Annotated in this window: 57 protein-coding genes (1 of these 57 running past the window's edge); 27 read left to right on the top strand and 30 right to left on the bottom strand. The window is 51.4% G+C overall.

Annotated features, from left to right (window positions below; translation table 11 throughout):
- Nucleotides 1-1,758: the 3' portion of an ATP-dependent DNA helicase RecG gene (gene recG / locus J2I47_RS14090; RefSeq protein ID WP_207365224.1), read on the top strand. Its footprint begins 351 nt before the window's first position; only the last 1,758 of its 2,109 coding nucleotides appear in the window; its start codon lies off the left edge, out of view; its stop codon occupies nt 1,756-1,758.
- A 227-nt stretch (nt 1,759-1,985) separates the two neighbouring features.
- On the opposite strand, the gene J2I47_RS14085 is transcribed toward recG, so the two are convergent.
- Together J2I47_RS14085 and J2I47_RS14080 are read right to left on the bottom strand one after the other, a co-directional pair.
- The gene (locus J2I47_RS14085; protein ID WP_207365223.1) at nt 1,986-2,441 is read right to left on the bottom strand and encodes a hypothetical protein; all 456 of its coding nucleotides are present in this window, start codon (nt 2,439-2,441) and stop codon (nt 1,986-1,988) included.
- A complete protein-coding gene (locus J2I47_RS14080) occupies nt 2,407-5,940 on the bottom strand; it encodes a tetratricopeptide repeat protein (protein ID WP_207365222.1) in 3,534 nt (1,177 codons plus the stop codon). The genes J2I47_RS14085 and J2I47_RS14080 overlap by 35 nt, the downstream gene beginning before the upstream one ends.
- 231 nt (nt 5,941-6,171) lie before the next feature.
- Between J2I47_RS14080 and eno the strand changes: the two genes are divergently transcribed.
- The 6 genes from eno to J2I47_RS14050 all read left to right on the top strand — a co-directional run bounded on the left by eno (nt 6,172) and on the right by J2I47_RS14050 (nt 11,275).
- The gene (gene eno, locus J2I47_RS14075) at nt 6,172-7,449 is read left to right on the top strand and encodes a phosphopyruvate hydratase (RefSeq protein ID WP_207365221.1); all 1,278 of its coding nucleotides are present in this window, start codon (nt 6,172-6,174) and stop codon (nt 7,447-7,449) included.
- A 117-nt stretch (nt 7,450-7,566) separates the two neighbouring features.
- Complete coding sequence (locus tag J2I47_RS14070) at nt 7,567-7,872, top strand: septum formation initiator family protein (RefSeq protein ID WP_207365220.1); 306 nt, start codon at nt 7,567-7,569, stop codon at nt 7,870-7,872.
- Between the two features lie 157 nt (nt 7,873-8,029).
- Nucleotides 8,030-8,518 carry a low molecular weight protein-tyrosine-phosphatase gene (locus tag J2I47_RS14065; RefSeq protein WP_207365219.1) on the top strand — a complete coding sequence of 163 codons (489 nt, stop codon included), beginning with the start codon at nt 8,030-8,032 and terminating at the stop codon, nt 8,516-8,518.
- 86 nt (nt 8,519-8,604) lie between these two features.
- Nucleotides 8,605-10,179, top strand: coding sequence for a 2,3-bisphosphoglycerate-independent phosphoglycerate mutase (gene gpmI, locus J2I47_RS14060; protein ID WP_207365218.1), 1,575 nt, complete (start codon nt 8,605-8,607; stop codon nt 10,177-10,179).
- A gap of 155 nt (nt 10,180-10,334) precedes the next feature.
- Nucleotides 10,335-10,670 carry a XisI protein gene (locus J2I47_RS14055; RefSeq protein ID WP_207365217.1) on the top strand — a complete coding sequence of 112 codons (336 nt, stop codon included), beginning with the start codon at nt 10,335-10,337 and terminating at the stop codon, nt 10,668-10,670.
- 38 nt (nt 10,671-10,708) lie between these two features.
- The gene (locus J2I47_RS14050) at nt 10,709-11,275 is read left to right on the top strand and encodes a hypothetical protein (protein ID WP_207365216.1); all 567 of its coding nucleotides are present in this window, start codon (nt 10,709-10,711) and stop codon (nt 11,273-11,275) included.
- A 1-nt stretch (nt 11,276) separates the two neighbouring features.
- On the opposite strand, the gene J2I47_RS14045 is transcribed toward J2I47_RS14050, so the two are convergent.
- Genes J2I47_RS14045 through J2I47_RS14035 form a run of 3 tightly spaced genes read right to left on the bottom strand, consistent with a single transcriptional unit; the run spans nt 11,277 to nt 13,140 of the window.
- Complete coding sequence (locus J2I47_RS14045) at nt 11,277-11,771, bottom strand: GNAT family N-acetyltransferase (protein WP_207365215.1); 495 nt, start codon at nt 11,769-11,771, stop codon at nt 11,277-11,279.
- A complete protein-coding gene (locus J2I47_RS14040) occupies nt 11,768-12,214 on the bottom strand; it encodes a RidA family protein (RefSeq protein WP_207365214.1) in 447 nt (148 codons plus the stop codon). Before J2I47_RS14040 ends, J2I47_RS14045 begins: the two co-directional genes overlap by 4 nt.
- 14 nt (nt 12,215-12,228) lie before the next feature.
- The gene (locus J2I47_RS14035; protein ID WP_207365213.1) at nt 12,229-13,140 is read right to left on the bottom strand and encodes an alpha/beta fold hydrolase; all 912 of its coding nucleotides are present in this window, start codon (nt 13,138-13,140) and stop codon (nt 12,229-12,231) included.
- A 51-nt stretch (nt 13,141-13,191) separates the two neighbouring features.
- Between J2I47_RS14035 and J2I47_RS14030 the strand changes: the two genes are divergently transcribed.
- Nucleotides 13,192-13,644 (top strand): hypothetical protein, encoded by a 453-nt coding sequence (locus J2I47_RS14030; protein ID WP_207365212.1) that lies wholly within the window; start codon nt 13,192-13,194, stop codon nt 13,642-13,644.
- A gap of 9 nt (nt 13,645-13,653) precedes the next feature.
- Here J2I47_RS14030 and J2I47_RS14025 read toward each other — a convergent pair whose 3' ends face one another.
- Nucleotides 13,654-15,990: a TonB-dependent receptor gene (locus J2I47_RS14025; protein ID WP_207365211.1), complete on the bottom strand. Its 2,337-nt coding sequence runs from the start codon at nt 15,988-15,990 to the stop codon at nt 13,654-13,656.
- Nucleotides 15,991-16,395: 405 nt separating this feature from the next.
- Between J2I47_RS14025 and J2I47_RS14020 the strand changes: the two genes are divergently transcribed.
- The 4 genes from J2I47_RS14020 to J2I47_RS14005 all read left to right on the top strand — a co-directional run bounded on the left by J2I47_RS14020 (nt 16,396) and on the right by J2I47_RS14005 (nt 20,182).
- Nucleotides 16,396-16,911, top strand: coding sequence for an RNA polymerase sigma factor (locus tag J2I47_RS14020; protein WP_207365210.1), 516 nt, complete (start codon nt 16,396-16,398; stop codon nt 16,909-16,911).
- A 237-nt stretch (nt 16,912-17,148) separates the two neighbouring features.
- Nucleotides 17,149-18,624 (top strand): bifunctional phytoene desaturase/3,4-desaturase, encoded by a 1,476-nt coding sequence (gene crtID, locus J2I47_RS14015; protein WP_207365209.1) that lies wholly within the window; start codon nt 17,149-17,151, stop codon nt 18,622-18,624.
- Nucleotides 18,625-18,690: 66 nt separating this feature from the next.
- Nucleotides 18,691-19,527 carry a phytoene/squalene synthase family protein gene (locus tag J2I47_RS14010; RefSeq protein ID WP_207365208.1) on the top strand — a complete coding sequence of 279 codons (837 nt, stop codon included), beginning with the start codon at nt 18,691-18,693 and terminating at the stop codon, nt 19,525-19,527.
- A 76-nt stretch (nt 19,528-19,603) separates the two neighbouring features.
- Entirely contained in the window at nt 19,604-20,182 is a 579-nt protein-coding gene (locus J2I47_RS14005) for a hypothetical protein (protein WP_207365207.1), read from the top strand.
- On the opposite strand, the gene mnmH is transcribed toward J2I47_RS14005, so the two are convergent.
- The 3 genes from mnmH to J2I47_RS13990 form a co-directional block, all read right to left on the bottom strand.
- Nucleotides 20,183-21,232, bottom strand: coding sequence for a tRNA 2-selenouridine(34) synthase MnmH (gene mnmH / locus J2I47_RS14000; protein WP_207365206.1), 1,050 nt, complete (start codon nt 21,230-21,232; stop codon nt 20,183-20,185).
- A gap of 78 nt (nt 21,233-21,310) precedes the next feature.
- Nucleotides 21,311-22,033: a pyridoxine 5'-phosphate synthase gene (locus tag J2I47_RS13995; protein WP_207365205.1), complete on the bottom strand. Its 723-nt coding sequence runs from the start codon at nt 22,031-22,033 to the stop codon at nt 21,311-21,313.
- 88 nt (nt 22,034-22,121) lie between these two features.
- Nucleotides 22,122-23,069, bottom strand: coding sequence for a sugar phosphate isomerase/epimerase family protein (locus J2I47_RS13990; RefSeq protein WP_207365204.1), 948 nt, complete (start codon nt 23,067-23,069; stop codon nt 22,122-22,124).
- Nucleotides 23,070-23,126: 57 nt separating this feature from the next.
- Between J2I47_RS13990 and J2I47_RS13985 the strand changes: the two genes are divergently transcribed.
- The 8 genes from J2I47_RS13985 to J2I47_RS13950 all read left to right on the top strand — a co-directional run bounded on the left by J2I47_RS13985 (nt 23,127) and on the right by J2I47_RS13950 (nt 29,133).
- Nucleotides 23,127-23,573, top strand: a complete 447-nt coding sequence (locus J2I47_RS13985) for a hypothetical protein (protein WP_207365203.1) — start codon at nt 23,127-23,129, stop codon at nt 23,571-23,573.
- Nucleotides 23,570-24,634: a saccharopine dehydrogenase family protein gene (locus tag J2I47_RS13980; protein ID WP_207365202.1), complete on the top strand. Its 1,065-nt coding sequence runs from the start codon at nt 23,570-23,572 to the stop codon at nt 24,632-24,634. Before J2I47_RS13985 ends, J2I47_RS13980 begins: the two co-directional genes overlap by 4 nt.
- Nucleotides 24,635-24,656: 22 nt before the next feature.
- Nucleotides 24,657-25,328 (top strand): deoxyribonuclease V, encoded by a 672-nt coding sequence (gene nfi, locus J2I47_RS13975; protein WP_207365201.1) that lies wholly within the window; start codon nt 24,657-24,659, stop codon nt 25,326-25,328.
- A 57-nt stretch (nt 25,329-25,385) separates the two neighbouring features.
- Nucleotides 25,386-25,835: a GatB/YqeY domain-containing protein gene (locus J2I47_RS13970; protein ID WP_207365200.1), complete on the top strand. Its 450-nt coding sequence runs from the start codon at nt 25,386-25,388 to the stop codon at nt 25,833-25,835.
- Between the two features lie 81 nt (nt 25,836-25,916).
- Nucleotides 25,917-26,453 (top strand): CvpA family protein, encoded by a 537-nt coding sequence (locus J2I47_RS13965; RefSeq protein WP_207365199.1) that lies wholly within the window; start codon nt 25,917-25,919, stop codon nt 26,451-26,453.
- On the top strand, nt 26,450-27,052 hold the full coding sequence (locus J2I47_RS13960; RefSeq protein WP_207365198.1) for a Uma2 family endonuclease: 603 nt from the start codon (nt 26,450-26,452) through the stop codon (nt 27,050-27,052). Before J2I47_RS13965 ends, J2I47_RS13960 begins: the two co-directional genes overlap by 4 nt.
- 3 nt (nt 27,053-27,055) lie before the next feature.
- Nucleotides 27,056-28,114, top strand: coding sequence for a dual-specificity RNA methyltransferase RlmN (gene rlmN, locus J2I47_RS13955; protein ID WP_207365197.1), 1,059 nt, complete (start codon nt 27,056-27,058; stop codon nt 28,112-28,114).
- 110 nt (nt 28,115-28,224) lie between these two features.
- Entirely contained in the window at nt 28,225-29,133 is a 909-nt protein-coding gene (locus tag J2I47_RS13950) for a manganese catalase family protein (protein ID WP_207365196.1), read from the top strand.
- A gap of 99 nt (nt 29,134-29,232) precedes the next feature.
- On the opposite strand, the gene J2I47_RS13945 is transcribed toward J2I47_RS13950, so the two are convergent.
- From J2I47_RS13945 to J2I47_RS13935, 3 genes are all read right to left on the bottom strand, one after another.
- The gene (locus tag J2I47_RS13945; RefSeq protein ID WP_207365195.1) at nt 29,233-29,478 is read right to left on the bottom strand and encodes a hypothetical protein; all 246 of its coding nucleotides are present in this window, start codon (nt 29,476-29,478) and stop codon (nt 29,233-29,235) included.
- A 129-nt stretch (nt 29,479-29,607) separates the two neighbouring features.
- Nucleotides 29,608-30,117: a GNAT family N-acetyltransferase gene (locus J2I47_RS13940; RefSeq protein WP_207365194.1), complete on the bottom strand. Its 510-nt coding sequence runs from the start codon at nt 30,115-30,117 to the stop codon at nt 29,608-29,610.
- Between the two features lie 133 nt (nt 30,118-30,250).
- Nucleotides 30,251-31,042 carry a hypothetical protein gene (locus J2I47_RS13935; protein WP_207365193.1) on the bottom strand — a complete coding sequence of 264 codons (792 nt, stop codon included), beginning with the start codon at nt 31,040-31,042 and terminating at the stop codon, nt 30,251-30,253.
- 134 nt (nt 31,043-31,176) lie between these two features.
- Here J2I47_RS13935 and J2I47_RS13930 point away from each other — a divergent pair, with 134 nt between their 5' ends.
- Nucleotides 31,177-31,938 carry an SDR family NAD(P)-dependent oxidoreductase gene (locus tag J2I47_RS13930; RefSeq protein ID WP_207365192.1) on the top strand — a complete coding sequence of 254 codons (762 nt, stop codon included), beginning with the start codon at nt 31,177-31,179 and terminating at the stop codon, nt 31,936-31,938.
- Nucleotides 31,939-32,057: 119 nt separating this feature from the next.
- Here the strand turns inward: J2I47_RS13930 and J2I47_RS13925 are convergent, their stop codons facing one another.
- The 3 genes from J2I47_RS13925 to J2I47_RS13915 all read right to left on the bottom strand — a co-directional run bounded on the left by J2I47_RS13925 (nt 32,058) and on the right by J2I47_RS13915 (nt 34,782).
- Nucleotides 32,058-33,632, bottom strand: coding sequence for a DEAD/DEAH box helicase (locus J2I47_RS13925; protein WP_207365191.1), 1,575 nt, complete (start codon nt 33,630-33,632; stop codon nt 32,058-32,060).
- A 128-nt stretch (nt 33,633-33,760) separates the two neighbouring features.
- Nucleotides 33,761-34,651, bottom strand: coding sequence for an alpha/beta hydrolase family protein (locus J2I47_RS13920; RefSeq protein WP_207365190.1), 891 nt, complete (start codon nt 34,649-34,651; stop codon nt 33,761-33,763).
- Entirely contained in the window at nt 34,642-34,782 is a 141-nt protein-coding gene (locus tag J2I47_RS13915) for a hypothetical protein (RefSeq protein ID WP_207365189.1), read from the bottom strand. Before J2I47_RS13915 ends, J2I47_RS13920 begins: the two co-directional genes overlap by 10 nt.
- A 201-nt stretch (nt 34,783-34,983) precedes the next feature.
- Between J2I47_RS13915 and J2I47_RS13910 the strand changes: the two genes are divergently transcribed.
- The 3 genes from J2I47_RS13910 to J2I47_RS13900 all read left to right on the top strand — a co-directional run bounded on the left by J2I47_RS13910 (nt 34,984) and on the right by J2I47_RS13900 (nt 38,216).
- Entirely contained in the window at nt 34,984-35,502 is a 519-nt protein-coding gene (locus tag J2I47_RS13910; RefSeq protein ID WP_207365188.1) for an antitoxin Xre-like helix-turn-helix domain-containing protein, read from the top strand.
- A gap of 26 nt (nt 35,503-35,528) precedes the next feature.
- Nucleotides 35,529-36,011 carry an RES family NAD+ phosphorylase gene (locus J2I47_RS13905; protein WP_207365187.1) on the top strand — a complete coding sequence of 161 codons (483 nt, stop codon included), beginning with the start codon at nt 35,529-35,531 and terminating at the stop codon, nt 36,009-36,011.
- A 111-nt stretch (nt 36,012-36,122) separates the two neighbouring features.
- Nucleotides 36,123-38,216: a tetratricopeptide repeat-containing sensor histidine kinase gene (locus J2I47_RS13900; protein ID WP_207365186.1), complete on the top strand. Its 2,094-nt coding sequence runs from the start codon at nt 36,123-36,125 to the stop codon at nt 38,214-38,216.
- Between the two features lie 3 nt (nt 38,217-38,219).
- Here the strand turns inward: J2I47_RS13900 and J2I47_RS13895 are convergent, their stop codons facing one another.
- From J2I47_RS13895 to J2I47_RS13840, 12 genes are all read right to left on the bottom strand, one after another.
- Nucleotides 38,220-38,837 carry a response regulator gene (locus J2I47_RS13895; protein WP_207365185.1) on the bottom strand — a complete coding sequence of 206 codons (618 nt, stop codon included), beginning with the start codon at nt 38,835-38,837 and terminating at the stop codon, nt 38,220-38,222.
- A 223-nt stretch (nt 38,838-39,060) separates the two neighbouring features.
- Complete coding sequence (locus J2I47_RS13890; protein WP_207365184.1) at nt 39,061-39,303, bottom strand: type II toxin-antitoxin system HicA family toxin; 243 nt, start codon at nt 39,301-39,303, stop codon at nt 39,061-39,063.
- Nucleotides 39,304-39,306: 3 nt separating this feature from the next.
- Nucleotides 39,307-39,516 (bottom strand): type II toxin-antitoxin system HicB family antitoxin, encoded by a 210-nt coding sequence (locus tag J2I47_RS13885; protein ID WP_207365183.1) that lies wholly within the window; start codon nt 39,514-39,516, stop codon nt 39,307-39,309.
- Between the two features lie 48 nt (nt 39,517-39,564).
- Entirely contained in the window at nt 39,565-41,607 is a 2,043-nt protein-coding gene (locus J2I47_RS13880; protein WP_207365182.1) for a radical SAM protein, read from the bottom strand.
- A complete protein-coding gene (locus J2I47_RS13875) occupies nt 41,604-42,605 on the bottom strand; it encodes a hypothetical protein (RefSeq protein ID WP_207365181.1) in 1,002 nt (333 codons plus the stop codon). The genes J2I47_RS13880 and J2I47_RS13875 overlap by 4 nt, the downstream gene beginning before the upstream one ends.
- 15 nt (nt 42,606-42,620) lie before the next feature.
- Nucleotides 42,621-44,285: an ATP-binding protein gene (locus tag J2I47_RS13870; RefSeq protein ID WP_207365180.1), complete on the bottom strand. Its 1,665-nt coding sequence runs from the start codon at nt 44,283-44,285 to the stop codon at nt 42,621-42,623.
- Entirely contained in the window at nt 44,282-45,826 is a 1,545-nt protein-coding gene (locus tag J2I47_RS13865) for an ATP-binding protein (protein WP_207365179.1), read from the bottom strand. Before J2I47_RS13865 ends, J2I47_RS13870 begins: the two co-directional genes overlap by 4 nt.
- On the bottom strand, nt 45,819-47,492 hold the full coding sequence (locus tag J2I47_RS13860) for an ATP-binding protein (RefSeq protein ID WP_207365178.1): 1,674 nt from the start codon (nt 47,490-47,492) through the stop codon (nt 45,819-45,821). The genes J2I47_RS13865 and J2I47_RS13860 overlap by 8 nt, the downstream gene beginning before the upstream one ends.
- A 10-nt stretch (nt 47,493-47,502) precedes the next feature.
- Entirely contained in the window at nt 47,503-48,678 is a 1,176-nt protein-coding gene (locus tag J2I47_RS13855; protein ID WP_207365177.1) for a hypothetical protein, read from the bottom strand.
- A gap of 184 nt (nt 48,679-48,862) precedes the next feature.
- Nucleotides 48,863-49,168 carry a DUF5615 family PIN-like protein gene (locus J2I47_RS13850; RefSeq protein ID WP_207365176.1) on the bottom strand — a complete coding sequence of 102 codons (306 nt, stop codon included), beginning with the start codon at nt 49,166-49,168 and terminating at the stop codon, nt 48,863-48,865.
- Nucleotides 49,168-49,500 carry a DUF433 domain-containing protein gene (locus J2I47_RS13845; protein WP_207365175.1) on the bottom strand — a complete coding sequence of 111 codons (333 nt, stop codon included), beginning with the start codon at nt 49,498-49,500 and terminating at the stop codon, nt 49,168-49,170. The genes J2I47_RS13850 and J2I47_RS13845 overlap by 1 nt, the downstream gene beginning before the upstream one ends.
- Nucleotides 49,501-49,521: 21 nt before the next feature.
- The gene (locus J2I47_RS13840) at nt 49,522-53,064 is read right to left on the bottom strand and encodes a DEAD/DEAH box helicase (protein WP_207365174.1); all 3,543 of its coding nucleotides are present in this window, start codon (nt 53,062-53,064) and stop codon (nt 49,522-49,524) included.
- Between the two features lie 214 nt (nt 53,065-53,278).
- Between J2I47_RS13840 and J2I47_RS13835 the strand changes: the two genes are divergently transcribed.
- From J2I47_RS13835 to J2I47_RS13825, 3 genes are all read left to right on the top strand, one after another.
- Nucleotides 53,279-53,452: an element excision factor XisH family protein gene (locus J2I47_RS13835; protein WP_207365173.1), complete on the top strand. Its 174-nt coding sequence runs from the start codon at nt 53,279-53,281 to the stop codon at nt 53,450-53,452.
- Complete coding sequence (locus tag J2I47_RS27010) at nt 53,443-53,616, top strand: element excision factor XisH family protein (protein ID WP_207365256.1); 174 nt, start codon at nt 53,443-53,445, stop codon at nt 53,614-53,616. Before J2I47_RS13835 ends, J2I47_RS27010 begins: the two co-directional genes overlap by 10 nt.
- Before the next feature lie 92 nt (nt 53,617-53,708).
- Nucleotides 53,709-53,948, top strand: a complete 240-nt coding sequence (locus J2I47_RS13825) for a XisI protein (protein WP_310587671.1) — start codon at nt 53,709-53,711, stop codon at nt 53,946-53,948.
- 33 nt (nt 53,949-53,981) lie between these two features.
- On the opposite strand, the gene J2I47_RS13820 is transcribed toward J2I47_RS13825, so the two are convergent.
- From J2I47_RS13820 to J2I47_RS13810, 3 genes are all read right to left on the bottom strand, one after another.
- The gene (locus tag J2I47_RS13820) at nt 53,982-54,893 is read right to left on the bottom strand and encodes a D-2-hydroxyacid dehydrogenase (RefSeq protein ID WP_207365172.1); all 912 of its coding nucleotides are present in this window, start codon (nt 54,891-54,893) and stop codon (nt 53,982-53,984) included.
- Between the two features lie 111 nt (nt 54,894-55,004).
- Complete coding sequence (locus tag J2I47_RS13815) at nt 55,005-55,394, bottom strand: RidA family protein (protein ID WP_207365171.1); 390 nt, start codon at nt 55,392-55,394, stop codon at nt 55,005-55,007.
- Entirely contained in the window at nt 55,391-56,386 is a 996-nt protein-coding gene (locus tag J2I47_RS13810) for a hypothetical protein (RefSeq protein WP_207365170.1), read from the bottom strand. Before J2I47_RS13810 ends, J2I47_RS13815 begins: the two co-directional genes overlap by 4 nt.
- Between the last annotated feature and the right edge of the window lie 93 nt (nt 56,387-56,479).

Here is a 56,479-nt window from a genome sequence, read left to right as displayed (position 1 = left end):
GTGGCGTTTGGCAAACCCCAGGAGTTTCAGGGTAAGTTCAGCATTGTCCACCCCGAACTCGACGCCATCCGCCCCGACGCCGAACCGGAAGCCACGCTGTCGCCGGTGTATAACCTGACCGAAAAGCTCCGCCGCCGGTTTGTCGACAACAAGGTGATGGCCAAGGCCATGCGGTCGTTGCTGGAACAGGCGTGGCCGCACATCAGTGAAACGCTACCCGCCAGTTTGATCGAGAAATTTCGGTTGGTGGGCAAGCGTGAGGCGGTCTGGAACATTCATTTGCCCCAAAGCCCCGCGTGGCTACGACAGGCCGAACGGCGACTGAAATTTGAGGAACTGTTCTACAACCAGCTTCGGCTTATTGCTAACAAGCTGATTCAGAAGGAGGAACATCCGGGGCAGGTGTTTGCCAAAACGGCGTTGCTCGCGCATTTCTACAAAAATCTGCTGCCTTTTCCGCTTACGGGTGCTCAGCAGCGTGTGTTGCGCGAGATTCATAAAGACTGCCTCACGGGGCGGCAAATGAACCGGCTCTTGCAGGGCGACGTAGGTAGCGGCAAGACCATCGTGGCGTTTATCACCATGTTGCTGGCCATCGACAACGGGGCACAGGCCTGCCTGATGGCCCCCACCGAAATCCTCGCCGACCAGCATTATAATGGCCTGAAACCCTTCGCCGACGCCATGGGCCTGAACCTTGGTATTCTGACGGGCAGCACCAAAACCAAACGCAGGCGGGTACTACACGAGGAATTGCAGACAGGCAAAATGCACATCCTGGTGGGCACCCACGCCCTGCTCGAAGACGTGGTGCAGTTCCGCAACCTTGGCCTCTGCATCATCGACGAGCAGCACCGGTTCGGGGTGGCGCAACGGGCCAAAATGTGGGCTAAAAATCCGGTGGTGCCACCGCATATTCTGGTGATGACCGCCACGCCCATTCCGCGTACGCTGGCCATGACCCTTTATGGTAACCTCGACATTTCGATCATCGACGAGATGCCCGCCGGACGGAAGCCCATCAAGACCGTGCATAAGTACGACAAGCACCGCGCCGAGGTCTTCGGCTTCATGCGGCAGCAGATCGAACTGGGGCGGCAGGTGTATGTAGTCTATCCGCTCATTGAAGAGTCGGAAACGCTGGATTACAAAGACTTAACGGATGGATTCGAAGGCATGCAACGGGCATTTCCGCAGCCACAGTACCAGGTGGGCATCCTTCACGGTAAGATGGACCCCTATAGTAAGGACTACGAAATGACCCGTTTTGCGAAGGGTGAAGTAAACATTTTGGTGGCTACCACGGTGATTGAAGTAGGCGTAAACGTACCCAACGCCAGCGTGATGGTGATTGAAAGCGCCGAACGCTTTGGCCTGTCGCAACTGCATCAGCTACGCGGCCGGGTAGGCCGGGGCAGTGACCAGTCATACTGTGTGCTGATGACAGGCTACAAACTCAGTGCCGACACCAAGTTGCGCCTGGAAACGATGGTGCGCACCAACAACGGCTTTGAAATCGCCGACGTAGACCTACAACTCCGCGGCCCCGGCGACCTGGCCGGCACCCAGCAGTCGGGCCTGATGGACCTGCGCCTCGCCGACCTCGCCAAAGACGGCCCCGTACTCACGGCCGCCCGCGAATCGGCTCAGATCATTCTGGAAACCGACCCCCAACTGATCCTCCCCGAACACGCCCCCATTCGTAACCACATCGACGCCATCGGCCGCACCCAGTCCGACTGGAGCCGTATTAGTTGAGAGGAGGTTCAACGTCTAATTGTATGGGTTGAGGAGATTGTTAGTGGCGTAGCTTCGCGCTCTAGGCCCTTCGACAGGCTCAGGGTGACAGGGACATGGATTTAGGTTCTTGAGATGATTCAAGGTCGTTGTCACCCTGAGCTTGCCGAAGGGCAGAGCGCGCGAAGCTACGCCAGTTTACAACCTCAAATGTCCAGGGTTGCTCCGCCTTCAGTACTAGCGCAACCTCATCCGTCGCCTAGTCGGAAATCACCTCTGGCTTTGATGACTGTGCCTCCCTTGACAATATTCTTCTGATCGTAGTTAGGTGAACCAGGGTCTGTTTTATCACCGATGTGTACCGACCCTGTAATGTCAATATCGGCCCCGTCGATAATGTTTTTGGCGGTGGGGCTGTGCTGTGCGTAGGCGGCTAGCTGAACTTTCAACTCTTCCACAAACTGCGGATTTTTTATCAGTTCACTCAGCTTGGCGGCTAGCACAGCCTCTTTCACTGCTACTGGTTGCGTTTCTGACTCCACAATGGTTTTGGTAACAGGGTCATCAGGCTTCAAAAACCACGACCGTACCCATAGCATTCCTGCCGTAACGAAATCTTGGGGGAATTTCTTCACCTCCTCATTTTCCAGAATAAGGTCAGTGACGTACTTAGTGGCTAGTGGAATTAGTGTTTCGGGCGGCATTTTCTTCGTTTTCAATTAAAGTCCAAATTTCATCGAATCTACTTTGGCCAATTTCTTCAAATATTTCTCCAATGTAAATGGCAGCATCTTCTATATTTGACGCTAATAATACAGCTTGTCTTTTATATCGTATCGCTTCCATATAATTAGAAAAATGTTTATGGTAGATGAATCCAATATTGGTTAATGTCTTTAAAAACGATGGAAGGTCATATATTTTTTGGTTACTTGTTAATTTCTGTAATTGCATACTTTCAAGATAGTGAGACAAAGCCAGATCATAGTTTTTTTGCAAGTAAAATAAGTTGCCCAAAGCCCTTAAAGCGTGCACTTTTCCAGGTACGTTATGGATGCTAACTGCTATTTCATAACTATCTTCATAATAAGAGCGGGCCACATCAAACTGCTTTAATCGTTCATTTATTACGCCTAACATCCCCAGAATACTAACTATTCCATTCTTCTCATCTAGTGCGAGGCGAATATTTAGTCCCTTGTTACAATAGTATATTGCCTTACCATATTTATTCTGTTTAAGGTATAACATTGCCATATTACCATACGCTACACTTTTTCCTGAAATATCTCTCACCTTCTTTTTTAAAATTAAACTTTCTTTTACACATGATATTGCAGCATCATATCTCTCTTGTCTAAAATATATAAGGCTAATATTATTTAGACTGCTTCCTAATCCACGCAAATCGTTGATCTTTCTTCTAATTTTTAAGGCTTTCTTAAAATAAAATAATGCCTCAGATGGTCTTTGTGTTTCATTATAAACTCCACCAATATTATTATAATTCTCGGCTTCTCCTCTAATATCCTTGATTGAGATACATATCGAGAGGCTTTTCATAAAAAATTCTAAGGCTTCATCATATCTACCTGTAGACAAGCTTATTGATCCCATCAGGCCAATAGAATTAGCATTTGTGTGTGGTGATATATTTCTTCGTAAAAGATCTTCGCACAGATCTTTTGCCTTACTATTAAATCCTATCTTCCTAAAATTATCTGATATAATCAATGTGGAGTTGGCATAGTCATCCCAAGCTTCGGCTTGCTCATAATAATCTTTGGCAAGCAGTTGATCATCCCATATAGGCTGGGCGTGATAATACTGCCCGGCCCGGTAGGCGAGGGGCTTGGTATCTTCGGGCGTGAGGTGGCCCTGCTGCCGCAGCCAGGCCCGCGTGAGGGTGTGTATCTCAACCGCATCATCGTGGCCAAAACAAAGTGCTTTCTGCTGCAATACACGCAGAATGGGCGTGAGGGTTGCTTCGGGCTGTTCCAGCACGTGGACAAGGGCGGCCACGGGGACGCGGCCCGTCAGCACCGAGGCATGGGCAAAGACCGCCCGTTCGGTATCGGTCAGGCTGTTGTAGAGGGTGCCAAGCAGCAGGTTTTCCATCAGGCGGCTTTCAACTTCAGCTAGTTGGTCAAGGTCAAACGCTACGCTGTTGGTTAGAATACCTTCCAGAAACTCGAAGGCGCGAGGCAGGCCGTCGAAGCGGGCGTAGAGCAAGTTTTGTTGCGCGTTGGGTAGGCGGCTCAACCGCTCCGATGCCTGAATGTAGCGGTACTGCTCGGCAAAGGTCATCTGGCCCAGCGGCAGGTGCGTCAGGTCGTCGTGCAGGTCGGCTATCGCATAGCGGGTCGTAAACAGAATTTGGCTCGGCTTGGGTAGGTGGCAGAGCAGGTGTCGCAGAAAGTCGCACAGGTCGGCGGAATAAAAACGACCCTGCTCGTCGTGTACGTCCTCGGCATTGTCGAAGAGCAACAGCATCGGGCACGCACGGAGGCAGGTGTCAATCACGGCCTGTAGCTTCTCCAGGGTGGGTACGTCGGGGTTCTTCAGAACAGCCTCCATTTCCTCCATCACGTCGGCATCGGGGTTGGCACGTTTTTTCCAGACAGCTACCAGTCGGTTCAGGATACTCATTTCCTCAATAGCGTGGTTGCCCTTCCGAAACAGCAGCACGGGCGGGTTGCCGTGGTGGGTACGGTAATGGTTGGCGAAGGCTTCGGCGGTGGTGGTTTTGCCCAGCCCGCCCATGCCGTGCAGGCACATGGCTTTGTGTTGGTTGAAGCCCTGCCGCAACTGGATCAGGATGCGTTTGCGGCCAATGAAATCCTCCCCAATCAGCCGGGTATGTTGACTGCGCCTGAACGTCAGCGGGGGGTAAAACGCCTCGTGTGTCTTACTGTCATAGGACTGTTGCCGGTTAATGAGCGAGCCAATACCCTGATTCTGAAACAGCACGGGTGTAAACCACTCTGCCGCAATGGCTGCCTGCGGGTTGACCTGCCGTTGCCTCGCTGTACCCTGCCAGAGATACTGCCGAGCATCGTACACCGCTTTGGTGAGCGAATCGCCCGCCGCTAGGCTGCTGTAGAACTGCCGGGCAAACTGGCGGGCAGCGTCGTCAGAAACAGAAAAGCGCATCGCCAATACGGCGGGCAGGCCCACCTCGGCCAATTGTCGGGCCACATTACCCTTGGCTTCGCCCGCCGCCGTTTCGCAAGCATTGATTACCAATAGTTTAACTGATTTAAGCGGGCTAAACACGGCCCCAAGTTGGCTACCCGTCACGGTCAGTTGGTTGCCGTCTTCGTCTTCCAGCAGCAGGACACCCTCCTGTTCATCGGCTTGGTATGCGCCATGTCCGCTGATATGCACGATGTCGTGGCTGCGTTTGGTGATGGCGTCGGTGATATCGGTCAGGCTGGCGCAGTCGAGAATCTCGATCACCAGCGGCGGCTGGTTGATCGGGTTCTGTGCTACCTCAATGAGTTGCCGTAGTTCATTTTCAAGCTGCAACTGCTTGGCGTGTTCGGGCATATTCTCTGGTAGGGCCAATACAAACAGCACTTTCAGCGGGGCGTTGCGGTTGGTTTGGCCCTGCGGGGCGAAGGCATCGAGGGTGGCGAGGTGGCTCCGAATCAGCCCGAAGGTATTGGGCGGCAGCGCGTCGGCCCCAGTACTCAGGCAGGCCAGCACCATCTCCCAGGGCAGTTGCAGCAGGGCGTCATCGTCGGTCGAGATCACTAGCAGCAGTTCGGCCAGTTTGCCCTGTTGCAGCAGGGTCATAAACTGCCCGATAGCCGCGCCGACATTGCCCCCGAAGAAAGTCTGATGCAATAGGTTGGTCAGCGCGGCTTCGGCCTGTATGGGTGCGGCAGATGGGGCTGTGCCAATCCGTATCTGACCGCCCATAGTCCGTCGCATGGCCTGAAACGCCTCGACCTCTTCAAACAGCGCGGGCGGAATCGTGACGGCAACGGCCTGTTCGTAGTGGTCTACGATGCCGCTTTGGGCATTTTTAGCCGACAGTCGGGCCATGTAGTGGCCTGCGTCGGTCGCCTCGAATCGCAGAAACAGCACGCTGTGGCTATCCTGAAATCGTTGCTGAATAGTGTAGTAGATGGTATCACCGATGTAGACGTTCCCGTCGGCCCGGATGATGCCGTTGTTGATGTTATGCTGGTGTGTCATGGTGCAGTAAAATAGCGAAAAGCCGACGATAAACGAATTAGGTAGAGGGCTAAAAAGGCAACGACCCATCAGCGCGAATCTGGCGCAGAGACAGGTTGTCGGGCAACACTGCCTACTGCTACTGCCCACTGCTACTTCCTTTTTCCGTTTATTTGTGCTGTGAAAAAGGGCATTAGCACCTGTTTCGGTTGTTGTCTTGACTTTAATCCAAATTTTTGTTCGTAAAGCACAATGAGTACTATTCAAAGCATCCATGCCCGCCAGATTCTTGACTCGCGCGGCAATCCGACCGTTGAGGTCGACGTTCGTACCGAAACCGGTGCCCTGGGCCGCGCCGCTGTGCCGTCAGGCGCCTCGACTGGTACGCACGAAGCCGTTGAACTCCGCGACGATGATGCCAAAGTGTACGTTGGCAAGGGCGTGTTGAAGGCTGTTGAAAATGTGAACGAGCTGATCTATCCCGAACTGGTGGGCATTGATGTGACCGATCAGGGCATGATCGACAAGATTATGCTCGAACTCGACGGTACGCCCAACAAAGGTCGCCTGGGTGCCAACGCCATTTTGGGTGTGTCGCTGGCCGTAGCTAAAGCCGCCGCCATCGATTGCGGGATGCCGCTGTACCGCTACATCGGTGGGGTGAACGCCAATACCCTGCCCGTGCCGATGATGAACATCCTGAACGGGGGGTCACATGCCGACAATTCAATTGATTTTCAAGAGTTTATGGTCATGCCAGCCAACGCACCCAGCTTCTCTGAAGCGTTGCGGATGGGTACCGAGATCTTCCACAAACTGAAGGGTGTGCTGAAAAGCAAAGGCATGAGCACCAACGTGGGCGACGAGGGTGGTTTTGCGCCCAACATCAAGTCGAATGAAGAGGCGATTCAGATCGTGATTGAGGCCATCGAAAAGGCTGGCTACCGCCCCGGCGAAGACGTTTGGATTGCGATGGATGCCGCTGCGTCGGAGTTCTACAACCCCGAAACGAAAGAATACCATTTCAAAAAATCGACCGGCGACAAGCTGACCTCGCCCCAAATGGCACAGTACTGGGCCGACTGGGTGTCGAAATACCCCATTATGTCGATTGAAGACGGCATGTCGGAAGACGATTGGGACGGCTGGAAGCAACAGACCGAACTGGTGGGCAAGAAGATTCAACTCGTTGGTGATGACCTGTTTGTGACCAACGTAACGCGCCTGCAGGAAGGTATAGACAAGGGTATTGCCAACGCTATTCTGGTGAAAGTAAACCAGATCGGTTCGCTCACGGAGACCATCGACACGGTGAACCTGGCGAAGCGCAACAGCTACAAAAACATCATGTCGCACCGCTCAGGCGAAACTGAAGATGCTACCATCGCTGACCTTGCCGTAGCCCTCAACACCGGCCAAATCAAGACCGGTTCCGCCTCCCGGTCCGACCGCATGGCCAAATACAATCAACTCCTGCGCATCGAAGAAGAACTAGGCGAAATGGCCTATTTTCCGGGACTTAAATTCTAATGAGTGAATGAGCGATTGAGTGAATGAGCGAATATTGCTTACGCCAGAGCAAACCCATGCCGCACCGGCGGACCGGTCAGCCTATTCACTCAATCACTCATTCACTCATTCACTCCCATGAACCTCCTCAACCACCGCCGCAAGTTTTACATCTTCACGGGCCTTGGCTTCGTGTTGTGGATGCTGTTTTTCGATGCCAACGATCTGCGCTCACAAGCGCGCAACTGGTGGAAACTGCGCGAACTGGAGCAGGAGAAAGCTTTTTATCAGGAACAGATCGAGCTAACCAAAGCGGAACAAAAAGAGGTGCTGGGCAGCCAACGCCTCCGCATTAAATACGCCCGCGAAAAGTACCTGATGAAAAAACGCAACGAAGATGTTTTCGTACTGGTAGACGAAAATGATGAACCGTTAGAAAAATAGAAGGGGTTCAATGTTCAACGTCTAAGGTTCAAGGTTGCTTCGCCCGTATCTGATGGAGCGTTGCTCCGTTCGTTCCAGCGTAAAAACGGAGCAACGCTCTGTCAGACATGGGCGAAGCAACCTTGAACCTTAGACGTTGAACCCCCTTGCCCCTTTTATGATCTCCCTGCTTTTCGTATGTCTCGGAAATATTTGCCGGTCGCCGGTGGCGGAGGGGGTGTTTCGGCAACTGGTGATCGAAGCGGGGTTGGCTGACAAAATTCAATGCGATTCGGCAGGAACGGCCTCATACCATATCGGGCAATTACCCGACCTGCGCACCCGGCAGAATGCGCTCACGCACGGCCTTACGCTCACGCACCGCGCCCGCCGCATGACCGGCGAAGACCTGGCTCAGTTTAATTACATCATCGCCATGGACGAAAGCAATTTCGAGGCAGTAATGAAACTCAGCCAACGCTCGGTTGGCCTGACGCACGATGACTCCATCTTCCTTCTCCGCGAATTCGACCCCGCCATCAGCGACGAACCCAACGTGCCCGACCCTTATTACGAAGGTCCCGACGTTTTTGAAGAAGTGTACCAAATCGTTCACCGCTGCTGCGGGGAGCTGCTCAAGTATATTATTTCTAATGAGCGTATCTAATGGGCGAATGAGCAATTGAGTGACTATGCGTTCCAGTCCAGACAGTCACTCAATCGCTCATTCGCTCAATCACTCATTCTACTCCTATGCAAAAAAAAGTTATCCTCGTCATTATGGACGGGTGGGGCATAACCACCCAAAATGACCGCTCGGCGCTGGCGGCGGCAAAAACTCCGTTCGTTACCGACGCCTGGAATCGCTATACACACAGTACGCTGGCTGCGTCGGGTCTGCCCGTGGGTTTGCCCGATGGACAGATGGGCAATTCGGAAGTGGGCCACATGAACCTCGGCGCGGGGCGAATTGTATACCAGGATCTGGTGAAAATCAACCTCGCCGTTGAGCAGCATACCCTGCAACACGAGCCTGTTCTGGCTGATGCCCTGGCCCGCGCCAAAGCCGGCAACAAGAAAGTCCACCTCATCGGGCTGGTGTCCGACGGGGGTGTTCACGCGCACATCGACCACCTCAAAGGCCTGCTCAGCATTGCCCACGAGCAGGGGCTTCGCCATGTGTTCGTCCATGCGTTCACCGACGGGCGCGACACCGACCCCAAAAGTGGCCTGGCTTATCTGACCGACCTCTCGGAACACATGGCGAAGACCACCGGTCAACTCGCTACCGTGGTGGGTCGGTTCTATGCCATGGACCGCGACAACCGCTGGGAACGCGTAAAAGTGGCTTACGACGCCATGGTCAACGCCGTGGGTGACCGCGCGCAGGGCGACGGCGTGTTTCAGGCCATCCGCCATGGGTACGAAGCGGGTACTACTGACGAGTTTATCTCACCAATCGTGATGGAAACTTCTGACCATCAACCTATTGCCAAAATTGAAAATGGCGACGTGGTGATCTGCTTCAACTTCCGCACCGACCGGGGCCGCGAGATTACAATGTCCCTAACGCAGAAGGACTTCCCGGAACAGCAGATGCATAAGCTCGACCTGGACTACATCACCATGACCAACTACGACTCCGATTTTGTGGGTGTGAAGGTCATTTATGAAAAAGATAACCTCGAGAAGACCCTCGGCGAAGTGGTTGCTGAAGCGGGACGGAAGCAGATACGCATTGCCGAAACCGAAAAATATCCCCACGTTACGTTCTTTTTTTCGGGTGGACGTGAGGCCCCATTCGCGGGCGAAACCCGGTTATTGGTGCCCTCGCCAAAGGAAATGACGCTGGTGAACGAGCAGGGCGAAACTGTTACCGTGCCCGTAAAGACCTACGACCAGAAACCGGAGATGTCGGCAGAAGGCATTCGCGATGCCATTGTGGCCGAACTGAAGAAAGAAGAAGTCGACTTTGTGTGCCTCAACTTCGCCAATACTGACATGGTAGGCCACACAGGCGTGTTTGCCGCCGTGGTGAAAGCCGCCGAAACCGTCGACGCCACCACCCGCGATGTGGTGACGACCGGCCTGGAACATGGCTACACCTCCATTATTATTGCCGACCATGGCAACGCCGATTACATGGTCAATGACGACGGAAGCCCCAACACGGCCCATACCACCAGTCTGGTGCCCTGCATTCTGGTCGATGACGACTATCAACCCGCATTGAAAAACGGTAAACTCGGCGACATTGCCCCCACCATTCTGGCCCTGTTGGGCATTCCCCAACCCCCCGAAATGACCGGCGAAAGCCTGTTGGTGTAAGCTGCGCACACTAGGCCCTTCGACAAGCTCAGGGTGACAGGGAAATTGAATCAATTCAAGAACTTGAATCCATTTTCTTGTCACCCTGAGCTTGTCGAAGGGCCTAGTGTGCGCAGCTTTTCAAGTTATAATAAACAACAACGCTTAATTATACGATGGATAAGCTAACGCACTACCGCCAACTCATTCGGTCTTTGATGACTGAGTATGCCGGATTCAAGCCAAAATGCGGCCAAATAGACAGTGAGCTGATCATCGATAAAGCAGAAAACCATTTTCAGGTGGTTAGGGTAGGATGGTTAAATAAGCATCGTATTCACGGTGCCAGTTTACACCTCGACATCATCGGCGATAAGATTTGGATCCAACACGACAGTACCGACAGTCCCATCGCTGATGAACTGGTTGAGGCGGGTGTTTTCAAAGAAGACATTGTGCTGGCCTTCCAGCCGGAGGATATACGACCCTACACAGGCTTTGCTGTGCGTTAACGCTGAACGACTACCGCCCCGTTACTGTTTTTCGGTTTATGAAATACGTTTTTGGATTGCTGGCCCTGCTCAGTTTTTCGGCCTGCGAAAAGGCAAGCCAACAAAATACCCCCCCCGTTTATTACGATGTGCTGGGCTATGTGAAGGGCCAAATTGATGTGCTCTCGAAAACCAAACCGATGGTGAGCAAGCGGGCAGAGATTAATGAGAAAAACCAGCAGTTCACTACCCGTACCATCAACTGGAAACGTGAACTGGAACTGTTTACCCAGGCCGATATTAATAAGCCTGCCCTGCGCCAGAGCTACACCATTGCCCGCCCTGATTCACTCACCTACCGCTACACGCTGAAGCCCTCGGAAAAGAATCTGACCGTGCGTTCTCTGACCGTGCAACTCGATTCAGCCACCCGCAAGCCCCGGCAGATTGAAGCCGTACTAGTCACCAAAAACTTCCTCTACGAGTCAGAGCGGCATATTCTGCTGGAAAGTGGTCCCACTAAAGCAACGCAGTGGGGTGTTCGGCACTACCGGCTGCGGGGTTTTCAGCACCTGTCTGTTTCCGACGCCCATCCGTTCGATGTAGAGGGTACAGTAGCTCAATAGATCACAGAAACAAGACCATCGACTCTTCGTCGAGGTACTGCCCTTGCCATTTAATTCCCCGCTTTTCGAGCGAAAAGGACTGAAAGCCAAACCGTTCGTAGAGGCGCTTGGCTGGGTTAGTATGCACCACCGTCAGGTTGATTTGCTCAATGTCGCCCAGGTGGCGTACCCGGTCTATCAGGTCCTGAATTAGCTGTGCGGCAATACCCTGTCCCCGACAATCAGGCGAGACGTACATGCGAAACAGCAATCCCTTGTGCCGGATCTTGACCCGGTCAGAGCCTTCGCGCTGAAACGAGACAATACCAGCCAGGCGTTTGCCTACATAAGCTCCCAACGTGAAGCTGTCGGGTTCGTCACGGGTAGGGAATGGGGCGTTCTCTTCGTCGGACGGGGCAATGCGAAACGTGTCGGCATCAGCCAGGAGGCCGGGCAGGAGCAGCGCGCGGTAGGCGGGCAGATCGGCGGCAGAAAGTAGGCGAAGCGTGGCAGTCATTTTTTCGGCAGGGCGGCGGTCATAGTCATCTCCACGGCGGCTCCGTAGACCAGTTTGGCCACGCCCACGGTAGTCCGCGCCGGGAAATTACCAGCTTTGAAAAACGTCCGGTAAACAGCATTCATCTTCGCGAAGTCATCCATGTTGCTCAGGTAGACCGTCACGCTGACTACATCGTCGAGGCTGGCACCGCCGGCTTTCAAAATCGCTTCAACATTGTAAATTGTCTGCTTGGTTTCGGCCTCAATACCGCCCGCTACCAGTTTGCCCGTCTGGGGGTTGGTGCCCACCTGTCCCGATGCAAACAACAGCCCGTTGCTGACTACGCCGGGGCTAAACGGAAACGGGTTAATAGAATCTTTCCGAATCTGGATAATCTGCCGCGTTTGCCCGAAAGAGACGGCGGTGGTGAGAAGAAAGAGAAGGACGAGAAGTGGTTTCATTGTCGTGCGTGAGGTTAGTTAGCCAAAAATTCGCGGAGTACAGTGTTGTACGCAACTGGGTCGTTCAGGTAAGGGAAATGCCCCTTCTGGTGAAATGTATACACCCGTGCCATAGGGTATTGCGCTTTAAGCTTTGTGCGTAATTCGGGCAAAATCAGCGGGTCATTGTCCGACTCTAAGATCAACAACGGAACACTTAGTTGCTGGTTATCTATTGGTTTGAACTTGTCGATCACGCAGTAGTACCGTGCCAGAAATTGCGCTTTCGACATGCGGCCATACCCGTTTTCGAGCAGTTGTGCCGCCGCCAGCGGGTTGTTTTCCGAGGCGGGCAATACCTTTTGCTCCAGATTCTGGCGCAGCGCCCCCATCACCGTCCATTCGGGCAACCACGTCGCCAGCGTAACGCGACCCTGATTCTGCTCTTCATACACATCGTTTTGCGGAAACGTATTGCCCAAAACGGCCTTTTCAATACGTTGCGGGTAAGTAGCCACCATGTATTGCGTCAGGTATCCGCCCAGCGAACTGCCTACTACAGTCGTCTTGCTAATCTGCTCTTTGTCCAGAATGGCCACGATACCTTTGCCCAAATCGGACAGGTTATCTACGGCGGGATAGGTGACGCTTACTACCCGGTATTCGCCCCCAAAAGCCATCATCTGCTGCCACCAGAAATCGTAGCTGCCCGTCATGCCGTGCAGAAAGAGAATCGTTTTTGGCCCGCTGCCCAGCACCAGATACGGCCAGTCGCGACCCACTGCCTGAATGGTGCGCGTAGGTAATTTGCGGAAGGCAACAAGGCCATTGATGGGGGCTTTGTCGGTGCTTTTATAAAGGTCTACTGCGTCTTTTTTAGGCACAGGATATAGGTAAACGGCAGCCACTAATAACACAGGAACAAACCAGCGTAATCGTTTTCTCATAGTCTTGATTTTTCTTACCTTTTATCTGGTAATCATCAAATTAACACGTTTATGAGATACCTCCTGCTTCTTTTCATGGTGTCGGCCTGTACCGCCAGATACCAGCCTCTGCGTGTTCAGCCCAACCGGCTTATCAATAACAGTTCGGCCCTGTATAGCCCGGTCACTGCACCCGACACTACCATTAAGCGCATCAGAGCTGCGGGGTGGCTATCGAGAAACATTGTCATCAAAAATCAGGACGGTAGTGTGTTGCGCGTACCCAAAAACACGGTTTGGGGTTATTCCGACAAAAACGGCAAAGTGTGGCGCCGCTACCGAAGCGGTTTTTATCAGGTCATTCGCATAGCTGACGTAGTCGAGTACCAGGATATAGTATCCCAAACCTACCAGACGAACGGCCATACCTATACTACCCAACAACCCGTCATACGCTATAGCCGAACCCTCGATAGCCCGATCTACGGCACCCGGCGACGGGCATTGCGCGACGACAACCAATAAGAAATCCGTCTAGAAAGTCCACTTCATCCGTAGCGACACATTGCGGCCCAGGTCGTTGGTGTAGTAGCGAAACCGGTTCATGTAGTCGCGGTACTGGACATCGAAAAGATTAGTTGCCGCAAGACTGATGTCAACGCCCTGTTTGTCAGAAATGGCCCATAGGCCGCCCACCGCCACATTCCAGAGCGAATAAGCCGGTGGGGGTGGGGCAAAATCGCTATTGGCCGGTACCCGCCGCTGCTGATCGACAAGCAAATTACCTACGCTCACAAACGAGTCGCGCCAGTGACCATGAGTAACCTCACCACGCAGCAGGTCGTACCGGACCGTGTTTTCCCAGCGGTTGGGCGGAATCATGACCAGCGGCTGTTGCTGCCGGGTATCCTGCACGTAGAGGTACGATGGCTTGGTGGTCCACTGCCAGCGCGTACCCATCCGCCAGTTGAGTGTGGCATCGAACCCAGTATAGATGGCGTCGGTTTGGGTGTATTTGAAAAACGGGAACGCTCCCCGAACAGTCAGAATGGGTGCCGATTGGGGCTTGAGGTAGATGTATTGCTGGATATAGTTGTAGTACAGATCCACGTCTACCTGCAGGCGGTTGCTGTGCCATTCTGTGCTTAGGCTGGTGCTGAAGTTGGTCTCCGGGCGCAACGTAACATCGCCCTGCTCATAGGCCGCCGCGCCGTGGTGAACACCATCGCTGAACAACTCACTGATGTTGGGTGCTCGCCAGGCCGTACCCAGGTTCAGGCGGGTAGTCCAGTGGTCACTGTGATAGCGCGTGATGCCAAACGTGCCGGAGGGATTGGCAAACCGAAAAACGGGATCGTTGTACACCTTGCCAACATACCTGTATATCTGCATCCGCCGCCAGTCGTAGCGCAGCCCAAGCTCATATTCCCACTGCTGACGGCGCAACTTTTCAATCACGAAACCCCCCAGCGTATACGTCTGGAAGTTTGGAATCAGGGGCCTGCCCGCCATGATATTATACTGAAACAGCCCGCTTATACCTGCGGTGTGGCTCCAGTTGCCCCGCTGCCGCGACGTTCGAACCATGTCTGCCGTGTAGGTGGTCAGTTGAAAACGCAGTTCGGGCAGGTCAAGCGCGGCGAGGGAGTCATTGCGGGGACGATGGAGGTCATACTCCATCCGGTCGTCGGTTTGGCGGGCCAGGGTTAGATTCCAGTCGGTGCCGGTTGCCGTTTTATAGGCCGTACGCCATTTCAACAGGTCGTGCTGGATTTGCTGGTAGGGCCGTCCGATGTCGTAACGGAATCCTACTTTCACCAGCGGTTCACCCGATTGCAATACCTGTTGCAGATCGGTGAGGCTACCAATGTGCGACCCTGAGAAAATGCCGATTCTACTCTGGAAACGGCTGTAAAAAGCCTCTGTTTGCCAGCCGTTGCCCCGGTAGGCCAGTGCCGCCGAGCCGTTTTCTTCGCGGACGCCCGTGTTGTCTATATAATACGTCGGCGTTTGCCCATTACCGCCCGCCTTCAATGTACCCTGCAATCGCCACCCAAACCGGGCCGTGCCGTCGGGTAAGGTAGAGCCAAAAATACCTTCCAGCTGGGCTGAACCTACACCCTGCCGCCCATTGCTGAAACCCATCAGGTTTACCTGCCCGTGTAGTGGCCCTGCTGTGGGTAACAAGGCTGGTTCAACCAGGATGACCCCGCCAATGGCATCGGACCCGTAACGCACCCCCGCTGCCCCCTTGATCACCGACACCCGGCTGGCCACAAAGGGGTCGATTTCGGGGCCGTGTTCCGACCCCCATTGCTGCCCTTCCTGCCGGATGCCGTTGTTTAGAATCAGCACCCGGTTGCTGTGCATGCCGTGAATGACTGGCTTCACCACCGACGAACCTGTTTGCAGGGTCGTTACGCCTGTGAGTGTTTTCAACAGATCACCCAGCGTTTGGCCCCGCGCCTGATCGAGTGTTCGTCCTTGGATTGCCATTACGGCCTGGCTACTCAGGGCATCGGTTTTCTGAGCCGACACATTCACGTTTTGCAGGTGTTGCACTTCCTCGCCTAGCAGGATGTCCTGTTCGGCTTCATCACTTTGATGGTGCAGGACAACGGGTTGCCGCGTCTCGGCATAACCCACAATATGGCCAACGAGCGTGTAGGTGCCTTCACAAAGATGATCGAATCGGTAGGCCCCGTGGGCGTCGGCGACTACACCCTGTCCAGTCTCTTTTATCAGCAGCGTAGCCCCCGCAATTGGCTGGCGGGTCTCGCGGTCCAGCACTACCCCCCTAATAAAGCAGTGGCAGCTACCAGATTGTGCCCTGCTGGGGTGTGCGATACCCACTAGGAGCAACAATGGCATTATTGAACAGGTGAAAAAGAACGAAAACAGTCTCATTAAGGTGGTAAACCGATGTGGGTATGTGTTCTCGCAACAAAGTTGCAACAAGAAGATAACGAGATTTCGAGCCTACAGGACTGGTTTGTTAAAAAATTTTCGTAAAAAGTTTTTTTTGTTGAACTTATGCCGTACAATTGTTCAACAAAATACACAGGTTCAATTCCACAGAATGGGGAAATATCTACCCAAAACACCGGAAGTGGAGCTTGGTATAGACGGTAAACAGTGGCAAAATTGATATTTTAAAATGCTGTTAGTCAATTGGTTGACTTTATTTCGGTTGCTCTTGAACAGCGTCAGAAAAGTCTGGTCAAGTAATTGTCTAAGGGTAAGCAAGATTGATTCAACAAAAAACTTTTCGTAATCATGACAGCGCTCGAATTCACCAACCATATTGGCAAAGTTTCAAAGTCTCTGCGTCCTTTCGCGCTTCGTCTCACGAAAGACAATGAAGATGCCAACGACCTGTTGCAGGATACGCTCCTGAAAGCTTACACCAACCGTGATAAGTACACCGACGGAACGAATCTCAAGGCATGGTTATACACGATTATGAAAAACACCTTCATTACAAACTATCAGCGGATGGTGCGTAAGAATACGTTCATAGATACCACAGATAACCTGCACTACATCAATTCGACGGATAGCAGCACTGACAACATGGCCTATTCATCATTTGCGCAGGAAGACATTGCTCGTGCAGTAAACAACCTTGATGACACATACCGGACGCCTTTCATGATGCATTTCCGGGGCTTTAAGTACCATGAAATTGCCGCAAAACTGGAGATCCCTATCGGGACGGTGAAAAACCGGATCCACATTGCGCGGAAAGAATTGAAAACGAAACTGCACGTGTACGCTCACTTCGCTTCATAGTGTCGTAGCTACGCTTCATCACTGGGGCAATAAAAGGCCCCACCCCTATATTTTGAGTAGTTTTTGGTTAAAAAAGAGGAAGGTTCCGAAAAGTTAGATGCCCTGCGTCTAACTTTTTTTGTTGTATCAATAAAGAGTTTACGGTTTACAGTTTACAGGTTTTAGTTGGCTGGCCCACAAGTAGGCTTGCGCCTGCCAACTAAAACCTGTAAACTGTAAACTTTTTTAACTGACAATATGCCCCAACGCGTTGCGGTGATCGGGTCTGGCTTTTCCGGACTGTCTGTTGCCACGAGTCTGGCCCACAAAGGCTATGACGTAACCATCCTGGAAAAAAATAATATGCCCGGCGGCCGGGCGAGGCTGTTTAGGGCCGAAGGGTTCACCTACGACATGGGCCCAAGCTGGTATTGGATGCCCGATGTGTTTGAGACGTATTTTGCCCGTTTCGGCAAAACGCCCGCCGACTATTATAACCTGGTTCGGCTCGACCCATCCTACAAAGTGGTCTTTAGCCCTACTGAGGCTGTTGACATGCCCGCCAACCTGGACGATCTCAAGGCGCTCTTCGACAGTATCGAACCCGGCAGTGGTGCACGGCTGACTGAATTTCTGCGGCAGGCATCTTATAAATATGATGTAGGCATCAACAACTTTGTCTGGAAACCAAGTCGGTCTGTTACCGAGTTTATGAGCCTTAAATTGCTCTACGACGTTACCCGCCTCGATGTATTTCAGTCGTTTGCGAGCCATGCCCGCAAATTTTTTACCCACCCCCGGCTGCTGCAACTGATCGAGTTTCCGATTCTGTTTCTGGGTGCCACGCCCCAGAACACGCCAGCTATGTATAGCATGATGAACTACGCCGAAATGGTGGGTGGCACCTGGTACCCCATGGGCGGGATGCACAAGATCATTGAAGGCATGGTGTCGCTTGCCGAAGAAAAAGGGGTAAACATTCTGCTCGACCATACCGTCGACAGGATTGAGACGGTGAGCAATTCGGCCAAACGCATTCATACGAACCGGGGCGTTTTTGAGACCGATGTCGTAGTGGCCAGTGCCGACTATAACCACGTGGAAACCAGTTTGGTAGCTCCCGATGAGCGTAATTATTCCGACGACTATTGGGCTAAACGTGTGATGGCTCCGTCGTCGCTGCTGTTCTACCTGGGTGTGAACAAGCGCATTCCGAAACTGGAACATCATAACCTGTTTTTCGACGAAGATTTCGGGCTGCACGCGCAGGAGATTTATGAAACGCCGAAGTGGCCCAGTAAGCCGCTGTTCTATGCGTCGGCCCCCTCGAAAACGGACCCCAGTGTGGCCCCGGCGGGTATGGAAAATCTATTTCTGCTTATACCTGTGGCCCCCGACCTCACCGACGACGAGGCTACCCGCGAACGATACTACCAACTGATCATGCAACGGCTGGAGAACTACGTAGGTGAGAACATCCGGGACCACGTGATCTACAAGCGCAGCTATGCACACCGCGATTTTAAGGCTGACTACAATGCTTTTCGGGGTAATGCATACGGATTAGCTAATACGCTGATGCAGACCGCTATCCTGAAACCGACCCTTAAAAACAAAAAAGTGCGTAACCTGTTCTATACTGGTCAGCTTACTGTTCCAGGACCGGGTGTTCCGCCCTCGCTGATCTCTGGACTGGTCGTTGCCGACGAGGTGGCGAAAGAGTTTTCTCTCTAGCACCAGTCGCTCTGATGCGTAGCCTTTTGCGTACGTACCTAACCCCTTTCCCAACCGCAACGCCGTATGTTATCCCTATTCAACCAGACCGCGCTGGAATGTAGCAAACTTATTACCGAACGCTACAGCACATCGTTTACACTGGGAATCAAGACATTAGACAAAAAATATCACTTGCCCATTTACGCTATCTACGGATTCGTGCGCTACGCCGATGAGATCGTCGATACGTTTCATGACTTCGATAAACAGGCGTTGCTGAACCGGTTTCGGGCCGATACGTACCTGGCTATCAACGAAGGTATTAGCCTGAACCCGGTGTTGCATTCGTTTCAGATGGTGGTGCGGCAGTATAACATCGAACGGGAACTCATCGACGCGTTTTTACGAAGCATGGAAATGGACCTGCAACGATCTGACTACGATGAGGCAGGCTACTCTGATTATATCTACGGGTCGGCCGAGGTAGTTGGTTTGATGTGCCTGCGGGTTTTCTGTGAGGGCAATACCGGTGAGTATGACCGCCTCCGAGAACCCGCCCGCAAATTGGGGTCGGCGTTTCAAAAGGTAAATTTCCTCCGCGACATCAAAAGCGATTACCAGGAACGGGGCCGTACTTATTTCCCCGGCGTCGACTTCAGCGACTTCACCCGCGACGCCAAAGAGCTAATTGAAGAAGACATTCAGCGCGATTTCGACGATGCGTATCAGGGCATTCTGGGCTTACCCCGCGGCGCTAAGATGGGTGTACACCTGGCCTATACTTACTACCTGAAACTGTTCTGCAAAATTAAGAACCTGCCCGCCTCACGCATTCAGCAGGAGCGTGTTCGCGTACCTGACCCGCAAAAATTTGCCCTTCTGGCACAGACAATGTTGCGGTACCGACTGAATTTGCTGTAGATAGGGCCAACGCTGTTGGATCGTCAGATTGCAACCCAAGCGCGATGGGCGGTGTTTTTATGAAAACCACATGGTCATGCGTAAGTCCCCTCTTCTTTCTTCCGTTCTTCTGTTCCTCCTTTCCTCCGTTATCTCCTGCAATCCAGAGCGCCTGCAACATTCCGACAAGCTGAAGCAGCAGATGGCCGACATGAAGATCAAGCGCGTAACCGATGCTGATCTAAGCGAAGCTGTAAACAGCTGGGGCGAGCAACTGGTAACCATTGCCCAGCAGGAAGCCTCGGCCAAGTTAGCTTCGACCACTGATCCGGCGGGCGTTTGTAACCTGCGTGATTTACCCAAAACACAAGCGTTGGCGAAACGATATGGCATGACAATCAGCCTGTTAAGTGCTGCTGATGTACAAAATCCGGCATTGTCGAAGAAAGAGCGCGAGGTGCTGGACGCCTATGCCTACAACGCCGAAAATAAACTGGCACAGACCAGTAATATTCAGCGGATTGCCGATACGCTGTTTGTTTACAACGCTGCTGTGCCCGCCACAAACGCGCTTTGCCAGCAATGTTTTGGTAAACAGAAGCAACCATTGGCGGTTTGGCGGCTGGCGTTTCCCAAGCGCGAGGTGATCCGCCATTTCAACGCAAAAAAGCTGTAATTACCCGTTTACCAGACTACTGCTCTGCAGCCCTTGTTCGGCCCAGGCTATTAGTTGCTGCGCGGTTTTGGCGGGCGTGTCCTGTTCAATGGCTACGGGGTGCACATTAGCCTGATCGCGCAGGCTGAGGCCGTGTAGGTAGGCTTTGTCGTAATAATCAAGCGTGATGTTGGCCACAGTAGCGTAATCCTGTTGTTCCAACGCGGCCAGACAATCTTTGGTAGCCTGCCCGCCCAGCCGTTTTCTGATGCGCTCGGTGGCCTCAACCAGCAGGTCATGGTCGATGCCGGTGTATTCACGAACCAGCCGCTCTACCCGCACTGCCTTGGGTACGTCGACAAAGGCGACGGGGGCGGCTCTCATTTGGGTCCAGAGGGGCGGGGCAATAAAGCAGCTACCCACGTTGCGGCTTTCGTCTTCGAGCCAGATGCGGCGGTTGGGGTCGAGCTGCCGCCACTTATCGTAAATCAGGTTCTCGAACATCTCGCTCGACGGCTGCGGCAACTGCCCGATGGCTCCATATGACGAACCTTTATGGTGAGCAAGTCCTTCAAGATCAATGGTTTGCTCACCCTGTGCGGCTAATTCTTTCAGGATGTCTGTTTTGCCGGAACCTGTTTTTCCACCCAGAATGATCAGGTTACGCGGTTCAGCTAAGCCCGTTAGTACGGTGTTACGATAGGCTTTGTAGCCGCCCACCAGCGTGTCGGCCTGCACACCGGCCGTGTTGAATAGCCACGCCATTGAGCCAGAGCGCATGCCACCGCGCCAGCAATGCACCAGCACCTGCTTGCCCTGCGGATTCAGCTTTTTAGCCGCCCGCACGAACCCCGACATCTTTGGCCCCACCATATCCAGTCCCAGCAATACGGCATGGTCTTTTCCGGCCTGTTTGTATTTGGTGCCCACCAGTGCTCGTTCGTCATCATCAAACAGGGGCATGCTTACCGCCCCCGGAATGTGCGCGTGCCCAAACTCCCCCGGCGAACGAACGTCGATAATGGGCAGCGCTTCGGCCTTGGTCAGGAAATCAGGGACGGATAGGGGCATGGGGATACGGGTTTAATGTACAATGAATAAGGCACAATGGGGTGACGCACCGGCGTAAGGGCGCGAAGCCATTGTGCCTTATTCATTGTACATTAATTCTCTTCTGTACATCTGAATCGTGTTTTCCAACCCGAAGTAGAGCGCGTCACAGATAAGGGCGTGACCAATAGACACTTCGAGGAGACCGGGGACCTTTTCGGCAAAAAAACGAAGGTTTTCCAGGCTCAGATCATGGCCCGCGTTGAGGCCCAACCCTAACTCCTGCGCTTTCTGGGCCGCTTTGACAAACGGGGCCACAGCTGCGTCACGGTCGTTGGGGTATTGAGTAGCGTAGGGTTCGGTGTAAAGTTCAATGCGGTCGGTACCTACAGCTCTTGCCCCCTCCACCATCCGCTCGTTGGCATCGACAAAGATAGATACCCGGATGCCGTCGGCCCTGAATGTATCAATAAGCTGCCGCAAATGGTCGGCATGGCGAATCGTGTCCCAGCCAGCGTTGGACGTGATTGCGTCGGGGGCGTCGGGAACCAGCGTGACCTGGGCTGGTTTCGCGCGGCGTACCAGTTCGATAAACCGGTCGTCGGGGTTGCCTTCAATGTTGAACTCGGTGGTGACGACTTCGTGTAGGTCCAGCACGTCCTGATAACGAATGTGCCGTTCGTCGGGACGGGGATGAACGGTAATGCCTTGAGCACCAAAACGTTCGCAGTCCAAGGCCACCTGCACTAGATTGGGATTGTTACCTCCACGCGCGTTTCGGATCGTGGCAATTTTGTTAATATTAACAGATAAGCGAGTCATTTTTGCGTGATGAGTGATAAACGCTAAGGGATGAGTATAGCATTGGCATAACTACCGTTGGCCGCCGCCAGTTCTTACCAACTGCGCATCACTTATCATTCCTCACCAGGTTACTCATTTTCTGGAACGCTGTTTTTGCCACTACATCAGCGGGTTGGGCGTAGTAACCCTTGTTAAACACTTCCAGCGAAATCACGATGGGTTTGGCGGGGTCCTGAATCTGTTTCAGAATAGCTTTGATAGGAGCCACGCCGTCGCCAGGGTACACGCGGTCGGCGTCAGTTATTTGGGCGGGGAGCAATGTAGCAGGATAGTCATTAACATGAAACACCTCGATGGCCGGTTTGCCCACGAGTGGTAAAGCCGCCGTACCCGATTCACCTTTGTAGAGGTGATACACGTCGAGCAACAGGCGGGCGTTGGGGTGGCCCGCTTCGGCAGCTACAAAGAGCACGTCAGAAACACGGTTCAGGTTTTTGGCAAAGCCCCATAGTTCCAGTTGCGGATTTACCCCCGTCTGTACGCCCAGTTCCAGCAGCGTCCGGTATCGCTCGGCCGCCCGGTGCAGGTTAATAATAGGGGCAGTAGGGGTGTGGGCACCAATGGGTGGGGCAGCCACGCGCTTGCAGCCGAGTTGTGCCAACTGATCCATTTCGCGCTTCATCTGGTCGAGACCCCTCTGACGCGCTTCGGCATCATCCACAATCCAGGGGGCAAACCCAATCGCATTTTCTACCGTCAGGCCAAGGTCACTAATGCGTCGACGAGCTTGGGCGGGGGTGTTTGTTTTCAGGTACTCCTGCATCGTGCCTACCCATACTTCTACAGATCGGAACCCTGCCCTGGCAGCCGTTTCCAGTTCACCAATAAAGCCCAGTTTATGGCCCATAATGGTACTCATGTTCAAACAGACCGTAAATGGAGCTGTTTTGGCAGGCTCGTTGGGTTGGGCAGCGGTGGCTTTCGTGCCTAAAACGGCGGGTAAAGCAGTGAGCGCGGCAAGGGTCTGGCGGCGGGTAGGATTTGGGCTGGGCATAGAGTTTTCGCACAAAAGGCGACACGGTTAGTTATCCTAAAAAGCATCTGACTCAACATGAATACTATTCCTAATGCGCTACTCAGCGGCCTTGCCGGGGCTGTTGCCCTGAACGCCCTGCACGAAACTGTTCGGCAGGTCGAGCCAAAAGCGCCGCACGTGCAGAAACTGGGGGAGCGCGGCGTCGTTAAGATTACGAAAGCTACAGGTCTGCCTACACCCACTGGCAATGCCCTCTATGCCACGGCTATGGCTGGCGACCTGTTGTCTAATACGCTTTACTACAGCCTGATAGGTTTGGCAAAAAAAGAAGCTGTCTGGCCGTTAGGTGCTGTCCTGGGGGCTCTGGCTGGTGCCGGAGCCGTTACGCTGGCCGAGCCGCTGGGCCTGGGCGACGCCCCTGTTCGGCGTACGGCGGCTACGGCGTCGATGACAGTGGCGTGGTATGTGGTTGGCGGGTTGGCCACCGCTGGTATCTTTAGCTGGTTAAACCGGACTAAATGAACCCGCCCAATACGTTTTTGCTCTACGGTGCCACTGGCTATACCGCCCGGCTAATCCTGGAAAAAGTAGGTCAGTTTGGCCTGAAACCAATTTTGTGCGGTCGTGATGAAGCCAAACTCCGCCCCCTTGCCGGGCAATTCGGCTTCGATTACCGCGTGGCTGATCTCACTAACGCGGCGGCGCTTGATGCAGCTTTGCAAGGTGTTCCGGTGGTGCTGCATTGCGCAGGCCCGTTCTCGAAAACAGCGCTGCCTATGCAGCAGGCCTGTCTACGTAACCGTGTTCATTATCTGGATATTACGGGAGAGGTCGCCGTTTTTGAACAGGGTGCCGCGCTGGATGTAGCAGCCAAACAACAGGGGGTTATGCTCATGTCGGGTGTGGGGTTCGACGTGGTACCAACCGATTGCATTGCCCGTTACCTGAAAGACAAACTGCCCGATGCCACGCACCTGGAACTGGCCTTTGCCAACGATGGAGGTGCGGTGAGCCACGGAACGGCCCAAACCGCCGCCGACGGTCTTGGGCAGGGCGGGCTGGTGCGTGAAAATGGTAAATTAAAGCGCGTTGATTATGCGCATAAGGTGTTGACCGTTAAGTTTTTGAATGGGCAAACAGCAACCTGCATGAGTATCCCCTGGGGTGACGTATCCACGGCTTACCACACCACGGGCATTCCCAACATAGAGACCTTCATGGCTGCCGAACCAATGGCTATCCGGTTGGCCCGTGCGGGCAATTACCTGGGCTGGCTGCTGCGACAGAAATGGGTGCAACGGTTTGTACAACAGCAGATTACCAAGCGCATTACCGGCCCCGACGAAGCCAAACGCAGCGGGGCCAATACGCAGGTGTGGGGCCGTGCCCGCAACGCCGCCGGCACAGTCACAGAAGCGCGCCTGTCTGGCCCGGATGGTTACGATATGACCGTGCTGGCGTCGTTACTCATCACCAAGAAAGTGCTCCACGGACAGTTTAAGCCCGGTTTCCAAACGCCCGCGGGCTTATTCGGGGCAGATCTGGTGTTGGAAATAGGTGGCGTAAAGCGCGAGGCCAACTGACCACAATATAAACTTCCTTCCTATGACTCACCCCTGGCCCGACAGCCCCGAAGCGGCGATTGCGCTGCAACAGCAACTGCGCACTCAGGTGCGTATTCAGCCGCTCGATCGCCCCGCCGAGACCATAGCGGGCTGCGATATTTCGTTCAACAAATTTGAGGAAACCGTCTACGCAGGTATTGTCGTCCTGCGCCTCGACACGCTGGAAACCATTGCTGAAGCTACGGCCATCACGACGACCTCGTTTCCGTACGTACCCGGTTTGTTGTCCTTCCGCGAGATACCGGCCCTACTCGAAGCCTGGAGCAAATTGACCGTGCTGCCCGACGTGGTGGTGTTCGACGGGCACGGAATTGCCCATCCGCGTCGGTTGGGTATTGCCTCACACGCGGGCTTGCTCCTGGACCGGCCCACGCTGGGTTGTGGCAAGTCGGTACTGGTGGGGCGTTATGAAGAGCCTGCTCCCGAACGCGGCTCATGGTCGCCGATGCTACACCGGGGTGAAATTATTGGGGCGGCTCTTCGCACGAAAAACAAGGTAAACCCCGTCTATGTCTCACCCGGCCACCTGATTGATTTAGAAACCAGTGTCGACCTGATGCTACGTTGCGATGGCGGCTACCGCATTCCCGAAACCACCCGTCGGGCGCATAACCTGGTGAATGCAGTGCGGCGGGCGGCTCTACATCCGTAAGCTCTTGAAGACACGCCAGGTTTGTACCTTTGTTCATTAACTTATTCGCTACTGACCATGTCATTGAAGCAACAAATTGACGCCGACGTTAAAGAGGCCATGAAAGCCAGAGATCAGGACCGCCTCCGCGCATTGCGGGCGGTGAAATCCATGATTTTGCTGGAAGAAACCAAAGAAGGTGCCACCGGCGGCGACCTGAAACCTGAAGACGAAATCAAACTGCTCTCGAAAGCCGTAAAGCAGCGTAAAGACTCGGCCGACATTTACCGGCAGCAAGGTCGCGAAGATCTGCTGGCTACCGAAGAAGCCGAAATTGCCGTAATCGAGAAGTACCTGCCCAAGCAACTCTCAGAAGACGAACTCCGCTCGGCCGTGCAGGCTGTGATTGCACAAGTAGGTGCTACTGGTCCCGGCGACATGGGTAAGGTGATGGGTGCCGCCAATAAAGCGCTCGCCGGTCAGGCCGACGGCAAATCAATTGCCGCCATGGTGAAGAGTCTCTTATAGTGTAGCATGTAAACCGAATAATCGGTCAGGGACGCCCATTTTGCCGACCGATTATTCGGTTTACATGCTACATTCAACCTTATGGCAACCCTCGACATTCTGATTTTGATACCCCTGGCCTGGGGAGCATACAATGGCTACCGCAAAGGGTTGCTGGTCGAGATTGTGGCTATCATAGCCTTCGTGATTGCGCTTATTGTGGGGTTTAAGTTCCTGCAATTTGGTATCGACCTGTTGGCTCCCTACATCAGCCGCGAACTGGCCCGGAAATTTCTGCCCTGGCTGGGTTTTTCCATCATCTTTTTCCCCGTCGTATTCATGATCAACCGCATGGGATTTGCCCTGCGGCGGAGCCTGAAATACACGTTGCTGGGCACGTTCGACAGCGTTGCAGGGGCGGCGGTGGGCATATTCACCTGGGTCTTTGGAATTAGTGTGATTCTCTGGCTGTTTAGTTTTATGAACGTTAAAATGCCTGCTAATCAAGCCCGTGACAGTTTCATGTACCCCCTGCTACGCCCCATAGCCCCCAAGGTGATGGATGTAGCGACGGTCTGGATGCCGAAAGGCCTGGAGGCGGGGCGGAAGTTTAAACGCGACCAAAGCATAACGCCATGACAACCACTGAAGAACCCGTACAAACGTCGGCCATTCCGGCCCAACTGGTGCGCGAAGTGCTAAACGGCAGACCATTGTATTATAAAGGCTATCGTGAGGTGCTGGCGGGTCGCGTCAAACCAGAAGACATTATGGGAAGTAGTGATTTACAGAGTTTTATTGTCATGGCTATTGCAGCGACGATCTGGAATCGGATTGATCGTAAAAAATACAAGGTGGCTTCCAGCGAAGCCGGACTGCACATTAATCTTCGGAACAACTTCTCTGCTGACATTGCCATCTTTGACAAAGCTACCCTACCCGCTTTAAAAGGTAAATACTTCGACGTGCCACCCAAAGTGATGGTCGAAGTAGACATCCGAATCGACTGGGACGGAGGCGCGGCAAATGACGTAAATTATATCCTCGAAAAATCACAGGCTCTATTTGATTTCGGCGTGGAGCGCGTGTTATGGGTGCTGACCGCTTCGCGCAAGGTGGTCATTATGGAAGCTGGAAAAGACAGCATTATCACCAACTGGAGCAACGACGTACCTGTGCTGGACGATTGTGTGCTGAACATTAAAAACCTACTCGACGAAGAGGAAATTGTCTATTAAACTGTGAAACAAGACATCAGAAAACAGACGCCCGCGCAACTCACCGACTGGTTTAAGCAGAACGGTGAACCGGCCTTTCGGGCAAAGCAAGTGCACGAGTGGCTTTGGAAAAAATCAGCGAGGTCATTTGAGCAGATGAGCAACCTGAGCGTAGCCCTGCGCGATAAACTCGACACCGATTTTGCCATTAATTCGCTGACAGTGGCCACCGAGCAGCGCAGCAACGACGGCACGATTAAATCGTCGTTTCGGCTGTTTGATGGTAATCTGGTTGAGGGTGTGCTGATCCCGGCACTACGTACCGACGACACGGATAGAATGACGGCTTGCGTATCGAGTCAGGTGGGATGCTCGCTCACGTGTAAATTCTGCGCTACGGGCTACATGGACCGTAAGCGTAACCTTGATGCGGCTGAGATTTATGATCAGGTGGTGGAAATTGACCGACAGGCCAAAACCACGTTCAACGCGCCACTGACGAACATCGTTTATATGGGCATGGGCGAGCCGCTGCTGAACTACAAAAACGTGCTCGAATCCGTTGATCGCATCACCTCACCCGATGGGCTGGGTATGTCGCCAAAGCGGATTACGATCTCAACGGCGGGTATTGCCAAGATGATCCGGCAACTGGGCGACGACGGCGTGAAGACCAACCTGGCCCTGTCGCTGCACGCGGCCAATGACCTGAAGCGCGACCAGATCATGCCCATCAATGAAAGTAATTCGCTGGCTAACCTGGCCGATGCATTGGGCTATTTTTACCGAAAAACCGGCACCCGCGTCACGTTTGAATACATTGTGTTCTACAACTTCAACGATACGTTGCAGGATGCCAAAGAACTTTGGGAGTTTACCAAAAAGGTGCCTGCCAAGGTTAATATCATCGAATATAATCCTATTGCCGAAGCCAGTTTCAAAAATACCGATCCTCAAACCCTCGACAAGTTTGCGGGCTATCTGGAAGATCGCGGCGTGATTGTGAGCATCCGCCGTAGCCGGGGTAAAGATATTGACGCCGCCTGCGGGCAGTTGGCGGGAAAGGAGAAGACAGTGCAATAAGTAGTTAGCCTTCAATCAAAAATATCTCTATAGATTTAATAGGTAATTAAAAACCACGAGCACGTATTCGAGTTCTACAGGCAATTCGAACTGTCTAAATCTGATACGTCATGATCCTGAAAATGGACCGGCTGCCTATTGAGCTGCCAAAACCAACCAATCCTTCCGCCAATGATGCGGCCGCCGTCCAGGAGTTATTGGGGGGCAAATTCGGCGAAATGTCGACCCTGATGAACTACACGTATCAGTCGTTCAACTTTCGGGGCCGCAAGAAGCTTCGCCCGTTTTACGACCTCATTTGCAGCATCGCCGGTGAAGAGTACGGCCATATCGAGGTGGTATCATACACGATCAACCTGTTGCTGACGGGTGTATCAAAACGGGGTATCGACCCAACCATCGCCCCACTAGCCGGGGGCGTCAATGCCCGCAACACGTACCATTTCAACAATAGCGGCCAAACGGCCCTGCCCATGGACTCGATGGGGAAGTTTTGGGATGGCTCCAACGTGTTTAGCAGTGGCAACCTGAAGCTCGATCTGCTGCACAACTTTTTCCTGGAATGCGGTGCCCGTGCCGGTAAGATGCGGACCTATGAGATGGTGTCTGACCCTACGGCCCGGACTATGGTGGGTTACCTGCTCGTTCGCGGCGGTCTGCACGTGGTAGCCTATGCTAAAGCGCTGGAGGCCCTCACCGGGGTGCAGGTAACGAAATTGCTGCCCATTCCTGACCTCAGCAACGACAAATTCCCCGAAGCGAAGAAATTCATGGATGATAAAATGCACCTGAAGCTGTACACCTTCAGTCAGGACGATTACAAGCAGGCGGCTCTGATCTGGCACGGTAACCACCCCGAAGACGGCCAACCGCTTGAAGTGGTACAAGGCGCTATTCCCGGTCATACGCCACCCGATCTGGACGAAGAGCCACAATTAAACGCCCCGGGGTCAGACGATTACGAATATGATCCTCAGATGTTTGCCGATATGGCGAAGAAGATGGGTATCTCGTTGTAGAGTTCAAAGTCAAAGGTCCAGGGTTTAAAGTTGGCTGACGCAGGAATACTAATGCGTCAGCCAACTTTAAACCCTGGACCATAGACTTTGAACTCTATCTTACTTATTCATCGAATCCTTGCGGGCTTCTTTGGCTGCATCGTTGTACTCAGCTTTGGCAGAATCGAGGTTAGCTTTTTCGTCGCGCATTTCGCTGGTGTCTCCTTCGGCGCGGGCCTCGTTCAGATCTTCTTTAGCGTCTTGTACATCTTCAGCTTTGTTCTCTTTTTTTGAATCACAGGCTACAATGGTGGTAGCCGTCATGAAGGCTACAGCTAAGCCGACGATCAGTTGTTTGGTTTTCATACGTGGTTTTTATTGAAAGTTGAACCAGACCTACTAACCTGTTCCTTACCAAAGTGTTTGTGAATCTGTGTAAGTGGCCTAAAATCACCTTTCTTTTTTAGCCAATAGCCTGATTGCGCGTTGCGCTGGTTAGAGCTGGCTAAGTTGTTTTTCGTAGCAATAAAATCGTAATCCGGGCCGAAACCCCAACCCTATTTCACCCGCAAATACGTAACCTGCGGCTGGGAATAAGCGTTGCGTAGCCTGATTCTGCGTGTTGGTATCAATACGAAGCCGCAGGATGCCTCTTTCTCTTGCCACGGTTTCGGCCTGTTGCAATAGTGCCTTTCCCACACCCTTCCCCCGAAACGCAGGGTCAACGGCCAGCCGGTGGGTAACAATAGCCGGTTCGGTAATATCCCAGCCTACCTGTGCATACTCTGGTTCCTGATCGGTGGTGATGGCCGAAACACCCGCCAATTGTCCGTCGATGTCAGCAACCCAGAGTTGCTGCTTGGCTACGTCATTGCCAAAAACGGTGGCATTAGGATAGGTGGCATCCCACTGGAAATTACCTGACGCCTGCATCTGCGGCACCACGCGGCCCAGCAAGGCTACCAGCGCAGGAATGTCGGCGGGGGTGGCAAGGCGAATGAACATGGATGTTGGGATTTACGAATGACGATTTTTGCTGACGCCAGAGTTTGCTCTACAGCAGTTTTGTGCGTCAGCAAAAATCGTCATTCGTACATCGTCATTCGTAATTCGTCATTCGTAATTCGTAATTCGTAAATCAATCCAGTCCTGGCCGCTGAAAAGAGCGGGCTTCGGGGAAAGTGGCTTCGACGTGGGTTTTCAACTGGCTTAGCGTAGCCAACAGGTCGAGGAGATCATCCACCTTTTCGGGGTAAAACGCAATCATCGTACGCCATGCTGCCAGTGACTGATCGATACTCACCAGAACCAGCTTGGCTTTACCGTTATAATAATCAAGCAGGTATCCGTCATCGGTGGGCTCATCAATTAAGCGTAGGGCCGATGTGGTTTTTACCGGGATCAGGGTACGATACCAGCGAATTTGCTCGTAGGCGTCTTTGAGTTCATTCAGCAGAACCATGGCTTCATCTTCCGTGCGGATGCCCAGTTGAACGTCGCGCAGTTGCCGATGCCCCGCCTGCTCCAGCAGCCCTTTTTCGTCGGCCAGCCACGCTCCGGTTTGGGTCAGGTAAGCCAGCGCTAACCGCGATGCAGGGTGTTCTTTTGCCTGACGACGGGGCGTAACAGCCTGTTCTTCAAGTTGTTGCTGCTCGTGGGGTGCGGGCGAACCGGCCATTGATGCCCCCTGTTCGTGGTGCAGCTTCTCGATATAGCGCTTAGTGAGGTTGAGGGCCTCCGTGAGCTGATGCACCAGCGAAGCACTGGGATCGGCCTGTTGGGTTGGCCCATCGGGGTGTTGCATCTGAAAACTTCGGCAGCGGGTAGTAAACGCGCAGCGTTCGCACCACGAGTCACAATAGTTGTAGATACCCGGAATCAGGTCGGGCTGAGCCGCGGAGGGCGGCAGCGACGTTGGTTGAGTAATCATGGAAGCAGTACAGTTGAGGGATACGGTAGATCATTTCTACCTTAAATATAGAGTCCTGCCAATCACCAACGTTTAAACTATATGGACATTTTTTTGACCTAATTTTAGGAATTATTCCAAAGCCTTACGCTCTTATGTCATCATTTACGAATCAAGTTGCCCTCGTCTCTGGCGCCGGGTCGGGAATTGGCCGGTCAACGGCCCTTGCTTTTGCTCAGTCGGGTGCTACCGTCATGGTGTCGGACGTTAACGACGCAAACGGTCAGCAGACGGTATCCATGATTCAGGATGCAGGTGGCCAGGCAAGTTATATCCACTGCGATGTGGCCCATCCTGAGCAACATATCGCTGCCGTAGCCTATGCAGTGGCTACCTATAGCAGGCTCGATATTGGTATCAATAACGCCGGTATCGGTGGCCGCTTTGCCCGTTTTCTTGATCAGACAATACGCGATTGGGATACCATGATGGCGGTGAACCTGGGCGGCGTTTTCTACGGTATGCAGGCCCAGATCAGGCAGATGCTGCAACAGCCGGAGGGAGGTAAGATTGTGAATGTGTCGAGCATTGCGGGCGTGAAAGGGATGCCCATGGGTGCGCCCTACAGCGCCGCCAAGCACGGCGTATTGGGCCTAACCAAAACCGCTGCGCTGGAATTTGCCAAGAAAAATATCCGGGTAAATGCCATCTGCCCGGTCTACACGCATTCGGCTATGGTGCAGGATCTGGTGAACACCGCTCCCGAGATGGAAGAGCGCATGCGCCGCCTCATTCCGATGGGCCGTTTTGGTCAGCCCGAAGAAATTGCTCAGGCTATTTTGTGGCTTTGTGCGCCAGAAAACGCCTTTTGCACAGGTCAGGCCCTGCAAATGGACGGCGGCACAACAGCGGGGTAAAAAGTGGTTTAAGGTCCAAAGTCTAAGGTCCAGGGTTTAAAGTTGGCTGATGCAGGAACACTGATGCGTCAGCCAACTTTAAACCCTGGACCTTAGACTTTGGACCTTAAACCACCTTCCTACCAGCGGCGTTTTTTACCACCGCCGTTGTTGTTTCCACCACCCGACGATGAATCGCGGGGTTTATCGAAACGGTCGGGTGAGGTAGAGAGCGATGCCGTCCAGGGTTTCCAGCGGGCGTCTTCAGCAGCATTCTCCGACGAACCACCGCTACTGCGCCGGTCATTGTTTCGGGGCTGGCCGCCGCGGTTATCCGGGCGACCTCCGTTTGGTCGGCCATTGCCACCGCTAGGGCGCGGGCTTTGCGGGCGAGACTGCTCCGTACGAGGCTCCTGCGACCGGGGTTGCTCTGCACGGGGTTGAGCCGGGCGTGATTCCTGACGGGGCTGATTGTCGCGGCGGGGTTCGCGTGAACCTCCTTCGCGGCCTTCGCGCGGGCCACGGCCCTGTTTTTGCACCATTTTGGGGGCTTTGGCCCGTTCAATGGGTTCGTTATTGTCTGATTGATACGGGTTATCGGTAGCCACCGGTACTTTCCGGCCAATCAGCTTCTGAATATCTACCAGCCAGGCCCGCTCATCGGTTTCGCAAAACGAGATGGCAATGCCGCTAGCCCCCGCCCGGCCCGTACGGCCAATGCGGTGCACGTAACTTTCGGGAATGTTGGGCAACTCGAAGTTGATCACGTGCGTAAGGCTGTCGATGTCGATACCCCGCGCCGCAATGTCCGTAGCCACCAACACCCGGGTAGTGTGGTCCTTAAAGTTGCTCAGGGCACGCTGACGGGCGTTTTGGGCCTTGTTGCCGTGGATGGCTTCGGTTTTCACGCCGTGCTTGTTCAGAAACTCAGCCACCTTGTCGGCACCGTGTTTGGTCCGGCTAAACACCAGCGCCGATTCGATCTTGGGATCCTGCAACAGGTGTAACAACAGGCTACGCTTGTCGTCGCGCTCTACCATATACACCGACTGCGTTACCGTGTCGGCGGTTGACGAGGCGGGCGTTACTTCTACCTTCACCGGATCGGTGAGGATGGTGTCGGCCAGTTTCACAATTTCGGGCGGCATGGTTGCTGAGAAAAACAGCGACTGCCGTTTGGTAGGCAACTGCGCAATTACTTTCCGTACATCGTGAATGAAACCCATGTCGAGCATCCGGTCGGCTTCGTCCAGAACAAAGAACTCGATGCCTTTGAGGTTCACAAATCCCTGTTGCATCAGGTCGAGCAGGCGGCCCGGCGTGGCAGTGAGGATATCGATACCATTACGCAGGGCATCGGTTTGTGGCTTTTGACCTACACCGCCAAAAATGACGGCATGGCGCAAACCCACGTGGCGGCCGTAGGCACCGAGGCTTTCATCAATCTGGATGGCAAGCTCGCGTGTAGGCGTGAGAATCAGGGCTTTAATCTTATTCGACCAGTTGCCCGACTGCTTCATTTCGTACAGGCGCTGGATGGTTGGGATCGAGAAGGCGGCGGTTTTACCGGTGCCGGTCTGGGCGCATCCGAGCAGGTCGCGACCTGCATTTACGTAAGGGATGGCTTGTTCCTGAATAGGGGTTGGGGTGGTGTATCCTTCTTCGGCGAGGGCCTTCAGGATGGGAGCAATAAGCTCTAAATCGTTGAAATTCATTAAGTTGGGGTGATGTAGAAGAGGCAACTACAAAGGTCGTGCCTAAACCCCACCACAGAGTGTATATCCCCCTTACTACGAAGAAGGTCAGCCGTTTAGTTCCCCCACAGGCCTGGTGGGCACCCGCCCTATGCAGATGCCACGAGCTTCTGCGTAAACCAGTTTGCGGCCAATGGCCAGAGCAATGTGCTCAGTTCACGCCCAAAAAACCGGGTGTGCCCAATGCTGTCAACGCCAATGTCGGCGGGGTTCAGGCGCTGATACTGAACGGGTGCGTTGGCCAGTTGCGAATACATCCGGGTCATGGCCCTGGGGGTGCAAAGTGGGTCGTCGGTGGCGGAAAACGCCAGCGTAGGGCAGGTCAGATTCAGGTGATGCGACGGGAGATTTAGCTGGGCCAGAAAGTCGAAAATATTCTCGTAGTGCCGCCGCATGGCTATTTCGTGCACAAACTGCGCGGGAATATCGGCGAAGCCCAGCCTGAGGCGTTTGCCCGGAAAATAGCCGTAGCAACGCGTGAGCAGGGGCATAAGCATGAACCACTGAAACCGAAGTTTGGCACTATCCCACCAGCCCGGTCCGAAATCGGGTGGGTAGGCCATTTGGGTACCCACCGTAAAGAAAGCATCCAGCTTCCGGTTTTCGGGTGTGAGCAGGGGCAGGATGCCGCCAATAGAGTGACCCACCAGCCCCAGTGGCAGACCCGGGCATTGGCTCTGAGCATACTGGATAAGGCATTCCGTATCGGTAACCAATTGCCGGAACCCACCCGCAAAATCGACGGTGAGCCGGGGTGGCGCCGACTTGCCTACGCCCCGGTAGTCGTAGGTAATGGTGGTGAAATGATGTTGCGCCATATACTGCGCAAAAGGGCGGTAGTACCGTTGTGAAATACCCACGGCAGTGTTAATAAGCACTACCGCACGGGGCTGTGGTGCGTCAAACACCGTGACGCCCAGTGGGTAGCCGTCCAGGGAACGCACCCGTAACGGCTGGCCGGAGGTTTTGTCTATGGCCATAGCTCATCGGTGATGTCGTCCCAGGAAATGTCGCCTCGGCTCGACGTGAAATCGAACTGATCGAACGAGAATGAATTGAAGAGGAGCAACCCCCAAAAGGCTGCTACAAGTGAAAAAAGGAACGTTTTCATGGGTGACCTAGTGTTTTTTCCACAAAGCTCCCCTTCAAAACTGCCCTCATCAATCGCCGAAGTCGGTGCTTTTATGTCCCGGAGTTCCGTGATTTTGGGGCTACAGTGCCCACGACATAGAATAGACGAATAAGATTTTACGCAAACTTTCAGTTATACTTGTGAATAAGTTCATAAAAATGAACGTTGACGATGACGGCTATGCATCCCATTGCTGCCTTTCGGAAGGGGTTTGACCGCCATGCTATTGATGTGGTGGCGGCGAAAGCAGGGCTCACGAGAAAGGAAATAGCAACGCTGCTGGGCGTGTCTGAACGCCACCTGTACAACAGTTCGGCTAAGCCGTTAAACGCTTTACAGTCGGAACACTTAGCTCGCCTTGGCGAATTATTTGATCGTGGCCTCGTGCTTTTCGATGGCAATAAGGGAGCATTGTCTACCTGGCTCAGAACGCCGAAAATGGCCCTGGCTGTACCTGAAACGGGATACTCTATCAATTTACCTGCCGACTACAAACAACCCGCGCTGTCTGAGTTATTTGCTCCTGCCAACAAGAAACAGACTGAACTAGCCATAAACCAGAACATGGCTCACACTGAGCAGTTGGCTGCTACACAGGAGACGGACTACCCAACGCCCCTGTCTATTCTGGATACGACCACAGGAATTGGCCTTGTTAGCGCTATTTTAGGCCGAATCGAGGCAGGGACATACAGTTAGTTTATCCCTGAGCGCGACGGTAACCCATGGAGGTATATAGACTACTGAAAGCTCCGTATGATACAGACCCTTTATCGGTTGTTGGCTCGGAGCTGAGTCCGGGGCGTTGGAACCTATCCGGGCAGGGTCTGCTATATACAGCCTCTTCGCCCGCGCAGGCGTTGCTCGAAACAATGGCCCATTTCGAAACAGTGCCTCTGCCGGCACTGCCACAGCTGCGGTTATTTGTGCTTAGCGTTGACGAGAGCCTGATTCGGCCTATGAACCAGGCCGCATTGCCCTTGGGATGGAACGCTCCGGGAAGCGCCCGCCTCACCCAACCGTATCTGTTCGACTGGATCGAAGACCCCGTTGCCAAGGCATTTTCGTGTCTGGGTGTTCATGTGCCTTCAGCTGTTTTTGAACTGGAAACCAACTACCTGTTTGCACCCAAGCATCCCGCCTTTACCTCCATCCGGCAGGTAGCCAGTTACCCCATTCGGTTAGACTCGCGACTCTGGCGGCTGTGAGGGGTAGCCTATTTGTACGATAGATAAAAAGTAAGACCGGTTGACTAGCAAAACATTGACAGTGCCCGGCCAGGTGTGGGTTATTTACAGGTTAACCTGTTTGCCACGTTTATGCAGCGCATCTGGCTCCACATTCTGTTGTTTTTGCTTGGGGCTGCTACTACGCTCAACGCCCAGTCATACAAAACGCCGACGTTCAACTTCGACCGGGGGGCGGAGCGGACCTATGTCGATAGTTTGCTGCACCTGTCGCGGCAGCAGGTTTGGCTGATTGGCCAGCAACCTGCCAGCCCCACCGCCGACACCGCCCGCATGGAGTGGCTGCACTTTATGGCTACCGTATACCACAACAGCTTTTCGCGACGTGATAGCAGCCGGGTAATAGCCAGGCAACTGGCGCAGTTGGCCCAGCGCAAGCGCAACATCAAGTACCAGCTGAAGGCGTTGCAGTTGCTGGAACGCTATTACCGGTCGGCGGGGGATCAGTTTACCGAAGCGTTGCGGTTGAATTTTCAGATGCTGAAACTGGTGGAAAACAACCCGCCACTAGCGAACATGTACACCTGGCGGATTTACCGGAACCTGGGCAAGATTAATACCAGTCTGGACCAACACGCCGAAGCCGTTATGCACTTGCTCAACAGCCTGACCTGGTTTGATAAAGATCCCCGCGGCGAACAAAATCAACTGGCCGACTTACACCAGTCGCTGGCAAACGTGTATCTGCTACAGGGTAAGCTTACCGATGCTGAAACGCATTTCATAAAAGCATTGGCCCGTCTTGATAATCAACACGGTAGTCTGTCGAGTCTGGCTTATTTGTCCAACGACTTAGGCCGGCTCTACATCGCTCAGCATAAACCGGCCGTGGCGGTGGCTTACCTGAAGAGAGCTATTATGTATTGGGGGCAACTCAGCAGCCCCATGCCTCAGTCTGATGCGCTGGCCGACATTGCCGAAGCCTACGTGGCACTGGGTCAGCCCGACGACGCTATCGCTAACGCCAAACAGGCACTGGCCCAGAACAAGGTTGTCTTTGCCGTTCGGCGCACTGCACTAGCGGCGTTAGTAGGGGCCTATCAGCTTCAGCACGACTGGAAAAACGCCCTTGATGCCCAGACGCTCTACCTGGCCGTCAAAGCCGACGAGCAGCAGGCCAAAAATCGTACTGAGGCCCTTCGGCAGAACGCCATTTTTGAGCGTGAGCGTCTCGAAACTACTTATCAGCATGCCCATCAGCTACAGGAACAGCGCTACCAGACGTTAGCCCGCGAGGCCGACATTGCCCGGCTGAACAACGCGATTCAGACCAGCGCATTGCAACAGCAAAGCCAAACAAACGCCCTCCGGTTCAAACTGGAAAAAGAGGCGCTGAAAACAGCCGCTACGCAGCGGCAACTAGCTCAGCAAGCCACCATCAAGCAACTCACCGTCAATGAATTGACTACGAGATTGGCAAGCCGAAAGCGGCTGCAGAACACGTTGGTAATGAGCCTGACCATGATCTCCGGCCTGGGCCTGTTGCTGCTTTATTACAGCTTTCGGCTGCGCCGGACTAACCGCGCTCTGCGGGCTAAAAACGCTGAAATCGAGGCTGCTCTCCTTAAGGGTCAACGCCTGGAACGCAAGCGGGTAGCCACTGAACTCCACGACCGGGTAAGCAGTCTGCTGGGTGCCACCAAGATGACGATCCAGACCATCGATGCCGATACGCTACCACCACGGGCTAAAAAGCTTTATGAAAATAGCTTGTTTCTACTCGACGATGCCGCCAAGCAGGTACGTCAACTGTCGCACAACCTGCTGCCCAGCCGGTTGCGCGAACAGGGCTTGGTGCGGGCTATCGATGACCTGGTTGCCCGCCTGAATCTGGCCGATCAGACCGAATTTTCGTTCTCATACCCCGATACCGACCGGTTGCCCCTAAGCGAAACGGCTGAGTTCAACCTTTACGTGATCTGTCTGGAACTGTGCACCAACATCATCCGTCATGCGCAGGCTAGTCACGCCCGCATTGAATTGACCAAACAGGAAAACGGCCTGCAGTTGGTGCTACAGGACGACGGCGTGGGCATACACAACTCGGCGTCGGGCATGGGCCTGACCAACATCCGCGAACGGGCGCAGCAATTGGGTGGTTATTTTTACCTCGAAAGCATTGCCGGGGCTGGTACGCAAACCACTATTTTGGTGCCGGTTAGCTGAACGCTATGCCCGCTGCCGCATGCTGTATTTAAGCAGGCCAAGAGAAGTGTTGATACCCAGTTTCTGGTAAATGCGTTTGCGGTGGGTCTCAACGGTGTTGAACGAGATAAATAGCTTCTCTGCAATCTGCGTACTCGATAACTCATTGATAATTAGATCCGCTACTTCCTTCTCGCGGCTGGTAAGCAGGTTCTCTTCTGGTTGGGTGGGCGTGTCGGTGTCAAGGTCATACACACGGCTGTCGACGTAGCGACGGCCTGCCGCTACAGCCATTATAGCATCGTGGAGTTCAGTCTTGTCGGCCGATTTTGTCACAAACCCGTTAGCGCCAACACGCATGACATGACGAATAAGCTGCGGATCGACTGATCCTGATAAGACCAGAATGGCCAACGTTGGGTGTTGTGCGTGGAAAAGCGAGATCAGGTCGATGCCACTGATAGCGGGTAACATTAAATCGGTCACGAGCACATCGGCATGAACCTCGTCGAGCAGGTTGAGCATCGCATGGGCATCGGTGGCCGTGGCGACCACGTCAAAACTGCCAAATGTATCGAGCAGGTTGGCAAAGCTTTCCAGCACCACCTGATGATCATCTAAAAGGGCTACTTTATACGTCATAACGCATCATCGATTTGCCAGAAAAAGAGGATTACTGGACTACAAATCAACGCATTAACCAGACGGTTTTGTCGCGTAGAAGTACGTGAAGTGGTTGCCGGATAATCAATGTATACTGGTAGCTGGATCCCACCGATTATCCCAGGCTTACCAGTTCTTTCAACTCGTCGTTGAGATCGCCGAGCCAGGTTTCGCCGGTTTTGACGCTCAGGTAAAGTTGCTATTAGCCGAATAATGTTCTAGCGACGTACTCCTTGGTAAAACCGAAATGCCGGGCCACTTCGGAAAGAATTCCATTGAGTATACCAATCTTAACCGGGTCATGGTTAGGAACGGCGATGTAGTGTTGACCATTTTGTTCGGTCGTCACTTTGATGTGACTGCCATTTTGACTAACTAATTCATAGCCAAAGGGTTTCAGTAATTTAATGAGGTCTTTGCCAGAAACGTCGCGGGGCGTTTTCATCAATTACAGCGCGAATACTTCGTCTTTAACAAAGTGAAGATGAGCTAGTTTTGGCATCTCTGTATCCTTGTCGAAGTAGCATTCCACGCCGCCTTTGATGTTTGCCTTTAACTCCTCGACGGTGTCTCCTTCAGCAAAAATAGCTGGGCCTTCGGAATTGGCATAGTAGCCACCCTCTTCGGCCTCATGGACCACAAAAATGATCTCGGTCATATCAGTTTCTCTTTTTACTAAGATACTTCAAGGCGTCTAGTTCCGCAACTATTCTAAATTGACCAACTCCTTCAACTCCTCTTCATTACTTGAGACACCAAGTTCTTTTTCGCTATCCAGGCCATCTTCAAAATCATAAGTAAGTGTTAGCTCGATTGCTTGATTTTCCTTAATCAGTTTGTCGTACTCTGATTTTAGAGCTATAAATTTAGGGTCTTTACTAGGGTCAGCACTTCCTTTGGCCATCGTGTAGTGCCGCAAAAAGTGCCTCGCTTTCTCGCTTGGTTGGTAAGTGTCAATAGTTGCAGTCGTGAAATCTGACCCACAAATCACAGCGTTAACAATTTTCCAATCTTCGCTCAATCTGATTTCTCTAAACTCATTTTCCCAAACTTGGGTATAACCGTAGTCTTTCCGAAAAAGATGCCTGTATACAATGTAAGCTTCTGGCATGTAAAGAATCTCATTGAATTCATTTAAGTCGACTCCAAATGCTTCAGTAAAAAAAGATGACTTTTGTCCACGCTTTGATGGAGCTACTATTCCTTTTGTGACATTTAATATAGACTGAATGGCTCGAATAAACTTTCGATTCCAGTGTTTTCCAGTAAACTCCCGGTGTTTTGCTTCTTCCCCAAAAAGCGGTATATACTTCATTGGAAAAGAAAATATTTGAACGTCCAGCTCAATACACAAATCAGCGTTTTTCTTTAGACGCATCCATAATTCGTTAGGCTTGTCCTGAAAATTATAAAGAATGTAATTAGATAGATCGCGGATACCGTGCTTAGCGGCCAACCTAACTGCTGCCGTATACTGCTTTTCCATTCCCCAGTAGTCGAAAGCGATCCGAAGAGGGCGAATAGGAATCTGAGCCATCAAAGCCATTAGCTCATCGGTAACGTACCGAGCATCAGTGCCTTGGTTAAAATCGACATACCGGTTCTTAGGGGCTTTATTTCTAAATTTTTCATAAATAGTTGCAATTGTACTGTAAGCATTCAGTAAGCCTTCTTTAGTTGTTGTTTCAAGCCCCAACAGTTTATTTTCAGTCAGTGCTGTGTAATATACCTGCGCTGGCTCTCCTTTCAGGCGCTTAAGCATGTCATGCATTAGCCGAAATGTCCGACGTACAAACGCTCTGTCGTTAAAACCCTCCCGAAGATTTTTAACGGACAGTTCTAATTGATTTGGCTCAACGAATTTTGCCCCCTTCGTAAAACCCATAGCCTTTATCTCTTCAATAATTTCGGGGAATTTAGGGCTAGCCAACACATTATTGTCCATGAGCAGGAGGTTCTGCTGCTCACCAAACCGTTCATTGATTTCGCCGAATTTATCAAACGTGTCTATTTTAGGCTTGTAAGTAGGTTCTAAAATAGGCACAGAACAGAAGGAACATTTTCGGGTGCATCCCTTTGTCATGAATGTAAAATAGGCTGAGCGAGTTGGATACTCATATTCTATCTCATCGAGAATTGAATAATCAAGTGGCAGGTCATCGATAATCATTAGGTCACCTTCATCGAGTATCCCAGGCTTATCAAGTAGACCCTTCATGGGCTTAATACCTGTCTCTTGCTCTAACTCCTCATGTAGTAATGACGCCAAAACCCCCCCGACTTTTATTTCATCCGGGTGGCGCACCAATCGTTTAGCAAACTCAATTGTTTCAACTGTAATCTTCCAGTAGAATGTGAAGAGAGTAGTTACGTAGACACGGTCAAACTTGGGATCAAGCTTCCATGTTTTCCGACGCAACCTATCTCCAAAACCCTCCAAACATTTGACAACCAATGGACTATATAGGCTATTAGTAGGCTGTAAAGTGTCGAGTAATTCTTTATTACGAGTTTTGATAAACTGCTTAACTAGACTTTGTTTTTCTGCCCAGTTTGTCGTGTCGTCTATAAAAATTAGTTGTTTTAAGCAGTCTTCCCAAAGTAAATCAAGTACTAAATCATTGAGATTTCCTTTGAAGAACCGCACTTGGTCGCCCCGGTTGCGGTGATAGGTCGCAATCTTCATTAAGCCAATAGGTGGGTACTTATTGGCGTAGTTAGGTTCGAGTAAGAGGATGTTACGATTCATTTGGTATCTTTCCAATTTTCTTTATACATCTTAGAAGACTTGAACAACTGTAGAGGATTTACATCCTCCCAGTCTACCTCATCATGAGCAACAAGACTGGCATTATTGATGAAACCTCCATTTGAATCTACGGAGATAAATTTTCCATTCAAAAAATTATTAATTTGCTGGTTTGAACTTTCAGCGTGTGTTGCGCCTTGGGTTCCAATGATGGTGAAACAAAGCAACGGCTCCGAGTTATCACCTATATAATGTATAACTGGTAGAAAATCAGCGGTAAACTGATGCATTTTAAAATATCCGCTTAAGTGGTAATACACAAAAGCCTTTATCCAATAGGGAGCCTTTTTCCCTTTAGATAAACGTTCAACTACTTGTAAATATTTTTTGAATTGACCATCTGGAGGAAAGTTTTGAAAATTATGAAATTCTTTGCCTTTGAAACTACAGTGTAAAGTTAAAAACATTATGAACTTTTTAGAGGATGGCTTCATACTTTGCTGCAACTTAAGCAACTTTCCAATAGCATCAAATTTAAAAGCTTTTTCCAAGTTCCCTTCCTTGTCACGGTATTCAATTGGTGAAGTTACTTGATTACAGAAGTCGAGATTGTACAAAGTTATTACGTCACCCTGAATAAAATCTTTTTGAGATGCCGAATTATCGAAACCACGTATTATGACCTCTTCAATATATCCGTCGTATAGCTGAAAATCAGACAACTGTTTTTTTCTTTGTAAAGTAAGGCCAATCTCTTCTAGTGCAATAAGTTTCTTTCTTGCCTCTTCCACACTTAGCTGACTTTTGTAATTTCCGCACTCAAAAGCGTATACAATATCAAGATACTCAATCCATTCATGGATATCATATGCATTTTCACCTGGAAGGCCTAAATAAACTAGTTTCTTATTTAAAGTATCATGCAAAAAAGACAAAAGTAGTTTAGCCCAGACTGAACGTATAGCTCTTTTTGATTCAGTACTAAATTGTGCTGACATTACGTAGTTGTTAAGTTAAAGTTGAAGGCTTTCAATTTCTTCTTTTAGTTCGTTAAGTAGTCTATATTGTTGAGATTTATTATCAGCCAGTGAGACAAATTTTTCGTTGATCAAAAATAATATTTTACCTATTACATCAGAATATTCTATGCCAACATCATCAAGCACATCGGTAAGCGATTTGAATTTCTTCAACGTCTCAGATGCCGTATATTGATTGAGGTCTTCCGCAACCGATGCTTGATTTTGAGATTTTTGCTGATGAGGCTTTTTTACATGTTGTTTGTTATTGAAAAGTTGTTCTAAACGAAATCTGATATCTTTTTCGAGTTTTTTTGACACATTTAATAGATTCTGAAAATCAGTATTCCTTTCAACACGTATTATTTTCCCATTTTTATCGGTTTTTAATTTAATATTAACTGTACTATTTATTTCAGCAATTAGATTAATTAACGTATCTGGATTATCTTCATTTGGACTAAATCTAACTAAAATATCTTTTAACTGACCGCCTAATTCATCTAAAAGTTCTTCTGCCTTTTTTTTCTCTTGAAACGCAGTTGATTTGCCATTGAAGAATGGAGCAACTTCTTTAGCAAGTTGTTCATCAAACCATGTTTTAAGAGCGGATACTTCTAATCCATTACGAGCGGCATTGGGTAAAATATCCGGGCTGACAACAATGATTTCACCAATATAGCGGTCAAAATGGGTGTTTGATGATCCAAAAAGACGAGCAAGAGATTCTCTTTTTCCAACAGAAAATCCTTGTTTTTTTAATAAAAAGCCTCTGAGTTCTTTCTTACTAATTCTTTCTTTTGTTGAGTTGAGACACCCCCAAGCGACACCTAATAGTATCCCCCCTTTTTTGATCGATTTAAAAAAAGGCTTTTGCGGTGCTGAGTTAGAAAAATCAGAGTTCAAATAAGGTCTAAATAGATCGGCAGATCGACCACTAACGCCAAGCTTAAGGTTGACTAACTCAAAATGTGCTCCGTTATTATCGCAAGATTCATTGATTGTATCTTCGATTAGACCACCCCATGTAAATTGGTCTCTGTCGAAACGCAAAGGAACGACATCACGTAAGTAATTGCTTAAAAGATCAAAATTATTTAGTGAATCATCCAAAATGGGATCTAAGCCAACCAACTCTACTCGAGTCCCATGTAACACAGGATACTCGTTCTCCATTAAAGAATATTCATCTTGTAATGTAATGTTGTTTTCTAGAAGTGTTTGTAAATCAGTCAGTTGATCGCCATCTATTTCGCCATTTAATCGCTTATCGCGTTGTACATTTAATGTTGAGCGCATCGAGGCAAAATTCATTCGAACTGATTGAGGAGAAGTATCTGCTGTTTTTGTATATATCGTTAGTGTATCGCATAGATGAAATGCACTATATATACCAATACCCATAAAACCTACGTCTTTACCAGGACGTTTGTCTGAAATTCCCATACGCAGAGCCTTACGAAGCGTATCGTAATTCATACCAACACCGTCGTCTTCAATTACAACAGAACTCTGCCTTACACTTACAGAGACATTCTTAGCTTTAGCATCTACTGCGTTTTGGATGTATTCCCTTACTGCATCGCGGGGGTCAGGGTACATACCTCTTGTCAAGATTGAAATAACTTCAGCCCCTATATCGGATTTTGTGAGTTTCATTTGAATTCCTCCTCAATTTTAAGAATCACCGTTTCAGCTAACTCTTTCGGTAAAGCGTTATAAATCACGTTGAATACCCGTTGCATGAGCTTTCGCTGGTCCTTTTTGAGACTCAATTTGTCCGTCCGCAATGGCGACTTACTGATGAAAGGCATCACCATCTCTTCTACCGAAGGGAGGTTAGGCTTGATGATACCTCCCAACACATGCTTGGAAGGGCTTGGTTCGCTGGCGTTTACGGTTTCTCTAAACTTATTGATGACTCGTTCGGCTTGTTGAGCTTTCTGCTGCTTGCGTTCGATCAGTTCTTCCGTCTGCCTAACTTCTTCTTTGTTTGTGAAGCCATTTTGCTGTTTTTCGGCAACCGTCTCGCGTAATGTCTGTAAGTCATCAATGGCTTTCTGGGCATTTTTCAATTCAGACGCTTTGTACGAAACGGCCTGGATGTTGTTGCAGACAGGTTTCAGTTTCTCACGCAATTCAGCAATAGCGACAGTATCTTCGAAATCATCGCGCCGACCGTTAGGAATCAGGTCTTTGTGCCAAGTGTGCACTTCCCCAACCACGTACATATTGAAGCGCGGGTCTTTAAACAGGTTGGCTAAGCGTCGTTCGTTACCAATTTGAATGTTGCTTTTACGCAGCCGTAGCCCTCTCGCCTGATTAATAGGTTTTAATTGGTTATTCTGTGTGTCAGATACGCTATGCCAGCCCCAATAAAGGACTTCATCGTGCTCATTGACACCTTTAAAAAATTGAATATCCTGTATTTCACCAGCTTTGACCCGCTTGCCACTACTCTCAACATAGAAGTAGTTTGTATACGCCTTGTAGAGTTGTTCGTGGTTCAGGAAAACAGTGTAATCGTCCACTACAAGCCTATTTTTACTTAACTCCTCCTGGATACGTTTGCGAAAACTAAAATTGCTGTCGAATGGTAAAGGAGCTACCATGGTTAGGTAATCCTTTACAGCAGTAGTATCCAGTAAAACAGCGCTACTAACCCCTGACATAGTTATTCGAAAATAGTGTGCATCAATGTCTTCACCTGCTGTTTTGAATTGAACAATGCGGCTAATTACATCAGCGGCGTCCTCTTTTTGAGATCGGTCGCTGACGGTACGCTTCAATTCTTTAGCATTCCAGGTCATTACTGACTTAGTTGCTTCTTCCCGGCTCGATGTTTCGAAAACAAGTGTTTCGCAATAAGCCAACCCTCCTAATCGTCCGATACCCCGAAAGCCGCGCTCTCGTCCAATTTCTTTATCGGACTCAGCCACGTTCTGTAAAACGGATACTACTTGGTTCTGAGAAACACCTATACCATTGTCGGTGATGGTGATGGATTTGAGGGCTGTATCAATATGGATAAATATGCTGGCATCCTTTTTCTCAACCAGCCCGATAGATACGGCTTGGTCAATGGCATCGGCTGAGTTCTGAATGTATTCACGATAGATGCACAATGGGTCATCATACATACCAACCGTGAGGTTTTCGATTACGTACTTACCAATAACCGGCTTGACAGACTTATCCATTCTTGAATTGGCGGTAGATAGGATTAGGAAATTTAATATTTAATAGGGACCTGAACACCGGGTTTTGGAGAATGTACTCGCCTTGCTTGAGCCGGGTCATCATCGACTTGTACACAGTAGGTACGTATTGATAATCGCCCTTGGAAACCTCAATGCCGTTTGTTCGCCCGTAGGCGTGGGTAGCGCAGTTGCCCTTGACCCTATCGTGAATGTCGCTCCTAAATTGTTCAGCAGCAAACAGGACTATACCCAATGACCGTCCTCGTTCTGTAACTTCGAGGATACGGCGTAGCACCGGCGAGTTGCGAGGTACGTCCTTGGAAGCGTATTTGTTCAACTCGTCTACAAAGACGATGATTTTCGACGGAATGTCTTCTTCCTTTCTATCATCAATCTGTCCGAGTTTAAGATCATAAATTGAACTCATCACATCGCCAAAAACGAACCCTTGAGTTTCTTCATCCAATTTAGCCACATCAATGACGTAAACATCATTTTTCTGAATGTTTTGAATGGCCTCTTGCAACCGCCTATCTCCCTTTTTGTGATCTACGTTATCGTTGAAGATTAAGCTTTTCTCAAGAATTCGATTTATATGGCGGTTGAATTTTCGCCAGCTAAGTATCGATATCTCCTTGTCCTTCGCGTTTCCGGCCTGCTTGTATTCGCTGAGTTCTTGTCGAAAGTCATTCCAATTGGTCTTTTTTGAGAATTCACTGCTATCGGAGCTTATTGTAGCCACGATGGATTCCATTGTACCATTTGGATCATCAATGTTAGCGAACAACATATCTATTTTGTCCTTGTCATCGCTGTAAGTGTACTTGTATTGAAAAGCTTTACCCTCGTGTTTTTGTGTGTCGAAATCTCGGCCATATGTAGCCGTGTTTAAATCCTTTGCGTAGGGATAGAAGTATTTTACCTGAGCGAAGGGTGCTGGTTCAACGCCAAGTTCCTTATAACGATTGCGGTCATCATCGGTTAAGGCATCATTGGATTCATCTAAGGCTAACAGGTCCCGTCCTTTCACGTTCAGAATGACAAAGGCTACACTATCCTTATGCTGATGTGCATTCTTCATGTATTCATTCTGAATGCTTTTCAGCAGAAACATTGCGTAGGATGTCTTTGCTGCCAGTCCTGATATGCCGGAGATATTGAGGTGGGCACCCTCTGGTCCAATTAAGAAATGAGAGTTGAAATGCACTGGGATGGTAATTGGATCTTCCTCATACATCTGAATGTAGCCACCCGGTAGAGGATTCTTTACATCAGAAAGTCCTAAAGCCTTTCTGACATTTTCTTCATCCGCTAGTGATACTGCTTGCCCGTCAAGTACAGGTGTATATATGTCTTGCGAGTTACCTACGACGCGGGCTTTGACATAATTCATACCAATACGTTGAGTATTGAGGCTGGCTGATACATCCCCAAAATCACTCGAAATAAAGCCTGCTAACGAACTAGCAGAATCGGTTATGTGTGAAATTTCTTCAACGACCCCATACGTTAGCGATCTCTCCGAGCAGCTTTTGGATTGTAGGTGTTCAACCGTCACAACGTCAAACGGCTTAATAATTAGCTTTTTATCAGTCCAAAAGTGGAATTCATCAATCGTAGATGGGGATTTTTCGGTGGCAATGACCTTGCCAATCTGTTTAGGCATTGTAACGAGTTTAGAAAAGGTTAATAAAGTACAGGTCACTTAGGTAGCGACTCTTAATGAATGTTTCTGTCAGGTATACTGGATACAAATGGTTAGCCCACCGTTGGTCTTTGCCATAACATACTGGGTTACGCTCATTGATGATATTGGCCGTAATCCGGTCCACCTCTGAACTGTCCAACCCGTAATTCTGCTCATCATCCGTCACCAAAATCTTTTCTAATTTCACCACACCAGCAAACGGACTATCGCTGTGTTTGCGCTCCCGAATTCGAACGTACCAAATGGCGAAGTAGACATTCCCCACTCGGCTTTCCTGGTACATAGCTACCGGAGTCCGGTGATAAGGCAGCAAATCAGCAATAGCAGACGCGTTACTCTGACCACGCTTGTCCTTGGAGAACTCAGGGTTGAATAACTTAGACACGCCTACAACGCGCCGAAAATTGCTTCGGAAGCGAGCTGTTTCAATATCCACGGCCTTTATTCCTGTTTTAGGGTATTGGAGTGAACCGTCCTTGATGAGGTAGTTATCTTGATTTAGTAGGTTATTGCGCACCAGTTCTTCCACTACCTTTTTCTCAGACGCAATCATCTTGGCTTGAATCTTAACCGTCCCCCGGTCCATGTACTCTTCGCGTCCCCCATCGTTTCGGTCTGAATTGTAGGGCAGTACTTCTGAAAATTGAAGACCGAATCGCTTCAAGCGCTGCATTTCATTAATCTGGCTTAACAGATTGCCAAAAAACAGTTCTGGTCGCCCCATTCCGTCACTAGCGGCGAGTGTAGGTAATGATAGGACAAGATGATTTTCAAATATGGCTGTTCTAAACGTGTCAGGACTTTTTCGTTCACAGCAAGCAACGCCCACCTGCCCCCCAACTACCGGAAAGATACGTTTCTGATAAGCTATATCATCTACTTTATAAACACGCCGCGACCCATCTAAAAAGTAGCTAAACAACGGTGCCTCAGTGTGTTGTATCTGGCGAGCTAGTTGTTTAAGATCTTTGGTTGTTCGCAAGCTAGTGTCAGTTTCACCAAACTTATCTCTTTGTATAGTGAAGTATTGCGGATCATCATAAGATAAAGACGGAATATTTACCTCTGCGTCTACGCAATAGCGAGCTGATTTGTAAAAAGTGCCAGATGTCTGTTCGGCTATAAATTGTAAGAGACTGCTCATCAGAACTAATTAGATGCTTTCATATACTGCTGATTTTCAAATATACATAAGTCACCCAAACCAGGAAATCTATTTCCTGTAACTATCTCAAACTAACCAGTTCCTACAATTCGTCGTTGTTGGAGTCTCTGAGCCAGGCTTCGTCGGTTTTATTGTGGCTGGTGTTGGACACGAAATAGCTGCCCTACAATTGAGTCGGCTTCGTCAAGGCACAGAGCAATGCGATTGACCAGCGCCTTAAAATCACTATCGACTGTGCAGATAAGAATGCCAGCGTGATCGGGTGCTGCTTATGCAATTTGATAAAATCTTTTCGGTTCTGAGTAACAACGCACCGGTTTAGCGAAGTGCCCAGAGTCAATATTTCATCATCTGGAATAGCCAATCCAGCCATGCCTAAATCGAGTAAAGTCAATATGTCGTAGCCGTGTTGCTGCAGTACAGTTACAGTGGGTATTGGCAGGTTCTCATCGGCTAAAAGCAATGCCATCAGTCGACTTCATTTTCAGTTATGGCCTGCTCAATTTCAGAAGTATTAGTGCGCACATAGGCCCAGGCATTTGCCAGATCAACAGCGTGAAGCGTAGGGTAAGCCAACAGCAGATCGGCTTCGGTGGCACCAAGGCGACGGGCCTGTTCGAGCACCCAGACCGGAATACGAGTTCTGGCAATGCAGGCCGCACCGCCTGCCACATCGGCTGTTTGTTCAATGCCAGGGAATGTATCGCCTAGGTCGCGTACGATCCACTGTAATACCTGTGCTTTCTCCGCCCGCGAGAGGCGGCTAAGCAGTTGTTCGGTCTCCAGAATGGCAGTGCTCATAGCTGAAAGTTACGAAAATTCTTATCCCAGGCTCACCAGTTCTTTCAACTCGTCGTCGTTGAGGTCGCCGAGCCAGGTTTCGCCGGTTTTGACGCTCAGGTCGGCAAGTTCTTTTTTGGAGCGGATCATGGCGTCGATTTTCTCTTCCAGCGTACCCTGATTCATCAGGCGGTAGACCAGTACGTTCTTGGTTTGGCCGATACGGAAAGCCCGGTCGGTGGCCTGATTCTCTACGGCGGGGTTCCACCAGAGGTCGAAGTGGATGACGTGGTTGGCCTGGGTGAGGTTGAGGCCCGTGCCGCCCGCTTTCAACGACAGAATGAAGGTATGGTCGGAGCGGTTTTTCTGAAATTGCTCCACCATCTCGTCGCGGTCGGGGCGCGAGGTGCCGCCGTGCAAAAAGAGTGGTTCCTGCCCGAACGCCTGCTGAATAAACTCTTTTAATAGCTCACCCATTTCGCGGTACTGCGTGAAAATCAAGACTTTTTCGTGGCTGGCGTAGATTGTTTCGAGCAGATTGAGCAGCATCTGCACCTTGCCGGAAAGGGCCGGATTTGTGTTGCCTTTCTTCAGATACTGGTGCGGGTGGTTGCCAATTTGCTTTAAGGCGGTCATCAGTTTCAGCACTAGCCCACGCCGGGCAATGCCGTCTTTTTCTTCAATGGCCCGCAAACTCTCCGACACCACGCTCTGGTATAACGCGGCCTGTTCCGACGTCAGGGCGCAGTATTGGTTGTTCTCAATCTTGTCGGGCAGGTCGCTGATGATACTCTTGTCGGTTTTGACGCGGCGGAGCAGAAACGGACTGGTCACGCGCCGGAACAGATCAAGCTTTTGCTGGTCGCGCTCCTGCTGAATGGGTTTGCCAAACTCTTCGTTGAACTTGCTCATACCCCCCAGGTAGCCCCGATTCACGAAGTCCATAATGCTCCAGAACTCAGACAGCCGGTTCTCCACGGGTGTGCCGCTAAGCGCAATCCGGATGCCTGACTTCAGTGTTTTCACGGCCTTCGTCTGCTCAGTATCGTTGTTCTTGATGTTCTGCGCTTCATCGATGATCAGCACCGCCCAGGTCTGTTTTTTGAACGTCTCCAGGTCCGACCGTACCACGCCATAGGTGGTCAGCAGCAGGTCATAATCGCCTGCCTTCTTACCCTCGGGTAGCTTGCGGTTGGCACCATGATACACGTGTGCTTTCAGATCCGGGGCGAAACGGGCAATCTCTTTTTGCCAGTTGGTGAGCAGCGTTGTGGGGAGCACCACAAGGCCTTTCTGCTTCAAAAAACGCCCCTCCTGCTTGAATTTAAGCAACAACGTGATTACCTGGATCGTCTTGCCCAGTCCCATGTCGTCGGCCAGGAGGCTACCCATTCCGAGGGCCGTGTTCTTTACGAGCCAGTCGTAGCCGCGTTGCTGATAAGGGCGCAGTTGGGCGTTGAGGCGGTCGGGCAGGGGTTGAGCAGCGGTGTCGGTAAACTGCTTCAATAGCGCCCGCACGTCGGCGCCAATACCCACGCGGTTGCCCTGAAACTCTTCGGCCAACGCCGCGCGAAGCAGGTCAGAACCCGTCAGTTCGGGTGGTTTGGTGAGTTGCTTTTGCAGCCGGGCAAACTCGTTGGGGTCAATCAACACGTACTGATCTTTGATCTTCACCAGCCCCGTCCGGTTGTCCACCAGCGTTTGGAACTCGTTGGCACTCACAAAGTCGTCGCCGAGGGCTACCTGCCAGTCGAAGGTGAGCATGTCGTCGAGCTTCATAAAGGCGTTGTTGGCTGATACCTTGGCCTTCAATCGTGCCCCCACCTGCGGACGCACCCAGTGTTGCAGCGATTTTGGCAACAAGAGCGAAATGCCCAATAGCTGCATCCGGGGCAGGGTTTCGAGCAAAATCTTGACAAAATCATCCGGCGCATAACTCAAAAATGACGGGCCATTTTTCTTCGTTAGCTTTGCTAAATCAGGGAAGTGCCGCGATAGCACAAGCAGATCCTGCAAGACAGCCATGCGAATTTTGGCGTGTTTGGTTTCGTCCAGAATCTCGGTCAGCGGCACAGGTGCGGCGGCATCTTCGGCCTGCCGGTCACGAATGAGCAAACTGAGCTTAAACACATCGCCAGGCGAAACGCCGCCCCGGTCCGAGTCTTCAACGGCCAGGATAGGCACGAACCGTTTTTGACCCAGAAAGAAATCGTTGAGCCAAAGCTGCATGGCCAACGGTTTTTCGCGCTTGCCAAACCCCTCGAACTTCAGAATCTCCTGCCCAAAAAAGAGCCGGTCGGCATCTTCCAGCGGCCAGCGTTCCCAGAGCTCTACGGTGGGCTGTTTGATGGGCTGCCGAAGGAGTAGGCTACTGAGCATCAGCACCTGCTCGGTAGGCGAGGCAGGCGCGAGAATGTCTTTCTGCCAGCGAACGGTAAGCAGATCGGGTGGTAGCTGCGTGCTGATAATTTCTACCTGTCGCCGCACGGCTTCGTTGAGCGTGGCGGGTACCCACCGCACCCGATACTGATTTTCGTCGGTGCCAATGCGCAACAGTTGCGGTACCACGGCCCCCCGGCGGAGCAACGCCGCCGTGAACTGACGGGTGAGGTACAAGGCACGAACGGAGTCGCTCATGTCGGGCCAGTCGGCGTCGGTGAGGTCGGCGAGCCAGCCCATCAAATCAGCAATGGCAAAGTGGGGCAGTGGCCGGGCGTCGCCGTGTTCGCTGAAAATATTGATCTTCCGCAGGTCCAGCAACTCGTCCAGTTGCAGTTCCAGGCTGTCGCTTGGCTCGGGGTGGCTCACCACCACTTTGTCGGCCATCGGCTTGGCAAACAGCTTATAGGCCTTAGCGAGGTCTTTGTGAAAATTGCTTTTGGTAAAGGTTGTTTCGGGTGTCAGCAGCCCCAGTAGCGAGTCGGCCAGTGTGGGCAAGGCCGCAAAGTCGAGCGCATTCCGCGACGCCTCGTCGGGCTTCCAGTCATCCTCATCGCCCACCGAATCGAGCAGGTCATCGGTCAGCAAATCCTGCACCGACAGCACTGTTTCCATGCCGCCGCCCCCTATGGTGTCAGTGGGTAGGTCTGAGAGCAGGTCAAGGCCTTTTAAGCCAAACACCAGGAATGGATTTTGGTCTATTTCATTGGTGATCAAATAGATGACTGCCGCCAGGTGTTTGCAGGGCATGGCGTAGTCGGGGCAGGAGCAGCCCGCCTGTAGCTCTGAAAACGACCGCGGGAAAAGCCGGATGCCCCGCTTGTCGGCAAAGTCGATGAGGTCGGGCGGAAGTTGTCGGTTCAGCAATTGCGCCAGCAGAGCGGGGTTGTTGCGTATCTCGGTAAGCAGCGCTTTTTTCTCATTGGCCTCAAACAGTGGCACAGTGAGTTTGGTCTTGTACGGTCGGGGTTTGCTGCCCTGCACCTGCGCGCTAATCTGGTTGGTATCAATTTTCAGGGCACGAACGGCCCCTTTGTTGGCGTAGGTTTTGCCCCGTGGCAGGCGGTTGGCTTCGTCAATGCGGGTTAGTGCCTGAAGCCACTGCTGCCCCCACCAGGTCTTCCCATACGTTATGCGTTCGGCCATTCGCTGCTCACCAGTTAGTTAATTCCGCAAAGGTACGGGGTAACGCCGAAACGATGGGGTTAGTTGGAAAGTGGGTTGCGTGAGGATGCCTGACAACTCCTGGTTTACCTTGTAGTACCTCGCTTCAACTGAATGTACTATTTTGGGTCTATTACATCAAACAGTTCGAGAAGCCCTTGAAGCGGACGGCTAGCTTATTACGCATGACCCGTTGATGTTAAAAGTTGGCGGCCTTCGGTTAGAAATAGATTTAGCTGCCGAGCAGGTTCTGGCAGCAGAAAGAGGGAAAGAACAGATTGCTGTTGAAATCAAAAGCTTCCTAAGTAAATCGAAACTGAATGATTTCTATGAAGCAAAAGGCCAGTACGATGTGTATGTATTGGTTTAGCCGCTGAAAATATTGACCGTGTTCTTTTTCTGGCAGTCGACACAGATGTCTATACCTCGTTCTTCACCAAATCACTAATTTCCCAGACTATAGAGCAAGATCGAATATCACTTCTTATCATCGATATTACGACCAAACGAATTATAAAATGGATAACTCAATAGCTCAGTTTCGCTCCGTCATCACTGACGTCCTTCAGACGTATTACGCGTTGCCATCTGTCGGGCGAATCACTGATGACATTGAAGAGTAGCTAATTATTGATACTGAACGTGATCATTATCAGATACTTACTATTGGATGGGAAGATGGTAAGCGGGTATATTATCCCATATTTCATTTGGATATTAGAAACGACAAGATTTGGGTGCAGGAAGATGCTACAGATTATGATCTGGTAGGTGAGCTGGAACGGCACGGGATCGCCAAATCGGATATTGTATTGGCCTTCCATGCTCCTTACAAACGCCCTTACACGGGCTATGCAGTAGCATAAATAAATCTGCTTCGTCTTGCCACATCGGTAGAATCAGTATCCCCTCCCCAATTGCACCTGATTGTCCAGCGGTTCGCCACGCTGAAACTTATCGAAGTTGCGGACGAACTGCGCCAGTTTGCCTTCATCCTCCGTGCGTTGGCCCCCGGCGGTGTGCTGGGTGAGCAGTACGTTGGGCATCAGCCAGAGGGGGCTTTCAACGGGCAGCGGCTCCTGTTGGGTTACATCAAGCGCCGCCCCACCGAGGTGGCCGTTTTGCAAGGCAGCAATCAGTGCGGTTTCGTCAACGGTATTGCCCCGGCCCACATTGGCAAAGAAACTGCCCGGCTTCATGGCGGCTAACACGTCTGCCGACACAAACCTATCAACGGAGCCGGGAAGGGTGTTAATCAGCAGATCGGTGGTGGGCAGGGCAGTCAGCAACTCGTCAAGGGTGTGTAGTTGGGCATCAGGATTTGTGCGGGCCATAAGCAGTATGTGGCACTGAAAACCACCCAGAATAGACCGCACGGCCTGCCCAATGCTACCTGCCCCCAGGATCACAACGCGTTGCCGATGGAGCGTGTGCATGGTGTAGCGCAGGGGCATACCTACCCAGTTCTTCGCCCGTTGTTGAACCGCCAATTCGTCGAGGCGGCGATACAGGGCCAATACAGCCCCCACGATGGTTTCGGCGCAGGGCCAGGCAAAAAAATCACCCATGTTGCAGACCGGAATAGCCAGGTTCAGGTCGGTGTATTTGTCAAACCCGGCGGAGTCTAACTGCCAGAACTTAAGGTTTTTCATTTGCCGCACCTGCTCAGCAGGCGGGTTGCCCATGAGCACGTCAACTTGCTCCAGCGGGGTTGTTCCATCACGAAACGTGACTGTATGTCCATTACCGATTTCCTGGCGGAGCACCTGTTGATTGACTGCGTTGAGAGGTGTCTGGATGAAGATATGCATACGTTGAAGAGGACCGCTGATCGAGCAGGTAGAGCAGATTTGCGCTGATGCTGACTTTTGATCCGACTGAAATAAATTAATTAGTTGTGGAAACCTGCTCCATTGGCCCAATCAGCGATCCCCTAAAATCGCTGTGAATTCTATTTCGATCAGGTAGTCAGGGCTGATGAGGGCACTGACTTCGTAGATACTGGTAACAGGTTTGATAGACCCAAATACGGCACCGTGGGCCTGCGCGATTTCTTCCCAGCGAGATACATCAGTGGTGAACATGCGTGTACGGACCACGTCGCTCATGGCTGCCCCCAGGCCTGACAGCACCTCGGCGATACGGTCGAGAATGTTTTTGGTTTGGGCGTAGATGTCGTCGGCTTTCACAGTTGTACCATCCACAATTGCTACCGTGCCCGATACTTCGATCACGTTGCCAATTCTAACGGCCCGACAGTAGCCCATTTTATCTTCCCAGGGCGAGCCGGAAAGCACGTTTTGTCTGGTCATAGAGGCTGAACTGAAAACTGTTTTGGGTTATCCATAAATAGCGCAACCTGCGTTACCGTGCGCGTAAGGCCATATATGCCTTTGACTACCACAGGCTCCCGAAGGGTAATCAGCACATTCGGAGCAGTTGCCAATGCTGCGTTGAGCAGACCCGGCTGCTTCGCTGGCTTGTCGAAAATGGGTATAACCGCGGCAATACTGTTGAGTGGAATAATCGCTTCCCACCGTATGTCAAGGCGAAGGTGTACCGCATTGTCTGTACGAAACGACGGTCTTTTCTGGATCGTATTGATAATTGCCAGCACCACCAGACACCCGTATAGGCTCAGCAGCGTGACCCAACATGCGACCGTTGGCGACCAGCGGCTTAACATGACATGCATGGCCGTCGCTTCAATAAGGCCCACACCCAGCAGCCCAATCAGCAGGGCCACCTGTCCCGACTCGCGGTGAGTAGTTATGGGTGTAGCACCAGTGGGCAGGTCGGTGGGGTTCCGCCAGTTGAGCAAAGCATAATAGATCACCTGGCCTTCCGATACGATAAGACGGGCTGCCCTCTGGCCAAAAACGGCCGACAAGCTTCCTCGCAAGGCTATCTGGCGATCGTGCGCAGGGCGCAAGGCGCGATAGGTACGAATAATGGTGCGGAGACGAAAGGTCGTAATCACCAAGACAGAGCCCTCCAGCAATGCCAGCAAACCGGGCCAGGCTAGCTGCAAGGAGGGCAGCGTTGCCGGAATCATAAACAGGGCTACGCGCAACATGGCCACCGCAAACAGCACCGTCCGGCTGACTGGTAAACGCAGAGGTCGGGCTATCAATCCATAGAAAAGCGCCGTAGTCAGGACCGTACAATCGAACAAAATACCGACAGATAGGGCTAGCGGGTGTTTACCAAAGGCAGCTGTTTTGGTAATGGCGAGTTCAATCCCGAGCAGGCAGGCTATCAGCAGGACACAGGCTGTAGAGCGGTGAGCGGCGGAATTCGTCATTGGGCAGGAGGCCATTTTGCGGTGCGATTTGGCTACCGGCTAATATAAGCGATTGGGAAGGGTAAGGAAATTCAGTGCCTGACTTACTGCTAC

This window comes from Fibrella rubiginis, from assembly GCF_017353185.1.
Taxonomy (GTDB): domain Bacteria; phylum Bacteroidota; class Bacteroidia; order Cytophagales; family Spirosomataceae; genus Fibrella; species Fibrella rubiginis.
This window is presented reverse-complemented; position numbering and strand designations above follow the sequence as displayed.

Bases quoted from the DNA above. Each gene is read 5' to 3' on its own strand.
- J2I47_RS13935 (WP_207365193.1), bottom strand. From the start codon at position 31,042: ATGATTACTCAACCAACGTCGCTGCCGCCCTCCGCGGCTCAGCCCGAC.
- J2I47_RS13990 (WP_207365204.1), bottom strand. From the start codon at position 23,069: ATGCCCAGCCCAAATCCTACCCGCCGCCAGACCCTTGCCGCGCTCACT.
- J2I47_RS13915 (WP_207365189.1), bottom strand. From the start codon at position 34,782: ATGAAAACGTTCCTTTTTTCACTTGTAGCAGCCTTTTGGGGGTTGCTC.
- J2I47_RS14045 (WP_207365215.1), bottom strand. From the start codon at position 11,771: ATGACTGCCACGCTTCGCCTACTTTCTGCCGCCGATCTGCCCGCCTAC.
- J2I47_RS14025 (WP_207365211.1), bottom strand. From the start codon at position 15,990: ATGCCATTGTTGCTCCTAGTGGGTATCGCACACCCCAGCAGGGCACAA.
- J2I47_RS13945 (WP_207365195.1), bottom strand. From the start codon at position 29,478: ATGAAAACCAAACAACTGATCGTCGGCTTAGCTGTAGCCTTCATGACG.
- J2I47_RS13985 (WP_207365203.1), top strand. From the start codon at position 23,127: ATGAATACTATTCCTAATGCGCTACTCAGCGGCCTTGCCGGGGCTGTT.
- J2I47_RS13855 (WP_207365177.1), bottom strand. From the start codon at position 48,678: ATGAGCAGTCTCTTACAATTTATAGCCGAACAGACATCTGGCACTTTT.
- nfi (WP_207365201.1), top strand. From the start codon at position 24,657: ATGACTCACCCCTGGCCCGACAGCCCCGAAGCGGCGATTGCGCTGCAA.
- J2I47_RS13920 (WP_207365190.1), bottom strand. From the start codon at position 34,651: ATGGCCATAGACAAAACCTCCGGCCAGCCGTTACGGGTGCGTTCCCTG.
- J2I47_RS13995 (WP_207365205.1), bottom strand. From the start codon at position 22,033: ATGACTCGCTTATCTGTTAATATTAACAAAATTGCCACGATCCGAAAC.
- J2I47_RS14080 (WP_207365222.1), bottom strand. From the start codon at position 5,940: ATGACACACCAGCATAACATCAACAACGGCATCATCCGGGCCGACGGG.
- crtID (WP_207365209.1), top strand. From the start codon at position 17,149: ATGCCCCAACGCGTTGCGGTGATCGGGTCTGGCTTTTCCGGACTGTCT.
- J2I47_RS13890 (WP_207365184.1), bottom strand. From the start codon at position 39,303: ATGAAAACGCCCCGCGACGTTTCTGGCAAAGACCTCATTAAATTACTG.
- J2I47_RS13815 (WP_207365171.1), bottom strand. From the start codon at position 55,394: ATGACCAGACAAAACGTGCTTTCCGGCTCGCCCTGGGAAGATAAAATG.
- J2I47_RS14065 (WP_207365219.1), top strand. From the start codon at position 8,030: ATGATCTCCCTGCTTTTCGTATGTCTCGGAAATATTTGCCGGTCGCCG.
- J2I47_RS14005 (WP_207365207.1), top strand. From the start codon at position 19,604: ATGCGTAAGTCCCCTCTTCTTTCTTCCGTTCTTCTGTTCCTCCTTTCC.
- J2I47_RS13860 (WP_207365178.1), bottom strand. From the start codon at position 47,492: ATGCCTAAACAGATTGGCAAGGTCATTGCCACCGAAAAATCCCCATCT.
- J2I47_RS14085 (WP_207365223.1), bottom strand. From the start codon at position 2,441: ATGCCGCCCGAAACACTAATTCCACTAGCCACTAAGTACGTCACTGAC.
- J2I47_RS13895 (WP_207365185.1), bottom strand. From the start codon at position 38,837: ATGACGTATAAAGTAGCCCTTTTAGATGATCATCAGGTGGTGCTGGAA.
- J2I47_RS13965 (WP_207365199.1), top strand. From the start codon at position 25,917: ATGGCAACCCTCGACATTCTGATTTTGATACCCCTGGCCTGGGGAGCA.
- J2I47_RS13865 (WP_207365179.1), bottom strand. From the start codon at position 45,826: ATGGATAAGTCTGTCAAGCCGGTTATTGGTAAGTACGTAATCGAAAAC.
- J2I47_RS13810 (WP_207365170.1), bottom strand. From the start codon at position 56,386: ATGACGAATTCCGCCGCTCACCGCTCTACAGCCTGTGTCCTGCTGATA.
- J2I47_RS13900 (WP_207365186.1), top strand. From the start codon at position 36,123: ATGCAGCGCATCTGGCTCCACATTCTGTTGTTTTTGCTTGGGGCTGCT.
- J2I47_RS14070 (WP_207365220.1), top strand. From the start codon at position 7,567: ATGAACCTCCTCAACCACCGCCGCAAGTTTTACATCTTCACGGGCCTT.
- mnmH (WP_207365206.1), bottom strand. From the start codon at position 21,232: ATGCCCCTATCCGTCCCTGATTTCCTGACCAAGGCCGAAGCGCTGCCC.
- J2I47_RS14035 (WP_207365213.1), bottom strand. From the start codon at position 13,140: ATGAGAAAACGATTACGCTGGTTTGTTCCTGTGTTATTAGTGGCTGCC.
- J2I47_RS13840 (WP_207365174.1), bottom strand. From the start codon at position 53,064: ATGGCCGAACGCATAACGTATGGGAAGACCTGGTGGGGGCAGCAGTGG.
- J2I47_RS13940 (WP_207365194.1), bottom strand. From the start codon at position 30,117: ATGTTCATTCGCCTTGCCACCCCCGCCGACATTCCTGCGCTGGTAGCC.
- J2I47_RS13845 (WP_207365175.1), bottom strand. From the start codon at position 49,500: ATGAGCACTGCCATTCTGGAGACCGAACAACTGCTTAGCCGCCTCTCG.
- J2I47_RS14020 (WP_207365210.1), top strand. From the start codon at position 16,396: ATGACAGCGCTCGAATTCACCAACCATATTGGCAAAGTTTCAAAGTCT.
- J2I47_RS13820 (WP_207365172.1), bottom strand. From the start codon at position 54,893: ATGCATATCTTCATCCAGACACCTCTCAACGCAGTCAATCAACAGGTG.
- J2I47_RS13960 (WP_207365198.1), top strand. From the start codon at position 26,450: ATGACAACCACTGAAGAACCCGTACAAACGTCGGCCATTCCGGCCCAA.
- eno (WP_207365221.1), top strand. From the start codon at position 6,172: ATGAGTACTATTCAAAGCATCCATGCCCGCCAGATTCTTGACTCGCGC.
- J2I47_RS14040 (WP_207365214.1), bottom strand. From the start codon at position 12,214: ATGAAACCACTTCTCGTCCTTCTCTTTCTTCTCACCACCGCCGTCTCT.
- gpmI (WP_207365218.1), top strand. From the start codon at position 8,605: ATGCAAAAAAAAGTTATCCTCGTCATTATGGACGGGTGGGGCATAACC.
- J2I47_RS14030 (WP_207365212.1), top strand. From the start codon at position 13,192: ATGAGATACCTCCTGCTTCTTTTCATGGTGTCGGCCTGTACCGCCAGA.
- J2I47_RS13835 (WP_207365173.1), top strand. From the start codon at position 53,279: ATGTTAAAAGTTGGCGGCCTTCGGTTAGAAATAGATTTAGCTGCCGAG.
- J2I47_RS14050 (WP_207365216.1), top strand. From the start codon at position 10,709: ATGAAATACGTTTTTGGATTGCTGGCCCTGCTCAGTTTTTCGGCCTGC.
- J2I47_RS13925 (WP_207365191.1), bottom strand. From the start codon at position 33,632: ATGAATTTCAACGATTTAGAGCTTATTGCTCCCATCCTGAAGGCCCTC.
- J2I47_RS13950 (WP_207365196.1), top strand. From the start codon at position 28,225: ATGATCCTGAAAATGGACCGGCTGCCTATTGAGCTGCCAAAACCAACC.
- J2I47_RS13875 (WP_207365181.1), bottom strand. From the start codon at position 42,605: ATGTCAGCACAATTTAGTACTGAATCAAAAAGAGCTATACGTTCAGTC.
- J2I47_RS13870 (WP_207365180.1), bottom strand. From the start codon at position 44,285: ATGAAACTCACAAAATCCGATATAGGGGCTGAAGTTATTTCAATCTTG.
- J2I47_RS14010 (WP_207365208.1), top strand. From the start codon at position 18,691: ATGTTATCCCTATTCAACCAGACCGCGCTGGAATGTAGCAAACTTATT.
- J2I47_RS13970 (WP_207365200.1), top strand. From the start codon at position 25,386: ATGTCATTGAAGCAACAAATTGACGCCGACGTTAAAGAGGCCATGAAA.
- J2I47_RS13850 (WP_207365176.1), bottom strand. From the start codon at position 49,168: ATGGCATTGCTTTTAGCCGATGAGAACCTGCCAATACCCACTGTAACT.
- J2I47_RS13905 (WP_207365187.1), top strand. From the start codon at position 35,529: ATGGAGGTATATAGACTACTGAAAGCTCCGTATGATACAGACCCTTTA.
- J2I47_RS13880 (WP_207365182.1), bottom strand. From the start codon at position 41,607: ATGAATCGTAACATCCTCTTACTCGAACCTAACTACGCCAATAAGTAC.
- J2I47_RS13885 (WP_207365183.1), bottom strand. From the start codon at position 39,516: ATGACCGAGATCATTTTTGTGGTCCATGAGGCCGAAGAGGGTGGCTAC.
- J2I47_RS13930 (WP_207365192.1), top strand. From the start codon at position 31,177: ATGTCATCATTTACGAATCAAGTTGCCCTCGTCTCTGGCGCCGGGTCG.
- J2I47_RS14055 (WP_207365217.1), top strand. From the start codon at position 10,335: ATGGATAAGCTAACGCACTACCGCCAACTCATTCGGTCTTTGATGACT.
- J2I47_RS13980 (WP_207365202.1), top strand. From the start codon at position 23,570: ATGAACCCGCCCAATACGTTTTTGCTCTACGGTGCCACTGGCTATACC.
- J2I47_RS13910 (WP_207365188.1), top strand. From the start codon at position 34,984: ATGCATCCCATTGCTGCCTTTCGGAAGGGGTTTGACCGCCATGCTATT.